Below are 56,652 nucleotides of genomic sequence, written 5' to 3' on the forward strand. Positions count from 1 at the left end.
CCCTCCCGGCCCGGGGCGGTTTTGCCGGGGCCCCCGCATGGTCTCCCGGGGGGGCTAAAGACGCCACACCCCGCGATGGGCCCCCCCCGCCCGCGGGCCCCCCTTCTGTGTGGCGGTGGAGGTGGGATTTGAACCCACGGATAGGTTGCCCCATCACACGCTTTCGAGGCGTGCGCCCTCGGCCACTAGGCGACTCCACCGCGGAGCAGCCTACCGGATAACCGCTATTGCTCGCGCATCCGGCGAGCAGTGAAGAACTCGGTGAGAACCGCCGCGCAGTCATCGGCCAGGACACCTCGCAGCACCTCGGGCCGATGGTTGAGGCGGCGGTCCCTGAGCACGTCCCAGAGCGACCCCGCCGCTCCGCCCTTGGGATCGACGGCGCCGTAGACGACGCGATCGACCCGGGCGAGCACGGCGGCTCCCGCGCACATGGTGCAGGGCTCCAGGGTGACCACCAACGTGCAGCCGGTCAGCCGCCACCGCCCACACGCCTTCGCGGCCTGCCTCAGGGCGAGCATCTCGGCGTGTGCGGTGGGGTCGGCCGAGGCCTCCCTGTCGTTTCCCGCACGCCCCAGCACGGAGCCGTCCGGGCCGACGACCACCGCACCGACGGGCACCTCGCCGCGGGCTCCGGCTTCGGCGGCCTGCGCCAGGGCGAGCCTCATCTCCCCGACGTAGTCCGTCAACGCAACCGGTCGAGCTCGTCGGCGAAGGCCAGCCGCTCGGCGATCACCGAGAGCGTGTCCCCGGGGAGCGCGCCCTCCTCCATGCTGAGCTCGACGAGCTCGTCGGAACTCAGCCCGAGGTCGTCCAGCAACTCGAAGTCGCCCGCCGGCCGCACGCCCAGGTCGGGTGTGTCCTTGTCGACCGCCACCCCGGCAAGCTCGGCGAAGAGCTCACCGAGGCCGTCGGAGAGCCCCGCGTGGGCGTCGGACAGGAAGGTGCGTGGCTCCAGGTCGCCCTGGTATCGGACGATCGCGAACCATTCGTCCTCCACCTCCACACACAGAAGAGCAAGCTCGTCGCCGTTGAGCCCCAGATGCTCCTGAACGGCGTCGCCGAGATCGTCGACGATCTCGGCCTCACTGAGGTCGACCTCCGCGCCTTTCCAACCGTCCGGCGTACGGACGAAGGCCGCGGAGAAAACACTGTTACGGGGTGGTCTGGAGGGCATGGCCGATCTCCCGAGGTCAGCCGAACACAGAGTCGATGGCGCGTTCGAACGGCTCGGAGAATCCCAGCCGCGCGGCGATGCTGGACAGGACGTCCTCCGGCAGGAGGTCGATGTCGCCAGAAAGGATGCCGAGCTCCATCTCGTCGAGCCCCAGGTCCGCGAAGATCGACAGGTCCCCCGCGGGGAGCGCCGTCTCCTCGTCCTGAAGAATCGCGTCGAGTTCGTCCTCGTCGGGAACCGGCACGTCCAGGTATTCCAGCGCCTGCCGGGCGAGCGGGAAATCCCAGGACGCGGCGATGTCGGACAGGAAGACCTCGACCCTCTCGCCGAACACCCGTAGCGCCACGAAGAACTCATCCCCAACGGCGACCAGGCCAATCGTGCCGTTCATGCTCGGCTGCTGGCGCAGGGCGTGGATGAGGCCGTCGAGGTCGGAGGTGAGTGCCACGGGGAGCGTCTCCGCCTCCCAGCCGTCGTCCTCACGGTAGATCACGATGGCAAAGTCCAGCGAGTCTTCGTCTGACATGGCCATCCCCACCGAATGCTTTCTCTACGGAGGTCAATGCTTTCAGAAGCGGGACACGGAGGTGGGCCTCTCCGACCAAATTGTGATCAAATCCGAGTGAGCGGGTGATGTCGAACAGGTGCCGCCCGCCCTCCCCCGGCTTATCGCCTGCCGAGTGCCCAGGATATCTTTGGCCACCATGGAAACCCTGGTCGTCGACCATCCCCTGGTGGCCCACAAGCTGACCGTGCTGCGGGACGCCGGCACGGACTCCCCCACTTTCCGGCGTCTCGCCGACGAGTTGGTGACCCTGCTGGCCTACGAGGCGACCAGGCACGTCCGCGTCACCGAGTGGTCGGTGCAGACGCCCGTGGCTCTCGCCAAGGGCGTGCGGCTGGCACAGCCCTGCCCGCTGGTGGTCCCGATCCTGCGCGCGGGACTGGGGATGCTGGAGGGCATGACCCGGCTACTGCCCACGGCCGAGGTCGGTTTCCTCGGGATGATCCGCAACGAGTCCACGCTCCAGGCGGAGACCTATGCCACCCGGCTACCCGACGACCTCTCCGGCCGTCAGGTCTACGTGGTGGACCCGATGCTGGCCACCGGCGGCACCCTCGCCGCCGCGATCCAGTTCCTCTTCGACCGGGGCGCCGACGACGTGACCGCGCTCTGCCTGCTGGCCGCCCCCGAGGGCATCGCCCACATGGACGAGGTCTTCAACGGCAGCGGCAAGCCGATCCGCCTGGTGACCGCGGCCCTGGACGAGCGTCTGAACGAGCACGGCTACATCGTCCCCGGGCTGGGCGACGCCGGAGACCGCCTCTACGGCGTCGTCTGAGCACTCTCCCCGGCATCGCCGCCGGCCCGAAGGTTCCGGGATTTCAGAGCCATCCTTTTCCCTTGAAGGATGGTTCTTCTACTCGCCGACCGTTACACAACGCGGTCGAGTGGGTACGAAGAGTCGCGAAGACATCTCTTCTGTGTCCCCGGTCCGCCGAGGCCGCGGGCGCACACCAGGGAGAACCATGAGCGAGCGAATCATCCCGGACACCGAACCCGACCCTTACGCGGACTTCAGCGCCGCGCTCAGGGACGAGTTCTCCGAGATCCATCCGGCGACCACGGTGACCCGCTGCATAGAGGCGGCTCACTACGGAGCGCTGGAGGTCGTCGGCCACGCCCATCCGACGCTGGTCGAGCGGATCGCCCGCAAGCACCTCGAGGTCCTCGCACTGGTCGCGAGCGAACGCGGGTGACGGGTCATGAGGGGCGCGGATGTCCGGGGGGTGTGCCCCACGGGGCCCTCGCGCAGGATCCTCGCGACGCGTACGAGACCGAATGAGCCGATGCGCTTTACCGCGGCATGGCCCTGGGTAATGTATATGGCGGGTGCAGTGGGTGAGTGGTAGTGGGAGGCCAACGTGCAGGTCAAGAAAGTCCTATCGTATAGCGCTGTCGGTTTTGTGGCGTTTTTCCTGTTCACCCGACCAGGTGACGCAGCCAACGCCGTAAGGGGTGCCATGGACACGGTTTACACGGCGGCCGATTCTCTGGCCCAATTCGTCTCACATCTGTCATGAGGCTCGTGACCCACGGGGACTCCGCCCCCTCGTCGGTCAACCGCTACCTACTCCCCCACGAACACCAGGTCATCATGGTGCGGCGCCACCCGGCCGTGCTGCTTCGCGCGGTCGCCGAGGTTTTCGGCGGCCTGATCCTCGCCGGACTGCTGAGCAAGTGGTTCGGCGACCAGGGCGGCGGTGGCGTGCTCGTCATCGTCTGGTGGGCCTGGCTGCTGTTGTTGATCCGCTTCGTCTGGAAGGTCGCGGAGTGGTCGGTCGACTACTTCGTCGTCACCTCCAAGCGCATGCTGCTCACCACCGGCTTGATCACCCGCAAGGTCGACATGATGCCGCTCGGCAAAGTGACCGACATGAGCTTCCAGCGCTCGATCCTCGGCCGCATGCTGGGCTACGGCGAGTTCGTTCTGGAGTCGGCCGGTCAGGACCAGGCTCTGTCGAGGGTCAATTACATTCCATACCCGGAGACCCTCTACCTGGAGGTCTGCCAGATGCTCTTCCCAGGGGGCAATGATTCGGATGATTAGCGCCTTATGTCCATATTGACAGCAATGACATAGTGGCTGCCCACACTCCCCGGTGAGGATTTTTCACGCGGGGTTACCCGATTCGACTGCTTCATGCAATCATGGCGGGAACATTGACCATCCCCCGCCCTGAGAGATCAGATGCCGAGTCAGGGAACCATCGGTGACCGCGTCCGCGGACTGCGACTGAGTAGGCGCATGTCCCAGGCCCAGCTGGCAGGGCCCGACCTTTCCGACAGCTACGTCTCCCTCATCGAGTCCGGCAAGCGGACGCCGACCCCCGTGGTCGCCCGCCTGCTGGCCGAGCGACTGGGGTGCACCACCGAGTTCCTGCTGCACGGGATCGAGCCGCGCCAGCGCATCGACACCGAGCTTGGCCTGCGCCACGCGGAGTTGGAGCTTCTGCACGGCGACCCGTCCGTCGCGGCGGACCGTTTCGGTGAGATCGTCAAGGTCGCCGGCGAGGAGAACGCGATGCTGGCCGCGCACGCGCGACTCGGCCGCGCACGCGCACTGGAGGCCCAGGGCAGGGTCGGTCCGGCCTTGGAGGCGTTCGAGCGACTCCGCCGTGAGGCGGCCGCCCACCCCGAGCGCCTGGCCGACCTGCCGCTGACGGTGGCGCTGAGCCGCTGCTACCAGCGTGCCGGAGACACCCCTCGCTCGCGCGACCTGGCCGCCCACGCGCTCAGCGAGGTCAACCGGCTCCCCCTGTCGCAGGGCGAGATCGCCGTCGAACTGGCCGCCTCCCTGATGGAGACCGAAACCCCCCGCGGGCCCGGCTCGCAGGGCATGTCCTACGTCCGGCACGTCCTGTCGACCAATGGCGTCCCCACCGCGGTCAACCGCACCGCGGAGATCCACGCCCTCTGGCGAGCGAGTGTCGCGGCCTCCGGCAGAGAGGACTCGGCGCTGGCCGTCCGCCTCGCCGACGACGCGATCGCGACCGGGCGCCCGGCGCGGATGGCGTCGCAGCTCGCCCTCATCGCGATGGACTGGGCACGTCTCGCCGCCTCCACGGGCGGCGAGTCACTCGACGAGGCCCACAAGCTCGCGACCAGCGCCGGCAAGGTCTTCGCGGCGTTCCCCGAGCGTATCCACGAGCACATCAGGAGCATCGTCGTGCTCGCCCAGGTCCGGCTGGCGACCGGCGACGCTCAGGGCGCGGCGGATCTGGCCGGAACCGCCCTCGACATGCCGGGCGGCCAGGCGGGCGCCATCGGGGCGACCGCGCAGCTGGTTCTCGCCCGGACCGCGCTGGCCCGCGGCCGGAGCGACGTCACGGCCGCCCTGGACACCGCCAAGCGGCTGCTGAACGGCGTCCGGTACGAGCTCTCCGGCCCTGACCGGGGGACCGCGCGGGTCTGGCGTGACCTCGGAGACCTGTACGGCCAGGTCGGTGCGCGTGATGACCAGGCCAGCGCGTATCGTAGGGCTCTCGAAACCGCTGGGGTGCGCGACGCGCTGGTGGGCGTGACCGTCGACTCGGCTCTGGTCCGGTAAGACCGGTTTCGCTAAGGGAGTTCCAGATTTGTTTTCGCACCTCTGGAATAACTAGGGTCTACCAGTCATTGATTCATAGGATGATTGGTTTCTCCGGAGGAGGCGGACGGTGAGTCTGCGTACGGCGCAGCGAGCATCCCTCGTCGACCAAGTGATCGATCAACTCAAGGAGCAGATCACTTCTAACTCCTGGCAGATGCACGCGAAGATTCCTACCGAGACCGTACTCGCCGAACAACTCGGGGTCGGTCGCAACACCGTGCGCGAGGCGGTGCGGGCGCTCACACACGCCGGCCTGCTGGAGTGTCGCCAGGGTGACGGGACGTACGTTCGCGCCACGAGCGAGCTCTCCGGGGCCATGCTGCGGCGGCTACGCTCCGCCGAACAGCTTGAGATCCTGGAGGTGCGGCGTGCGCTGGAGGTGGAGGCCGCCAGGCTCGCCGCGACCAGACGCACCGATGCCGACATCGCCGCGATCGAGGCGGCGCTGACCGAGCGGGACAACGCCTGGGAACTGGGCGAACCCAACGCGTTCGTCGAGGCCGACCTGGCCTTCCACATCGCGGTGGTCCGTGCCACCCACAACCTGGTGCTGACCGAGCTTTACGAGGACTTCTCAGCGGCGCTGCGCGCCAGCATCACCGCCGCGGGCACCTCGCTGAGCAGCACCCTGAACACCACCTACATCCCGCACGACGCCATCGCCCGCGCCATCGCGGCCGGTGACGCCGCCGCCGCCGAACACGCGGGACACGCGTGCATGGAGCACATCCTGATCGCCCTGACCGAGGAACAGGAACTCTCCGCCTGACCCCTCCTTCCCATGACCTCTCACAGTGCGGGGCCGCACTGTGAGAGGACCCCTGGGCAGCGAGACGGCCGACGCGGGAAACGTCCCGGCTCCGTGCCCAGGGCCCCGGTGCGCCGGGCATGGAGGCGTTCAGGTCAGGCGCAGGGACATCACCAGGTAGCGGAAGGCGGGGTCGGCATCGCCGGGAACCTCGGTGATGAGAGCCGGGCGGCTCGGCGACTCCATGTTGAGCCGGACGAACTCGGTCTCGACACCGTTCAGGCCGTCGAGCAGGAAGTGGGACTGGAAGGCGATCTGGATGTCGTCACCGGACAACTCGGCGTCGACGACCTCGGTGCCGCGGCCGATGTCACCGCCACCCGCCTGGATGAGAACCTGCCCCTGGCCGAAGGAGAGCCGGATCGGGGTGTTGCGCTCGGCGACCAGCGCGACCCGCTTGATCGCGTCGACGAACGGGGCCACCCGCAGGTCGGCCCGGATCGACCAGTCGTCGGTCAGCCGCGCGCGGTAGTCGATGAACTGCTCGTCGAGCAGGCGGACGGTGGTGGCCCTGCCCACGCTCTCGAAGCCGGCGATGCCCTCACCCAGCGCCACGGAGACCTCGCCGCCGCGCAACGATCTGGCCACCTCGACGAGCACCCGCGCGGGCACCATGGCGGCGGCCGCGGTGCCCGGCCGCTCGGGGCGCCAGCCGAACTCCCTGGCCGCGATGCGGTAGCGATCGGTGGCGGCCAGGGTCACGTCGTCGCCGGAGATGTCGACCCGGATGCCGGTCAACATGGGGAGGGTCTCGTCGCGGCTGGCCGCCGGAGCCACCTGGCCGACCGCGGTCGCGAAGATCCCGCCGCCCACGGCGCCGATCTTGGGGGGCATCTCGGGGAGGGAGGGGAAATCCTCAACCGGCATGGTCAACAGGCCGAACTCCGCGCTGCCGCAGGTCAGAACCGCCTCGGAACCGCTGCCGACGACCTCCACCACGTCGCCGGGCAGGCTGCGGGTGATCTCCGCGAGAATCCGGCCCGGAATCAGTGCCCTGCCGGGCTCCGCCACGACAGCCTCGATCGAGACGCGGGCGGAGACGTCGTAGTCGAAGACCGACAGCACGAGATCGTCCCCGTCGGCCTCCAGAAGCAGCCCGGAGAGCACGGGAATGGCCGGTCGGTTCGGCAGCACCCGGGCCACCCAGGCCACCGCGTCGGCCAGGACATCACGGTTAACCCGGAACTTCACCTGATCATCCCTTCGTCCTGAACAGCACCGCCACGTGCGGAAACCGTCCTTCAGCACGTTATCCGCTAGGACCGACAGAACAGGGTCCGGGCCTGGGAAAGTCAGCCCCGGGCCGCGTTGAGATAGGTCAGGACGGCGAGCACGCGGCGGTTGTCGTCATCGGAGGGGACAAGGTCAAGCTTGGCGAAGATACTCGCCGTGTGCTTGCCCACCGCGCTCTCGCTGAGGAACAGGCGCTGGGAGATGGCCGCGTTGGAGCGGCCCTCGGCCATCAGCTCCAGCACCTCGCGCTCGCGCGGGGTCAGCGCGCCGAGCGGCTGGTGACGGACGGTGCTGGCCAGCAGCTTGGCGATCACCTCCGGGTCCATCGCGGTGCCTCCCGCGGCGACCCGGCGGACCCCGTCGACGAACTGTTCGGCGTTGAAGACCCGGTCCTTGAGGAGGTAACCGACCGCCCCCGAGCCGTCGGCCAGCAGTTCGCGCGCGTACAGCTGCTCGACATGCTGGGACAGGACGAGCACCGGCAGGCCGGGGACGGCCCTGCGCGCTGCCAGCGCCGCCTGGAGCCCCTCGTCGGTGAACGTGGGCGGGAGGCGCACGTCGACCACCGCCACGTCGGGCCGGAGCTCGATCAGCGCCTTCAGCAGCTCGGGTCCGGATTCCACCGCCGCCACGACCTCGAAGTCGTGCGCCTGGAGCAGGTGGACCAGACCGTCCCGCAGGAGGTAGAGGTCCTCGGCGATGACGACTCTAAGGCTCATCGGCCCAACCATAGGCGGGCCGGCACGACCTCCGCCAGCCGGCGCCGGCTGGAGTGCATGGCGGGGATGATCATGCCCGCGGCGTACATGGAGAGGCCCAGAGCGATGTTGAAGACGATCAGCGGCCACTGCAGGGGCTCAGGCAGGTAGAGCGCGAGGAACCAGCTGAGGTGCTCGGTGTCGATGATCTTCATGACCATCGTCACCAGCCCCTGCGGGAAGAGCGGTAGCCAGCCGAGCCCCCAGCAGATCCCGACGATGACGGCCTTCCCCCGAGGGAGCGGCGTGCTGTCCCGGCGCTTCTCGGCGAGCGCGTTGGGCAGGTCGAACGTGGCGGTCGTCGGGCCACCGCGCGGACTGCTGACCGCGAGCACCCCGTCGAAGGCCGCCAGCCTGCGCTCGATGCCTCGCAGGCCACTGCCCAGCGACGGGTCGGCGCCTCCCGCGCCGTCGTCGGTGACCACGACGCGCAGCGCGTGGTCATGGCTGCTGATGTCGATCGACACCCGCTCGGCGCCACCGTGGCGGGCCGCGTTGGTGAGGAGCTCGCTGATCGAGAAGTAGGCGGCCGACTCGACGGGCGAGTCCGGGCGGGCGTCCAGGTCCACGGTGACCGTGACCTTCAGTGGACTGTCCAGCGCCAGGGCGCGCACCGCGTCACCGAGGCCGCGCTCGGCCAGGACCGGTGGATGGATGCCCCTGACCAGGTCACGCAACTCGACGAGCGCCGTGGAGGAGGCCTCCCTGACCTTGCCGAGCAGGGCCTTGGCGGCCGCCGGGTCCTTGTCCATCAGTTCCTCGACCGCGCCCAGCGTCATGCCCATCGCGACAAGCCTCGCCTGCGCACCGTCATGCAGGTCGCGCTCGATCCGCCGCAGCTCGGACGCCTGGGAGTCGACCGTCGCCAGGCGCGCCTGGTCGAGCCGCTGGACCCGCCCCGCGAGCACGGACTTGGCCGTGGGGGAGAGCAACAGGTGGTTCCACCAGGCGTACCCCCGCAGCAGGTGGGGCAGCGCGATCAGCGCGACCACGGCGGCGCCCCCCAGGATCGAGGGCACGACCGCCGGCACCGCGGACCGCGACGCCAGGACGGCGCCTGTGGCCAGGGTGAGGGGGAGCAGCAACAGAGCGGCCGCGACCACCGGGTTGAGGAACAGCCAGAGCCCGTCCCGCCAGGTGGCCGGGTCGCCGAACATCCACTTCCAGCGGTTGTTCCAGTCGGGCCAGCGTGGTGTCTTGTAGAGCTGGCGCTCGTGGCGGTACCACCCGTCGGGCTGGGGTCGCGTCGGCAGCGGCGGCGGCAGGTAGGGAACCGGCACCGCGGTCCCGAGCCACGTGCCGGTCAACCTCCTGGCGAACGCCGTTCGGTACCTGATCAGCCGGGCCGTCGGAGGGAACACAAAGATCATCCCCAATCCGAACGTCAGCAGGAACGCGAACAGGGTCAGTGCCACCAGGGCGATGTCCACCAGTGCCATCGCCCCCAGGGCCAGTGCCTTGCCGACCGCCACCGCGTACGTCTTCATGTGTCAAGTCTCGATGATGTCTCCGGATGTGCCCAGTGGTGGCGGACGCCGACCGGGGGTGGAGGTAGCCACACCCCTGCCGGGTGCCTGGCCCGCCCCCACCTGGGGGCCAGGTGGATTCTCCCCGCGCGGCGCGACTCCTAGCGTCGGTTGGCATGAAGGTCATCGAGGTCAGCAACCTCCGCAAGCAGTACCGAGACCAACTGGTGGTGGACGACGTCTCGTTCACCGTCGAAGAGGGCGAGATCTTCGGCGTTCTCGGCCCCAACGGTGCCGGCAAGACGACCACCGTGGAGTGCGTCGCCGGCCTGCGCGTCCCCGACTCCGGGACCGTCAGCGTGCTCGGCGGCCTCACCGGCACCGAGCTCAGGGAACAGCTGGGCGTCCAGCTGCAGAGTTCCACGCTGCCGGGGAAGCTCAAAGTGTGGGAGGCGCTCGACCTGTACGCGTCCTTCTACCGGACCCCCGCGGACTGGGTCGAGCTGCTGGAACGGGTCGGGCTCGCCGATAAGCACGACACTCCCTACGGGAAGCTCTCCGGCGGCCAGCAGCAGCGGCTCTCGATCGCGCTGGCCCTGGTCGGCAACCCGCGCGTGGCGATCCTGGACGAGCTGACCACGGGCCTGGACCCGCAGGCCCGCAGGGACACCTGGGAGCTCATCGAGCGGGTGCGCGATGACGGTGTGACGATCCTGCTGGTCACCCACTTCATGGAGGAGGCCGAGCGGCTCTGCGACCGGCTCGCGCTGATCGACTCCGGTCGGCTGGTCGCGCTGGACAGCCCGTCGGGCCTGATCGCCAAGGTCGGCGGGCAGCAGACCGTCAGGTTCCGGCCCTCCCAGCCGTTCGACGACTCGGTGCTCAAGGCACTGCCCGAGGTCACCGAGATGAGGCGGAGCGGCGGGCAGATCACGGTCACCGGTACCGGTGACCTGCTGCTCGCGATCACGACCGCCCTGTCCGCCGCCCATGTCGTACCCGCCGACCTGCGCGTGGAGCAGGCCAATCTCGACGACGCCTTCCTAGGCCTCACCGGAAAGAAGCTTTCCTGATGAACAAGATGATCCTGACCGAGCTCAAGCTCTTCCTGCGGGACCCCGCCGGCCCGATCTTCGCGATACTGCTCCCCCTCGTGCTCCTGCTCGGGCTGGGCAGCACCGCCGGACTTCAGGAGACCCCTCCCGAGATGGGCGGGGAGCGGATCATCGACACTCACTTTCCCACCATGATGGTGATCCTGGCCGTGGTGACGATGGCACTGACCACCCTGCCGGCGGCGCTGGTGAGCTACCGGGAGAGCGGCGTGCTGCGCCGGATGTCCACCACCCCGGTCAACCCGGTCCGGTTGCTGGTCGCCCAGGTCGTGAACAACCTCGCGGTGGCGATCATCGCCACCGTCCTCCTGATCGGCCTCGGTGGCCTCGTCCTCGGCCTGACCCCGCCCAGGAACCTCCTGGCCTTCGCCGGGGTGTTCGTGCTCGGCACGGCCTCGATGTTCGGCCTGGGGCTGCTGATCTCCGCCTTGGCGCCCAGCGCGAAGTCCGCGCCGGGCATCGGCTCGCTGCTGATGTTCCCGCTGCTGTTCATGTCCGGGATGTGGGTTCCCAGGGAGTTCATGCCGGACCTGGTGCGGCAGATCGGCGACTTCCTGCCGATGGCGCCGTTCGCCACGGCGCTCCGCGACACGTGGGCGGGGCACGCGCCACAGCCGCTGCACCTGGTGGTGGTGGCGGTGACCCTGCTGGTCACGGGTGGACTGGCCACCCGACTGTTTCGGTGGGAGTAGCGGACAGGGTGTGATCACGATCCGCCGTGGACCGTCCCTCGCGTGGGGCAGGGACGGGCCACGGCTTGTTTCCGTCTTCTTTCCCGGGAAGAGTTCGACATACTGGGCGGCGGGATGCTGATATGTCACCCTTGAGTGATGCTGATCCTGGCGCACGTAAGTGACGTCCACATCGACGGTTCCCCCCGCAGCATCGACAGGACCCGATCCGTCATGCGGCACCTGGAGAACCTTTCCGGCCCGCTGGACGCGGTCGTGGTGACCGGCGACATCGCCGACAACGGCCTGATCCAGGAGTACGAGATCGCGCGCGAGTTGCTGACCACACGCCATCCGACGATCATCTGTCCAGGCAACCACGATGCCCGTTCGGCGTTCCGCAAGGTCATGCTCGACGAGGACGGCGACGGGCCGGTCAACCAGGTTCTCCGGCTCGACGGGCTCACCGTCGCGCTGTGCGACTCCAGCGTCCCCGGCCGGCCGGAGGGTTTCCTGGAGGACGAGACGACCGCCTGGCTGCGGGACGTGCTCGCCGAGAGCCCGGACACCCCGGCCATCATCGGTATGCACCACCCGCCGGTGTCGCTGGGCATCCCGTACGTGGACGCGATCCGGCTACGGAACCCGGAGCGGCTGGAGGAGATCGTGCGGCAGTACCCGCAGGTGGCGGCCGTCATCGTCGGCCACGCCCACACCGCGGCGAGTACCACCTTCGCCGGCCTGCCGCTCTCGGTCGCTCCCGGCGTCGTCTCGACGCTGCTGCTCAACCAGGAACTCGACATCCCGGTCCCGGTCGACTACGACCTGCCGCCACAGATCGCCATCCACGTCTTCGACGACGGCCGCCTCGTCACCCACGTCCGCCCGGTCCTCTGACCTCGCCTCGGCCCGAGTTCCAGGAGGGGGCCGGCATCGCCATGGCCACCGCACCGTTCTCCGCGGCGCTTGCCCCGGTCACCCGGGACACGGCCGCGACCGCGGCGGACGCCTACTTCGCGGCCCCCCTGCTACCGCTCAGTTCCGCCCGTACGGGCCTGGGTTCCTCACCCGTGCGGAGGTCGTAGGCGTCGCGGGCGGCCATGATCTCGGGCATGTGCTCCTCGGACCAGCTCTTGATGCCCTCCATCAGCGTGACCACGCTGTGGCCCAGCGCGCTGAGCTCGTACTCCACCCGGGGCGGGATCGTCGGGTAGACGGTGCGGATCACCATCCCGTCGCGTTCCATGTTCCGCAACGACTGGGTGAGGCTCTTCTGGGTGATCCCGTCGAGCCTGCGGCGCAGCACACCGAACCGGACCGGGCCGTCCCGCAGGGCGTCCACCAGCAGGCAGGTCCACTTGTTGGCAATCGCCTCCAGCACCTTCCGCGAGCCGCACTCCCGGAGGTAGGCGTCGACGGCGCCACGTTCTCGCAGGCCAGAAATAGTTTCCACAAGGTACCTATATATCTCAAAGGTGCCTTCTTACCAAGGGATACCGGTGTCGCGGACGATTGATCTCGACGAACTTCCCCGCAGAGGAGATCACGATGCGTGCCATCACCCAGTCCGCCTTCGGTGACCCGTCCGTACTCGGCACCGCCCAGGTCGACCGGCCTGAACCGGATCACGGGCAGGTCCTGATCAGGGTCGGGGCCGCCGGGGTCAATCCGGTCGACGGGGCCGTCCGCTCCGGCGCCTACCCGCTGCTCGGCTCGCCGCCCTTCGTTCTCGGCTGGGACGTCGCGGGCACCGTCGAGTCCACCGGACCCGGCGTGTCCGCGTTCGCCCCCGGTGACGAGGTGCTTGGCCTGCTCGCCTTCCCCGGTGCCGGCAACGCCTACGCCGACTACGTGCTCGCCTCGCCCAACGAGATCGTCCACAGACCGGCCACCCTGTCCGTGGAGGAGGCGGGCGGACTCCCGCTGGCCGGCCTGACCGCCTGGCAGGCACTGGTCGGCATCGCCCGCCTCGGTGAGGGGGAGCGGGTGCTCGTCCACGCCGCCGCCGGAGGGGTCGGCCATCTCGCCGTCCAGATCGCCGCGTCCCGGGGGGCGCACGTCACCGGTACCGCTCGGACCGCCAAGCACGACTTCCTGCGCGAGCTCGGCGCGGACACGCTGATCGACCACACCGTCGCCGACTTCGTCACCGAGACCGAGCCGGTGGACGTGGTGTTCGACCTGGTGGGCGGCGATTACGGAGAGCGTTCCGCCGCCGTGCTCAAGCCCGGCGGCGTGCTCGTCGGCGCGGTCGGGGGCAACCTGGGCATCACCGGGGAACGCGCGGCCGAGCTGGGGATGCGGCTCGCGGTGGTGAACGTGCGTCCCTCGGCGGCCGACCTGTCGCGGCTGGTGGCCCTGGCGGAGTCGGGCCGGCTCAGGGTCCACGTGGACCAGGCGCTGCCGCTGACCGAGGTGGCCAAGGCGCACGAGCTCCTGTCGACCCGCCGCACCACCGGAAAGATCGTCCTGATCCCCTGATCCCCGTGACGGTCCGGTCATGGGCACCGGGCCGAGGTCGCCAAGACGGTGTGTCGGCCTTTTCCCAAAAGGGATGCCACAACGATGCGTTCGCTGCCCTTTCCTTCTGTACCGGCAGGTTCGTGGAGGTAGTTGGATAGTGGCCATGACGCCGCATCCGGATCTCCTGCGAGTGCTCGGCGAGGTGCGCGTGCTCCTCGCCCAGCCCGGCAACGACTTCGCCTGGTCCTCCTGGGAGAACGCGGACGCGGCTCTGGCGGAGATCGACGCCGCGATCGCCCGGATCGGCACGGACGGCCGGCTCCCGCCCGAGCTCGTGACACTGTTCGCACCGACCGGGCAGATCCAGGAGGTCGCGAACTCCAGCGGCTGGGACGACGCGTTTCTCGTGCTGGCCGACCGCTTCGATGCCGCGCTGGAGTAGGGCGTCGACACGGCCGGCTCCTGCGGACTCGGTACCGTCCTTGCCGCGGACATGGGGCCGGGCGACGGGGGTGAGGTCCTTTCACGGCTTGACGGCGATCGCCTCCGCACCGTGCCGGATCCGGACGCGCCTGTCGCAGTTCCTCGACACAAGCCGCTGACCTGCACTTTCTCCCGTTTGTGGCCGGTAACGGGTTTCCTGGCGACGCCCCGAGTGGTTCTTCGAAAGCGGGCGGTCGTCTCCCGGGCGCGGGGAGTTCGTGGCTACGCCGAGGAGATCGAGGTCAGGTAGAGGGTCACGATCGTCTGACCCTCCTCGGCGTCGAAGACGTCGAACGCTCGCACCGTGCCCTGCTGCAGGGTGTCGGTCAGGATCCTCTGCGGGTGGTCGACGGCATGGCGCAGCACCACCGGATAGCGCCCGTCACGGCCACCCACTCCGATCGAGAACTGATCGTCCTTGGGGTCGTACTCCAGGTAGGCCAGCGGTAGCTTCTCGGCCCCCAGCAGGTCCCCGAAGTCCTTGCTCATCACTTCGATCGTCACCTCGGCGCCCTCGTAGTTGCGCGTCATGGTGTCGAAGAACTCACGCCACTCCTCACGCACGAGTTCCGACCGCTGCTGGTTCATGTGATGGCTCCCTCCCGCTCAAAGCCCGTAGGCCGCGTGGTCTCCATCCTTGGCGATCCCGAGACCATGCCACATCACCCGATCGAGTAGGAATCCCCCCGTCGGGGCAGCAGCATCCCGAACGCCATACGGCCGCGGCTCCCGGTCTTGACCGTGCCGCCGTACCCGGTGACACCGGTCTTGACGGCACCCCGTAGCAGCGCCGGCGGTCACGGTGCCGCTCACACGCTCTCATCTGTGAGACTCCCGAACTTGACTGTCCTGCCCCTGTTCGCCTGGGGCGTGGAGGGCTGCAGGAGAATGGCGGGCGTGAGGTTCGGCGCCGTTGTGAGGCCGCTGGTGAGCGGGGCGACCTATCGGCAGGGGGTCCACCTGCTGCTCGGCGGGGTGCTGCTGCTGCCGTACGTCCTGGTGGCGGTCCTGTTCGCGCGGATGTTCACCGTGCCGGACGCGCCTTACGGACTGCTGCTGCTCGTGCTCGCCCTCGCGGTCGTGATCGGCGTGGTGCCGCCGTTCCTGCGTGGCACGAGGGCACTGGAGATCGCGGCCGCGCGTGCCCTGCTCGGCGTCGCGCTTCCGGATCCGACCGGGACGGCGGAGTCCGGACGGGAGGCGTGGGAGACCCGCCTGCGGGCGGCCCTGTGGTTCGCCGTTCACCTGGTCGCGGGCGGGGTCGTCGCGCTGCTGATCCTCATTCCCCTGGTGATGGGCGTGACGTTCGTCGTCCAGTGGTTCGGCATCACGGGAGGCGCGCTGGACGGGCTGCGAATCGGGCCGCTGGACGAGCACGACACCGGGTGGCTGTCGCTGCTCGGCGTGGCCACGCTCGCCGGGGTCCTGTACGCCGTGGCGGGGCTCGGGGCGCTGGCGGCCGTCATGGCGCCGGTGCTGCTCGGCCCCTCGCCGGCCGAACGCATCGCGGCGCTGGAGGCGCGGGCGGCCCGCCTCGCCGAACGCAACCGGCTGGCCCGCGAGCTGCACGACTCCATCGGGCACGCGCTGACCGTGACGATGCTGCAGGCGTCCGCCACGCTGCACCTCCTGGACACCGACCTGGAGTTCGCCCGCGGCGCGCTCCAGGCGATCGAGGAGACCGGGCGAGCCGCGACGGAAGACCTCGACCGGGTGCTCGGCATGCTGCGCGAAGACGAGCGGGCCGACGAGCTGGGCCGGCGGCGAGCCGCTCGGGGGGCCGACGAGCGAGCCGGTGCGCGGGTCGGCGGGGCGCCGCGGCACGGGCTGGGTGACCTGGACAGGCTGGTGGCGCATTCGCGCGGAACCGGCGTCGAGGTGGACACCGAGATCGAGGGCTCGGTGGACGACCTGCCCGCCCTGGTGTCCCGGGAGGGATACCGCATCATCCAGGAGAGCCTGACGAACGTGCTCCGGCACGCGGGGCCGGTTCCGGTCGCGCTGCGCGTCGCCGTGACCGGGCCTACGCTGACGATCGAGGTGTCCAATCCCGTAGCCGCCTCCCGTCCACGGCGCGAGGGCGGGCGCGGGCTGGAGGGCATACGCGAACGCGTCACGCTGCTCGGCGGCACGATGACGGCAGGCCCCGACGGCGCCCACTGGCGCGTCTCGGTTCGACTGCCGGCACTGGAGGGAGAGGCATCGTGACGCCCCCAGCGGGGGAGGCGCGTATCGTGACGGCGGTCCGGATATGGTCACTGCTTGCGGAGAGGGAGGGGCCGTGACGATTCGGGTGGCGATCGTCGACGACGAGGAGCTGATCCGGGTGGGGCTCCGGGTGATCATCGACGCGCAGTCCGATCTGGAGGTCGTCGGGGAGGCCGCCGACGGTGCCGAGGTGCTGGCGATGGTGGCCCGCACCCGGCCCGACGTGCTCCTCATGGACGTGCGGATGCCCGCGATCGACGGCATCGAGGCGACGCGCCGACTGCTCGGCGCGTCGAGCGAGCCGCCACGCGTGCTGGTGATCACGACCTTCGAGAACGACGACCACGTGTACGAGGCGCTGCGCGCGGGCGCCGCCGGGTTCATCCTCAAGCGCACCCGGCCGCCGGAGGTCGTGGAGGCGGTGCGGGTGGTGGCACGCGGGGAGTCCCTGGTGTTCCCGGCGGCGATCCGGCGCCTGGCCGGCGCGTACGGCCTCGGCGGGATCGACGGGCCGGCCGCCGACCGGCTCCGCCGTGCCCGCCTGACCGAGCGCGAGGAGGAGGTCCTGCGCCTGATGGCCACCGGCCTGTCCAACGCCGAGATCGCCGCGCGGCTGGTGGTGGGGGCCGAGACGGTCAAGACCCACGTCGGCAACGTGCTTGCCAAGCTCGGAGCCCGCGACCGGACCCAGGCCGTGATCGCCGCCTACGAGTCCGGTTTCGTCAGCCCGGTCGGCTGACCGTCACTCCGGACCTTCCCGCTGGCCCGGAATGTGCTCGTCGTCCGGGATCTGCCCACTGTCCCGGGACGTGCCTGCCACTTCGTGCTTCCGGGAGTGCTCCTGGGCGCCCGGCCCCGTGGGGTGCCCAGGAGCAGGACGGTGGCGACCGGCCCGGCGTCAGGTGGGGATGGACCGCATGGTCGGCATGGCCCGCTCAGCCCTGCCTTCCGCAGGTGCCGCAGGCGCCGCGCCGCCGCACCCGGTACCCGTAGGTGGCGACCGCGAGCGCGACACCCCATAGCGGCCACAGCGCGTGCGTGGCGGCCAGGACCGGGCTGTAGCCCGTGAGATGCCCGCTCTCGGGGGAGAAGATCATCCCGAGGCCCCCGGAGATCACGATGGGGACCACGTACGCCGCCGGGATCACCGCGAGCCTGATCGGGACGCGGCGGCCGGCCAGGCCGATCATCCAACGAGGGAAGACCTCGCCCCAGCGCTGGATGAGCCCGAGGGTGAGGATCGCGCCGGCGACCGCGAACGTCCCGAGACCGGCGCCGGCCCACACAGCGCCACTGTCCCACAGGTCGCGCAGCATCTCGTCGCTGATGCCGAGCGGTACGCCCGCCAGCCAGGCGTAGCGGCTCACGGAGTAGAGCAGGGGGATGACGACGGCGACGATGGCGGCCCGGCGGCCCCACGCGGCGATCCGCAAGCGGTCGGCGCCCGAGAAGTCGCGGCCGCGCCCACAGCGGGCGCAAGCGCCCCGGCTGCGGCGCTGCCAGGAGAGCACGGTGCAGGCGGCGAGGAATCCACCCAGCATGCACCACACCTGGTTGCCCAGCGACCAGGTGAACACGGTCCCGTAGTCGATCCCCCGCGGCCAGCCGAAGGGGGCGCCGAGAATGAGCATGGGCGCGTACCCGGTGAGGGCCAGGACGTTCACGGTCGGTACGAGGACCAGCAGGGCGGCGGCGACGGTCCAGCCGAAGCCGAGCAGAAGGGCCCGGCCCGCCCGCGACGGCCGCACCGCGTGCGGACCGGCCATGGCGAGGCAGGCGACCGCGGTGGCGAGCAGGACCACCGCGAAGAGGGGCGCGCCGACCTCGGGCGGCAGGTCCCGCAGTGGCCCCGCCCGGCCTTGCGGGTCGTTGCGCCCGAACGGGAATCCGCTGCCGGTGATGGTCCAGACGAGCGCGACGACACCGTAGACGGCGGCCCAGATCGCCGCGGCGTAGCCGATCCATCCCGAACCGGTGCCCGGTGATCCGGCGATGGCCGATGTCTCGGCAGTGGGGGCGGGTGCGGTGGCGGCCTGGTGCCGCGTCGGCGTCGCCGGGTCCCCGACGGGCCCGCCGGCCGGGGTGAAGGGGGAGGATGACAAGGTGCCCTCTTGGTGAGAAGTGCGTGGAATCTCGCACTCCCATGCTCGTCCTGGCCGTGCCCGGACGACTCCCCCCGCGATGGGAACCCGGTCCCCCGCACGGGGGATCCGCAGCCCCGCGAGCGCACGCCACCCGCGCCGGTATGACCGAGTTGCGGCCAGTCCGTCATGCAGGAATCCGACCAGGCCGATGTGACAGTCGGCCATCCCCATAGCGGGCTCGCGAGCTCGGAGTGGCTGGGCCGGGAGCGGACGGTGTCTGCTTTCCTGAGACGAGATACCGTCTCAGCATGCTGGCCAACTGGCCGGACAGTGGCCTTGGCCAATGAGAACCGGCCAAGAGCGGTGAGATCCTGCAGGTCCGCCTAGTGGGGGGCCATGTCGACGAAGCGGCTGTAGTGGCCCTGAAAGGCCACGGTGACCGTGGCGGTGGGGCCATTACGGTGCTTGGCCACGATCAGGTCGGCCTCACCGGCCCTGGGCGACTCTCGCTCGTAGGCGTCCTCCCGGTGGAGCAGGATGACCATGTCGGCATCTTGCTCGATGCTTCCGGATTCGCGCAGGTCGCTGACCATGGGCCTTTTGTCGGTTCGCTGCTCGGGGCCACGGTTGAGCTGGGAGATCGCGATCACCGGGACCTCCAGCTCCTTGGCGAGCAGCTTGATGGCCCGGGAGATCTCCGAGACCTCGTTCTGGCGGCTCTCGGTCTTCTTCGGCGAGGACATCAGCTGCAGGTAGTCGATGATGACGAACCGCAGGTCGTTGCGTTGCTTGAGACGGCGGCACTTGGCCCTGATCTCCATCATCGACATGTTGGGCGAGTCGTCGATGAACAGCGGCGCCTCGGCTACCTCGCCCATCCGCCGGGCCAGCTTGGCCCAGTCGTCGTCGGTCATCGTGCCCGAGCGCATGGCGTGCAGTGCCACCCGTGCCTCGGCCGACAGCAGGCGCATCGTGATCTCGTTACGGGACATTTCCAACGAGAACACCACAGTCGTCATGCCGTGCTTGATAGCGGCAGATCTGGCGAAATCTAGCCCCAGAGTCGACTTACCGATGGCCGGACGGGCGGCCACGACGATCATCTGGCCGGGGTGCAGGCCGTTGGTGAGCGAGTCGAGGTCCTGGAATCCGGTGGGGACACCGACCATCTGGCCACCCCGGCCCCCGATGGCCTCCAGCTCGTCGAGGGCGCCCGGCATGATGTCGGCCAGGGGGATGTAGTCCTCGGAGGTGCGGCGCTCGGTGACCTTGTAGATCTCCGCCTGGGCGCGGTCGACGAGGTCGTCGACCTCCTCGTCCTGGCCACCGTAGCCGTAGGAGACGATGCGGGTGCCCGCCTCGATCAGGCGGCGGAGGATGGCCTGCTCCCGGACGATCCTCGCGTAGTAACCGGCGTTGGCCGCGGTCGGCACGACGGCGGTCAGCGTGTGCAGGTAGGCCCCGCCGCCGACCCGGGCGACCTCGCCTCGCTTCTGCAGCTCATCGAAGATGGTGACGGCGTCGGCGGGGTCACCCCGGCCGTAGAGGTCGGTGATGATGTCGTAGATGATCTGGTGGGCGGGCCGGTAGAAGTCATCGGATCGCAGGATCTCGACCACGTCGGCGATGGCGTCCTTGGAGAGCAGCATGCCACCCAGGACGGACTGCTCGGCCTCGATGTTGTTCGGCGGGGTGCGCTCGAAACCTGGCTCGAAGACCGGTGGCTCTGCGATGCTCACCGAACACCCCCTCTTTCGAACACAGTTACGCTATCTCTATTTTTAGCCGACCGGTGTGACAGTTTCGCGGCTCGGCGCCCCGACTGGCAACGCGGGCTGTCGACAGAGGTGTGGATAAGCTGTGCACTTCTTCCCCAGAGGTGTGGGCAGCCTGGGGACAGTCCTGTGGATAACTGTTGTCCACAGCTGTGGATACCTTTTTGACCAGCGGAAACGTAATCCACCGCCTGTGGAGAAAAGAAAGTTGGGGCGACACGCCGGGAGTCGCCTTAGATGTCATGAGCCGACCGGTTGATCCTGCCGAAGATCCACCGAGAGGTAAGAGACACAATGGACCTGTGACTCTTACGCCTCGATCCGGCCGCTCCGGTCGCGACCATGACAGGCAGATCCTGCGGCTGGCACTGCCCTCGTTCGGCGCCCTGGTGGCCGAGCCGCTCTTCCTGCTGACGGACACCGTCATCGTCAGCCGCCTGCCCGCCCCCGCGCTCGGCGCCCTGGGGGTGGCGAGCACGGTGCTGAGCTTCCTGGTGGGGATGTGCGTGTTCCTGGCCTACGGCACGACAGCGGCGGTGGCCAGGCAGATCGGGGCGGGCGAGACCGGGCGGGCACTGCGGCAGGCGGTGGACGGCCTCTGGCTGGCCGCCGGGGTGGGATTGGCGATCATCGTGGTCGTCTGGCCCCTGGCCCCCTGGCTGATCCACCTGATCGGCGCCGAGGGAGAGCTCGCCCGGCAGGCGGTCACCTACCTGCGGATCAGCCTGCTCGGCGTTCCCGCCATGCTGGTGGTACTCGCGGGCACGGGCGTGCTACGCGGCATGCAGGACGCCTCGACTCCGCTGCTGGTGTCGGTGGGCTCCTTCGCGTTGAACGCGGTGCTCAACGTCGTGTTCGTCCTGGGACTGGGCTGGGGGATCGCCGGCTCGGCCTGGGGCACGGTGCTGGCCCAGGCGCTCGCCGCCGCCGTCTACCTCGTCCTGATCTTCGTCCGTTACCGTGCGCCGTTCCGCCCGGACCCGGCGGGCGTGCGGGCGGCGGGCTCGGCCGGGATCGCCCTGATCATCCGTACGGCGTGCCTGCAGACGGTGCTGGCCGTCTCCGCCACGGTGGCCACCCGGATGGGAACGGACCAGATCGAGGCGTACACCGTCGCCATCAGGATCTGGATCCTGATGGCGTTCGCCCTGGACGCGATCGCGATCGCCGGACAGGCGATCACCGGTCGCGCCCTGGGTGCCGGCGACGTGGCGGGAACTCGCGCGGCGACCTGGAGGATGGTGATCTGGGGAGTCGGCTCCGGCGTGCTGCTCGGCCTCGCCGTGCTGGTGGCCAGGCCGTTCATCCCCGGTCTGTTCGACGCGAGCCCGGTCGTCGCCGCGGAGCTGCTCGACCTGCTCTGGGTGGTGGCCGCCCTGCAGCCGATCGCCGGGGTGGTGTTCGTGCTGGACGGTGTGTTGATCGGTGCCGGGGACCAGCGCTACCTCGCCTGGGCGGGGGTGTGGACGACGATCGCCTACCTGCCCGCCGCGTTACTGGTGGACTTCTGGGGCGGTGGCCTGGTGACGCTCTGGCTGGCGTTCGGGCTGTGGATGACCGCCCGGCTGATCACCCTTTCGACGCGCGCGTACGGCCCGGCGTGGCTGGTGGTCGGCGGCTGAGCGGGCGGGTAATCCGGGCGTGACACTGTGGTGTCCACGACGTGACCGGATAGCACTTGTCCCAGGTGACCCCCCTGCGGCACTGTGAAACAAGTCCGACAATAAGGGTATTTAGCCCACCACGATTGGCCAGGTCGTGCCCGAAGGTCCTCCCCCGTCGATCGTGCGCCGCATGCCTCCGAGCCATGCCACAGACCGGTGGACCGGTGCGCGCCACGGCCTGCCCATGGCCTATCGCAGAGCCGACCTCGTCGTCCTCGGTATCGGCGTCATGATCGGTGCGGGCATCTTCAGCCTCGCCGGCCGCCAGGCGGCGACCATGGCCGGGCCTGGCGTGATCCTCTCCTTCATGATCGCGGGAATCACCAGCCTGCTGGTGGCCTTCTGCGTCGCCGAACTGTCCTCCGCCATGCCTGCCTCTGGCAGCGCCTACACCTTCAGCTACGTCATCTTCGGCGAGGTCTGGGCCTGGGTGGTGGGCTGGGCTCTGGTCATGGAACTCCTGCTGGCCGCGGCGACGGTGGCCCGCGCGTGGTCGCTCTACGCCGCACAGATGCTCACCGACTTCGGGGTACGCCTTCCCGACGTGGTCGCGGGGATGGTCGGCCGGCACACGGGCTTCGATCTTTTCACGCTGTTCATCCTGGTGATCCTGACGGCCGTGGTGGCCCTGGGCGCCCGCGTCGGACTGCGCGCCCTGTGGATCATCGTGATCGCCAAGCTGCTGGCCGTCGGCGCGGTCATCGTGGTCGGCGCCCTCCACTTCGACCGGCGCAACCTGGCGGCCATCCCGGTGCCGGCGGTGCCCGCGGAGAAGGCCGAGGAGGCCCTGCACTCCCCGCTGCTCGGCATCGTCTTCGGCCAGACGGGCGCCTTCGGCTGGTTCGGCATCTTCGCGGCCTCGGCGGTCATCACCTTCGCGTACATCGGCTTCGACGTCGTGGCCACCGCCGCCGAGGAGGCCGAGGACGCCCCGCGCTCGATCCCGCAGGGCATCATCCGCGCGCTGGTGATCACCACGGTCATCTACATCGCGGTCGCGCTGGTGATGGTCGGGATGACCCCGTACGACAAGATCGACACCGCCGCGCCACTCGCCAACGCCTTCCGCGACGCCGGCGAGGGCTTCATGGTGCACGTCATCAACATCGGGGCGGTGCTCGGCCTCACCACGGTCGTCCTGGTGCTGCTCGTCGGCCTGACCCGCGTGCTGTTCTCCATGGCGCGCGACGGGTTGATCCCCCGCTCACTCTCCAAGATCAACCGTAGATACCACAGCCCGACGAGGGCCACGCTGGTCATCGGATTCCTGGCGATCCTGCTGGCCGAGTTCGTGGACGTGTTCACGCTCGAACCGCTGGTCGTGATCGGTACCCTGTTCGTGTTCATCTCCGTGGCCGGCGGAGTGATCAGGATGCGGCAGACGATGCCGGACCTGCCCAGAGGCTTTCGCACCCCGCTCTCTCCCGGCGTGCCGATCGCCTCGATCGCCGCCTGCCTGTGGCTCATGGTGAACCTCCAGCTCATCACCTGGCTGTACTTCATCATCTGGATGGCCTTCGGCGTGCTGGTCTACCTGGTGTACGGCAGGCGCAACAGCGTGCTCGCCAGGATGGCGCAGTCCGTCCCCGAGGCTCCCGCCCCCTCCGCGGGGCCGCCAGGGCCTCCGGGGCCTCCCGGCCCTCCGGAAGGTCCCGGCGGCCCCGGCACCGGGTCCCGCGGCAGGCACCGGCGCTGAGGTCTCCGCGAGCGTCTGGAGCGCGGGGCCCCGTCCTTCGAAAATCCGGCCTCCCCGAACCGGAGGACGTCAAAGGCGCCGGGCGTCGCTCACGCTCTGCACGAACTCCCTGGTACGGGCCTCGCGGGGAGCGGTGAAGATCTGCTCGGGGGTGCCGCGCTCCAGGAGCACGCCACCGTCGAGGAAACAGACGGTGTCGGCGATCTCGCGGCAGAAACCCATCTCATGCGTGGTCAGGACCATGGTCATGCCACCCTCCTTGAGCTCCCGGATGATCCCGAGCACCTCCTTGACCAGCGCCGGGTCCAGCGCCGAGGTGACCTCGTCCAGCAGCATCAGGCGGGGCTGGGTGGCCAGGGCCCTGATGATGGCGACGCGCTGCTGCTGGCCGCCGGAGAGCTGATCCGGGTAGGCGCCCGCCCTGTCCGCCAGGCCGAACCTGTCCAGCAGGTCACGGGCCTGTTGCTCGGCCTGCCTTCTGCCCACGCCGTGCGCCTTCCGCGGGGCCAGCGTGATGTTGTCCAGCACGGTCATGTGCGGGAACAGGTTGAAGGCCTGGAACACGATGCCCATGCGCTTGCGCACGTCGTTGAGATCGGCGCGGGCGTCGGTGATCTCCTCGCCGTCCAGGCGGATCGTGCCGTCGTCGGCGGTCTCCAGCAGGTTCACGCAGCGCAGCAGCGTGGACTTGCCCGATCCCGAGGCACCGATCAGGCAGACCACCTCGTGCGGGTCGACCTCCAGGTCGATACCGCGCAGCACGCTGTGGCCCCGGTAGTTCTTCCACAGGCCCTCGATGCTCAGCAGGCTCATGTCCCCTCCTTTCCGCCGGTTTCCCGCTGCCCGCTCACTGGCTCCGCCGCCTCTGCGAGCGGATCGCCAGATAGTCGGTGAAGCGGGCCATCGGAATGGTGAGCAGGATGAACAGCAGCGCCGCCACCAGGTAGGGGGTGTAGTTGAAGTTGCCGGCCACGTGGATCTGCGCCTGCCTCAGCGCCTCCAGCGGGCCGATCGTGGCGACGAGCGCGGTGTCCTTCTGCAGCGAGACGAAGTCGTTGAGCAGCGGCGGCACCACCCGGCGCACGGCCTGCGGCACCACCACGTGGCGCATGGTCTGGCCGTGGCTCAGGCCGAGGGACCGGGCGGCGGCCCGCTGGCTGGGATGCACCGACTCGATACCCGCCCGGAAGACCTCCGCCACGTACGCTCCGTACGAGAGCGTGAGTGCGATGATGCCCAGTGTCGCGAGGTCCGTCGGAGTGCCCTGCAGGCCGAGCGCGGGCAGCCCGAAGCCGACGAGATAGATGATGAGGATCGTGGGCACGCCGCGGAAGACGTCGGTGTAGATCACCGCCAGGGCGCGCAGCGGGAAGAAGACCGGCGCCGTGAGGTTGCGGGCCAGCGCGACCAGCAGACCCACGAGAAGGATCAGCGGCTCGGCGATCAGGAAGATCTTGATGTTGAGCAGGAACCCGCTCAGCACGTCCGGCAGCGCCTTGACGAACTGCTCGGGATCGAAGAACGTGTCCCGCACCCGGGGCCAGCCGGGGGAGGCGGTGAAGAGCCAGAACAGCAGGACGATCACGATGATCGTCGAGACCGTCGCGACGGAGCCCGAGCGGAGAGACGACCTCCTGCGGAGCCGCTCCCGCTCAAGCTGCCGCTCGCTCTTCGTCCAGTCGTCGGAGAGCCGCAGGCTCTCGTCGCTCCTCATCGAGCGCCGCGGCGCGGACCGTACGCGCTCCGCGCCCACGGCGATGGTATGAGCTCCGGGATCACTTCAGCTCCGGCGCACCCGCGGCGGAACCGAGCCACTCGGTTTCGATCTTCGCCAGCTCGCCGGAGGCGGTCAGCTTGTCGATCGCCTCGTTGACGCAGCTCACCAGCGGGCTGCCCTTCTCGAACACCGCGCCGAAGACCTCGGGAACGCCGGAGGCGGCGCCGAACTGGCCAACGATCTTGGAGTTCTCGACCTGGGCGGCGGTCACGTAGAACGCGGTGGGCAGGTCCACCACCACCGCGTCGACCTGCTTGTTCTTCAGCGCGTTGACGGCGTCGATCTGCTCGTTGTAGACGTTGAGCTCGGCCGAGGGCTGGATGACGTCCTTGACCGCCTGCAGCGAGGTGGTACCGACCTGCACGCCGATCTTGGCGTCCTTCAGGGCCGCCAGGTCCGTGGCGGCGGCGACCTTCGAGCCGTCCAGCGCGACCACCGCCTGCTTGACCGTGTAGTAGCCCTTGCTGAAGTCGACGACCTTGGCCCGGTCGGGGGTCACCGATACCTGGTTGACGTCAAAGTCGAACTGCTTGGCACCCGGCGCGAACGCGGAGTCGAACTTCACGGTGGCCCAGGTGACGTCGCCTTCGGCGAAGCCCATCTGGCCCGCGACGGCGTAGGCGACGGCGCTCTCGAAGCCCTTGCCGTTGGCCGGGTCGTCGTCGTTGAACCACGGCTCGTAGGCGGGCTTGTCGGTGCCGATGGTGAGCTTGCCGGGGGTCTTCAGCGCGAGGCTCTCCTTGGCACAGGCGCTGGAGGCGGCTCCGGAGGCGCTCGGGGCCGCGGAGCTCGTCTGGGTCGTCGTTTCCGAGGCCGGCGCACAGGCCACCGCGGTCGCCGCGAGGGCACCGAACGCGAGCAGCATCGAGGGACGGACCATGACAAGACCTCCAGGGGGAAGCAACGATTCCCGAATTGTATGTATCAGCGATGACCTGGAGTAACACGGTCTCGGCATGTGAGCCTCTTCTCGCGGACGAAGAGCTTTCCGCACGCCCCGCCGATGTCCCGGCGGGCGGTCAGGCCGTGGAGAACCGACACCGCCGGTTGCGAAAGAACAAGGGCTCCTCCCCGCGAACGGGGAGGAGCCCTTGTCTCACTGGGCCTCTCAGGCCGCGACGACCTCGACATCGAGGGACGCGGAGACCTCCGGGTGCAGCTTGACGCTGACCCGGTGGGAGCCGAGGCTCTTGATCGCGGAGGCGATCTCGATGCGACGGCGGTCGAGCACGGGGCCACCGGCGGCCTTGACGGCCTCGGCGACGTCACCCGTGGTGATGGAGCCGAAGAGGCGACCGGACTCGCCGGCCTTCGTCTTCAGGACCACCTTCAGGGCCTGCAGCTGGCCGGCGACCTCCTTGGCGGTGCCAAGGTCGCGGATCTCGCGGGCGTCGCGAGCCTTCTTGATCGAGGAGATCTGCTTCTCGCCGCCGCGCGTCCAGAGGATCGCGAAGCCGCGGGGAAGCAGGTAGTTGCGGCCGTAGCCGTCCTTGACCTCGACGATGTCGCCGGGGGCGCCGAGGCCGGTGACCTCACTGGTGAGAATGAGCTTCATCTGTCCGGACCTCCTTAGCGCGCGGTGCTCATGTACGGCAGGAGCGCCATCTCACGAGCGTTCTTGATAGCGGTCGCCACGTCACGCTGGTGCTGGGTGCAGTTGCCAGTCACCCGGCGGGCACGGATCTTGCCGCGGTCGGAGATGAACTTCCGAAGCAGCGCCGTGTCCTTGTAGTCGACGTAGGAGATCTTGTCGTGGCAGAACAGGCAAACCTTCTTCTTGGGCTTGCGCAGTGCCGGCTTGGCCATCGTGGTGCTCCTTTCAGAGCCCCGCCGTCAGGCGGGAATGGTCGCTGCGGATATGGACTGGGATTGCGGGAGGACCGCCGTCCCTAGAAAGGCGGTTCGTCGCTGAAGTCGCCGCCGCCGAAGCCGCCGCCACCCTGCTGCTGGCCGCCACCGTAGTTGTTGCCGCCGCCGAAGCCGCCACCTTGCGGTGCGGCGGGCGCCGCGGAGGCCCACGGGTCGTTGGCCGGGCCACCGCCGAAGCCACCGCCACCGCCCTGACGGGCGGTCTTGTTGACCTTGGCGGTCGCGTTTCTCAGGGAGGGGCCGACCTCGTCGACCTCAACCTCGTAGACCGTGCGCTTCTCGCCTTCCTTGGTCTCGTAAGACCTCTGGCGCAGCCGTCCCTGAACTATGACCCGCATGCCGCGCTGGAGGCTCTCGGCGGCGTTCTCCGCCGCCTGCCGCCACACGTTGCAGGTCAGGAACAGGCCTTCGCCGTCCTTCCACTCGTTGGTCGTCTTGTCGAGGAACCTCGGAGTGGATGCGATGCGGAACCGGGCCACCGCTTGCCCCGTGGGGGTGAAGCGCAGCTCCGGGTCGTCGACGAGGTTGCCGACGATGGTGATCGTGGTGTCGCCTGCTGCCATGGCTAGCGCTGCCCTTCCTGCGGCCTTCGCTGGTTATCGGCTCAGAGTACGGCTGCCGCCCGACAAAATGCCGGGAGTTAGTGCACGTCCGGGCGGAGAACCTTGGTGCGCAGGATTCCCTCGTTGAGGTTCATCTGCCGGTCGAGCTCCTTGACCGTGGCGGGCTCGGCGCTCAGGTCGATGACGGCGTAGATGCCCTCGGGCTTCTTCGCGATGTCGTAGGACAGCCTGCGGCGACCCCACACGTCGACCTTCTCCACGGTGCCGCCGTCGTTGCGGACGACCGTGAGGAACTGGTCGAGGGAAGGGGCGACCGTACGCTCATCGAGCGAGGGGTCAAGAATGACCATCACTTCGTAACGGCGCATGCTGACTTCAACCTCCTCTGGACTCTTGCGGTCACGACACCGTGCCGTGACAGGAGGACGCTGACGTGCTTCACCTCGGGCGCCCATTTCGGCGCTCGGGGTGGAGGGTGGGCGATAACACACCCATTCGACGTAGCCGTGCCAGCCTACCAGTCCGTCAAGGGTTGGGCCGTCGCCTCGCCGGGCACGTCCTGTCGCAGGAGAAAGAGGAGGCGGTGAAGATGCCTCGTGCGTATGGACATGCCCGGAAGAGACCCTTGCGGTTCACGTTGAACACCGACGGGCGTCGTCACAGGATCGAGAACGTGCTGAGCGTCGTCACGATCGGCTGCGGACTGCTCGCCTTCGCCACCGGACTGATCCCCGCCGCGCATGTCGTCGCCTCGTGGGCGGGGGTGCTGGGGTTCTGCGGGGGCCTCTACTCGCAGTACGTCTCCGCGACGACGCCGGAGCGCGCGCTGAACATCGTGGGCATCGTGGCCTCGTTCGTCGGTGTGGCCTTCGGCATCTATCACGGGGGTTTCCTCCCGTGAGGCCCCGAATCAGACGAGGGCCACACCGGCGCGGGGGCGGCTAACCATTCAGGCGCAGGTCCACGCCGAGCAGGACGAGGAACCACAGGAAGACCGCCAGCAGAGCCTCGGCGACGTCCTTCAGGAGCGCGGGAGTGATGTAGTCGTACACCCAGGCGACGTAGAGGCCGACCAGGATGTAGATGAGGCCGATGAGACTGATCCCTCTGCGATAGTAGGCCACGTGGACTCCTTGTGTTCGGTCCGTGGGGGTGAGTGGTAGGGCGCGCCCTGCGACTGCCCAGGGCCTCGCCGTTGAAACAGCTAGGCTCGGACACATGCCGCTTATCGGAGCTCATGTCGACCAGGACGACCCGCTGGCGCACGCCAGGGCGCGCGGCGCCGAGGTCGTGCAGTTCTTCCTCGGTGACCCGCAGGGCTGGAAGGGCCCGGTCATCGGCGAGAAGACCCGGGAGATCAAGGACTCGGACGTGGAGGTCTACGTCCACGCCCCCTATGTGATCAATGTGGCGACCGCCAACAACCGGGTCCGCATCCCCAGCCGCAAGCTGCTCGGCTCGCATCTCGCCGCGGCGGCCGAACTCGGCGCCAGGGGGCTGATCGTCCACGGCGGGCACGTGGGGGCCGGAGACGACCCGCAGAAGGGCTTCGACAACTGGCGCAAGGTGTTCGAGCGCCTGGAGGAGCACCGGATCCCCGTGCTCATCGAGAACACCGCGGGCGGCGGCAACGCGATGGCGCGCAAGCTTGAGCGCATCGCCCGGCTCTGGGACGCGCTCGACGGCTTCGACGTGGGCTTCTGTCTCGACACCTGCCACGCCCACGCGGGTGGCGAGGACCTGGCGGACGTGGTCGAGCGGGTCATGGCGATCACCGGCAGGATCGACCTGATCCACTGCAACGACTCTCGCGACGCCTTCGACTCCGGCGCCGACCGGCACGCGAGCCTCGGAGCGGGTCAGATCGACCCCGAGCTCATCCTGAGCGTGTGCCGGAGCGCGAACGCGCCGATCGTGGTGGAGACGCCCTTCGACGGCCAGGCCGCCGACATCGCCTTCCTCAGGTCGAAGCTCTAGCGCGAGACCTCGGATGGGAGAGTCCGTCCACAGCCTGTGGATAACTTGGTGGGATTACTTTTCCCCGGAAACGGGTAAGGGGCTGCTCCCGGCGCTCAGCCCACCCAGGCACCGTCGGCGAAGATCAGCGCGTTGAGCGCCATCAGCGGGCCCACCACCAGGGCGTAGACGACGATGATCCACCGCCGCCACGGTGCCTGCCCGCCGCTCGCCTTCGCGATCAGGATGAAGAGCGGCCACCACAGCAGCGCCGAGCGCGGAACCGACAGGTAGTAGGCGGAGCAGAGCAGGGCGCCCACCTGAAGTCCCACGTAGACGAACTCGCTCCACCTCCGCAGGTAGAGCAGGACCAGTACGAGCACGACCCCGACGATCGCCCCCGCGATCTCAAGCCGGAACGCCCAGGCGAACCGGCCCTCGCCCATGGCCGAGTTCCAGGTCGTGATCAGCGACTCCCAGGGCCACACCATGTGCCGACCCCAGCCGGCCTCCTGGGCACTCTTCCAGGCCAGCCAGTCGCCGGTGCGGGAGTGCTGGTAGGCGGAGTAGAGCACCAGCGGCACGAACGGGAGCACCAGCCAGCCGGCCTGCCGTACGAGCTGCCGTACGGGCCGTCGCCGGGCGAAGAACTCCACGATCAGCGCCAGGGCCAGGAACAGGCCGGTGATCCGCACGCAGGAGGCACCCGCCGCCAGGACCGCGGCGAGCGGCCAGCGCCCCCTGCGCGCCGCGAGCCAGGCGGGAACGGCGAAGGCCAGGAAGAGCGACTCGCTGTAACCCGCGAACAGGAACACCGCCATCGGCCAGAGCAGCAGCGCCAGCACCGCGCGCCGGCCGGTCCCCGGGGGCCCCTCGAACTCGGCCAGCCTGGCGAGCGCCATCATCGCGACGGCACCGGCCACGAAGGAGATCAGCAGCCCGGCGACCGTCCAGTCGCCGACCACGAGGTGCACCGCGCGGAGCGCCAGGGGCATCCCGGGGAAGAAGGCGGGCAGCCCCTTGTCAGGCTCGCTGCCGGGGGCGCCACCGTAACCGTGCTCGGCGATGGTGGCCAGGAGGCTGGCATCCCAGTGCTTCCAGCGCTCCAGGAACGGCGGCGGGACCGCGTCCCCCTCCATCATCGCCTGGGTGCCGACGACGACCAGGGCGACGATTCCCAGCCTGGAGGCCAGCCAGAGCAGCAGCCCTTCCTGCGCGGTATCCCGCGGGGGCTCGACAGGATTGATCACAAACTGGGATTGTCGCGGATCATCCCGATCGGCCGCCAGACTCACGCCGTTCCCCGGTGCTAGGAGAGCGCGAGCCGGAAACGGTCGGGTGCGCCGTCGAAGACACCGCCCGCCTGGTCGTCGGTCCCATCCTGGCGGATCACGTCCTTGTCGGGGACGAGGATGTCCCTCACCACGAACGCCATCATGATCAGAATGGTGATCGCGCGGGCCCACACCGCGGTGAAGTAGGTGTCGCCGGCGATGCCCAACGCCTCGTTGCCCGGCTGGATACCGACCAGATAGAGCCAGATCGCGAAGAAGTACCAGCACTCGGCGAGCTGCCAGAGCGCGATCGGCTTCCAGTTCGGCCTGGCCAGCACCGCGAAGGGAATCAGCCAGAGCACGTACTGCGGCGACCACACCTTGTTGGTCAGCATGAACGCGGCCAGGGTGAGGAAGCAGAGCTGCATCAGCCGCGGACGGGTCCTGGCCGTCACGGTGAGCACGGCGATCGCCAGGCAGAACGTGGCGAGGGAGACGATGCCCAGCTTGTCGACGAGCTCGGCGTCACCGAGGATCGGCCACTGCTTCTGGTTGAAGAAGTACCAGAGCGAACCCCAGTCGGCCCCCCGCTCCTGGCTGAAGACGTAGAACCGCTTCCAGCCGTCGAAGGCGAACACCATGATCGGCACATTGACGACCAGCCAGGCTCCCACGACGCCGCCGAGCGTCTTGAGGAACGGCACCCACCTGCCGGTGCGCAGCGTCAGCAGGAACAGCGGGCCGAGGAACATCAGCGGATAGAACTTGGTGGCGATCGCCAGGCCGAGCAGGATGCCGGCGAGCCACTGCTTCCGCTTCGACCAGGCCAGCAGCGCGCCCAGCGCGAGGGCGTTGGCCGCCAGGTCCCAGTTGATGTACGCGGTGAGGATCAGCCCGGGGGCCAGGGCGTACCAGAGCGCGTCCCAGCGCCTGGCCGGACCGGCCAGCGCGGCCATCAGCAACACGCCGACGACCAGGCAGATCGCCATGAGGATGACTGTGAGGTCGTAGAACGCCGTCCCCTGATCGGTCATGGGGGCGACGATCCGGCGGAAGAACTCCATGATCCCGCCGATGCCGACGGGGTACTCGACCGGGTAGTCGAAATAAGGGATCTTGCCCTCGTTGAGCTTCTCGTTCCACCACAGGGGATAGATGTCGGTGTAACAGAAGTTCGTGAACTGCAGGGTCCCGTCGTTCCACGCCCCGCCGACGCGGCACGGCCACTTCCAGAACCAGGCCAGGATGGCCCCCAGCCCCGCGAACAGGGCCAGGGGCACGTACGGGATGGCCCGGGTGCCGAACTCCGATAGCGGGCGCCGCGACGTCAGGAGATCCTTCATCAGGGGCGTCGTCCGCTCGCGGCGGGTGTCGGCATGATCGCCGCGCCGGGCACCCCGGGAGCCCCGACCGCGCCGGGGGCGCCGTTCTGGGTGATCTCGCCGTTCGGCGGACCGTCGCCCGAGCCGTCGTCGCCGACGTCGCAGGAGCCGTCCCAGGGCAGGCACTCGCGGCCGTCGGGGTTGTCCGGCTCGCCGCCGCCGCCGTCGCTGGGCCAGTCACCGCCACCGTCGCCGCTGTCGGGGAACGGATTGTCGTCCATGGTCGGCGTCGCGGTGGGCGTCGGCTTGGGCGTGGCCAGGTTGCTCTGCGAGCCGGTGTTGGCCCTCGGCGGGAACTGCACGACCTCGTCCTTGGCGGTCACCTTGGCCATGTAGTCGTGCCAGATCTGGGTCGGGGTGCCACCACCGCCGATGAAGGAGGGCATGGGCTCCTCCTTCCAGAGGATCTTCGAATCATCGATCTTGCGGCTCGGCAGGCCGTACTTGTCGACCTTGAGCTTGCGCGTCCCCGCCCTGTTGTAGGGCACGTCCTTGGACATGCCCACCGCGGTGACGATCTGCGGGGTGAAACCGACGAACCAGGCGTCCTTGTAGCCGTTGTTCGTGCCGGTCTTGCCGGCCACCGGCCGCGAGCCGATGTTCGCGGTGGCGCCGGTGCCGCCCTTGACCACGGCCTGGAGCGCGACCGTCGCGTCGGCCGCGGACTCGGGACTGATGACCTGCCGCACGGTGGCCTGCTCCGCGAGCACCGGGGAGCCGTCGAGCTTGGTCACCTTGGTGATCACGTGCCAGTCGGCGTGCTTGCCCTCGTTGGCGAAGATCGAGTAGCCGGCGGCCTGCTCGACCGCGGTGACCGAGGCGCTGCCGATGGTGACCTGGAACTTCTGCTCGTCGACCGCGTAGTCGACCGCGTTCTTGCCGCCGTAGGAGGGGTTGTACTTGGCGGTCTCGCCGACCCCCGCCTCCTTGGCGATCCTCGCCACCTCGGGAAGCGTGACGACCTCACCCATCTGCACGAAGACCGTGTTGACCGAGCTGGCCATGGCCTTGATCATGTCGATCGCCCCGTACGCCTGGTTCCCCGAGTTGCTGATCGGGGTGGTGCCCGGCATCTTGATCGTGGCCATGCCGTCGACGTAGCTGTCGAGCGACCTGCCGCTCTCCAGCCAGGCCGCGAGCACGTAGGGCTTGAACGCCGAGGCCGCCTGCTTGGTGGAGTCGAAGGCGCGGTTGTTGAAGTCCTTGACGAAGTCGTCGCCGCTGTAGAAGGCGAGCACCCGGCCGTTCTTCGGATCCACCGAGGCGACACTGGCGTGGATGGTCGACTCCAGACCGGAGGTGCGACCCTTCACCGCCTCCTGCGCGGCCTTCATCATGTCCTTGTCGAAGGTGGTGTAGACCTTGTAACCCTTGGTCTTCAAATCCTCCTCGGTGATGCCCCGCTGCTTGAGCTCCCGAAGGACGATGTTGAGCATGTAGCCCTTGAGACCCTTGTTGATCTCCGCGATCTTGACCTCGGCGAACTTCAGGTCGTCGAAGGAGCTTCCGGCGTACTTGCCGTACGCGGCGGGGTCGATCTCCGCCATGTTCCTGAGCGCGGCACCGAAGCGCTCCTTGGTCGCGGCGTAGTTGCCGGCCTTCTCCTGGATGTCGAAGGCGTCGGGGTTCTGGATCCGGCCGGCCAGGTAGGCGCCCTCCTGCGGGGTCAGCTGGCCGACGTCGTTCTTGTTGAAGAACGCCTTCGAGGCGGCCTGGATGCCGTACGCGCCGCGGCCGAAATAGATGATGTTGAGGTAGCGCTCAAGGATCTCGTCCTTCTCCAGCGTCTTGCTGATCTTGACGGCGACGAAGATTTCCTTGATCTTGCGCTGTACCGAGACCTCCTGGCTGAGGCCGTCGTAGTAGTTGCGGGCCATCTGCTGGGTGATGGTCGAGGCGCCCTGGAGCTGGGCACCGCTGACCGTGCTCCACACCGAGCGGGCCATGCCGGTGAAGTCGATGCCGCTGTCGGTGCGGAAGCTCTTGTTCTCCAGGGCGATGACCGCGTCCTGGACATGCTTGGGAATCTGGCTGATCTTGACCGGGGTGCGCTTGACACCGAGGCGCGCGATCGGGGTCTTCTTGTCGCGGTAGTAGACCACGCTGCCCTGGTCGTCCACGCTGGCCTGCGCGGTCTCGGGGATCGGTGTGTTGGCGTAGGCCACCGCGATCATGCCGAAGACGCCGGCGCTGAGGACCACGAAGCTGGCCATCACGATCTTCCAGTTGGGCAGGAAGCGCGTCCACCGCCTGGCCTTGGGCTCGCCGTCGCCGTCGCCGGGACCGTACCCCCCGGGGCCCCCCGGGCCGCCCGGACCCTCTGGCCCCCCCTGGCCTCCGGGACCGCCCGCGCCACGCCCGGCGCGGCGTCTGCGCGTGCCGCCCTCACCGGACCTCGAACCGGCTCCCGCCTGGGCGGCGAGCATCGCCTGGGTGTCCTCGAACGCGGCCTCGGCCCGGCGGCCTGTCGGGTCGGTGTCACGGCGACGGAGTTCACCGCCCCGCTGCTCGGGCTCGCGGGGGGGCATCCCGCCCGGGGCACCCGCGTCCCGCCGGGGCTGGGCACCCGGGTGCTGGGGCGCGCCGCCGGCGTAGGGCATCCCACCGGGCATCCCGCCGGGCTGGGGCATCATCATGGTCCGGTTGTCGGCCCCCGCGCCCTGTGGCGGCCGACCTTGCTGCTGTTCCCAGCTCGCGCCGCCGGTTTGAGAGTTTTGTGAAGGGGGAACTGCACGGGGAGCGGCTCCTGGGCCTGAGCGACGGCGCCGCCCCTGACGAGCCGACCCATCGGCGCCCTCCTGGCGCCCGTTCGGCTCCGGGTCATTGCTGTGGCTGTAACTCACGCGTCCTCGTTCGGTCATCGGGGTCTACGACGGCGTGCTGGCGGGCGAGACTACCTCCTGATCACCGGAGATCTCGCCGCCTTGGCTCACTGGTAGCCGGCCCATTCGGGTGGATCTCCGTTCCCGAGGACGAACGAGATCGTCAGCTGGTTTCGACAACAACCTTGGCAGACCTCTCCCACGTTGACGCGGGATTCCCCGTATTGGAAAGCGGTCCACGCCGCGCGGGGGCTGTGCCCCATTGCCGCCTGTTGTGACCACATAGGCGCCAGACTACGGCTTTTTGTTGTTTGCTCCCAACCTCTTGGGAAAGTCGCTGATTGCAGGGTTATGTTGAATGGACGTATCCTGCGGATGTATCGACTCGATACATCGACACGAGAGGTGGTGGTTTCCGGTGGCCGGCGGACGTGGCGGGGTGCTGGAGCTGGCCGTGCTCGGGTCGTTGCACGAGACCCCGCTCCACGGCTACGAGCTGCGCAAACGGCTCAACGCTCTGCTCGGCATGTTCCGGGCCTTCTCCTACGGCTCGCTCTATCCGTGCCTCCGCCAGTTGCTCACCGACGGACTGATCATCGAAGACGGCGATGCCGCCGCGGCCAACGCCGACAGCCCCATCGCGCTCCCCGGCCGCCGTTCGAAGATCGTCTACCGGCTGACCGCGGAGGGCAAAGAGCGCCTGCACGAGCTGCTCACCCAGGCCGGCCCTTCGGCCTGGGAGGACGAGAGCTTCGGCGTGCACTTCGCCTTCTTCAGACACACCGAGGCGGAGGTGCGCCTGCGCATCCTCGAAGGCCGGCGCAGCCGGCTCGAGGAACGCCTGGACGGCGTGCGCACGGCACTGGCCCGCACCCGTGAGCGGCTGGACAGCTACACCCTTGAGCTCCAGCGTCACGGTCTGGAGTCGGTCGAACGCGAAGTGCGCTGGTTGAATGAGCTGATCGCCACCGAACGGCGAGCGTCGCCGCCGGACGAGGAGCAGCGATCCGCGCGGGAGGAAACGACCCGGGCGCCCGAGCCCGGAGCGGGCACGACGGGGCGGCCTGCCACCCCGGAAGACAACTGACCACCAAAGAACAAAAGGGGAGCGAGTGCCATGGGTTCGGTGCGCGTAGCCATTGTCGGTGTAGGCAACTGCGCCACGTCGCTCGTACAGGGCGTGCACTACTACCGGGACGCCGACCCCGGTGCCCGGGTGCCGGGCCTGATGCACGTCAAGTTCGGCGACTACCACGTCGGCGACGTCGAGTTCGTCGCGGCGTTCGACGTCGATGCCAAGAAGGTCGGCCGCGACCTGTCCGAGGCGATCGTGGCCTCGGAGAACAACACGATCAAGATCTGCGACGTACCGCCGCTGGGCGTCACGGTGCAGCGCGGCCACACCTTCGACGGTCTGGGCGAGTACTACCGGGAGATGGTCGAGGAGTCGGACGAGACTCCGGTCGACGTCGTTCAGGTCCTCAAGGACAGCAAGGTCGACGTGCTCGTCTCCTACCTGCCGGTGGGCTCGGAGGAGGCCGACCGCTTCTACGCCCAGTGCGCCCTCGACGCGAAGGTCGCGTTCGTCAACGCGCTGCCGGTCTTCATCGCCTCCGACCCCACCTGGGCCCAGAAGTTCGTCGACGCCGGCGTCCCGATCGTCGGTGACGACATCAAGTCACAGGTCGGGGCGACGATCACGCACCGCGTGATGGCCAAGCTGTTCGAGGACCGCGGCGTCGAACTGCTCCGCACGTACCAGCTGAACTTCGGCGGCAACATGGACTTCATGAACATGCTGGAGCGCAAGCGCCTGCAGTCCAAGAAGATCTCCAAGACCCAGTCGGTCACCTCGCAGATCCCGCACGAGATGCGGAAGGCCGACGTGCACATCGGTCCTTCCGACCACGTGCCGTGGCTCGACGACCGCAAGTGGGCGTACGTGCGCCTGGAGGGCAGGTCCTTCGGCGACACACCCCTCAACCTGGAGTACAAGCTGGAGGTCTGGGACTCCCCCAACTCCGCCGGCATCATCATCGACGCGGTCCGCGCCGCCAAGATCGCCCTTGACCGGGGCGTCTCGGGGCCGATCCTGTCGGCTTCCTCGTACTTCATGAAGTCCCCGCCGGAGCAGTACTCCGACGACGAGGCGCGCGAGTACGTGGAGAAGTTCATCCGCGGCGAGGTCGAGCGCTGACCGATCGGCGCCCGCCCACGGCGAGAGCCCCCGACCCGGGTGAACGGGTCGGGGGCTCTCGCCGTATGAGGATCGCCGGCGGGCTCCCGCGTCAGCGGGCGGCGGGTGGGAGGTCGGCGGGGTCGGCGGCCCGCCAGGCGAGCGGGTCCGCGCCAAGCTCGATCAGCTGGGGGACCTGCTCGCGGCACCACGGGGAGATCGCCAGGCGGTCGCCGAGCACCCCGTCGGTGAACTCCTTCCACGGCATCCAGCGCACGTCCTCGACCTCGTCGGGGTTGGGCACGGCATCGGAGGCGGCGATCACCCGGTAGACCGGGCACAACTCCCGCTCCACGATGCCGCTGTCCATGACCGCGCGATAGGAGAAGCGCGGCAGAAGCAGGTCGACCCGGCCGGCCGCGAGGCCCAGCTCGTGGGAGAGCCTGCGGGTCACCGCCGCGGCGAGCGGCTCGCCCGGCAGGGGGTGGCCGCAACAGCTGTTGGTCCACACCCCCGGCCAAGTGATCTTGTGCAGTGCGCGTCGGGACAGCAGAACCTGCCCCTGCTCGTCGAACACGTAACTGGAGAAGGCCAGGTGGAGAGGAGTGTCGGGACCGTGCACCGTGGCCTTGGCCGCCGTGCCGATCGCGTTCCCCGCACTGTCGACGAGCACAACGTGTTCATCAGGTGTCACTCGACCGAGGGTACGTGATCATGTTGGTTTACCGCGCCCCACTTGACGATACGTAGGTAAAGGTCGGTAATGCTCACCCGTACATTCAGGGATGTTCCCGATGCCCATCGGGGTCGGTCCCCATAGGCTGAGCGTGTGTCATTCATATCCGACCTACGTGTGGTCCTGGAAGGTCGGGACTTCCGGAGGCTGTACGGGACCCGCCTCGTCTCGCAGTTCTCCGACGGGATCTTCCAGTTCGCCGTGGCCGGATTCGCGTTCTTCAGCCCGGAGAAGAGCACGAGCGCGGTGGAGATCGCCGCCGGCCTGGCCGTGCTGCTGCTGCCGTACTCGATCCTGGGCCCCTTCGCCGGGGTGTTCATCGACCGCTGGTCACGACGGCAGATCCTGGTCATCGCGCCGCTGGTCCGCGGGACACTGCTGCTCGCGGCCGCGGGGCTGGTCGCCGCGGACGCCCCTGACGCGATCTTCTACACCGCCGCGCTCGGCGTGCTCGGGGTGAACCGGTTCTTCCTGGCCGCGCTGGGAGCCTCGCTCCCGCACGTCGTGCCGGCCGACCGGCTGATGGTCGCCAACGCGGTCACCCCGACCTCGGGAACCGTGCTCACCTTCGTGGGCGTGGGCGCCGGCTACCTGCTCCGAGCGATCTTCGGCTCCGACCACCGGGGGACGGCGGTGCTGCTGGTCGTCTCCGGCCTCATCTTCGGGCTCAGCGCGCTCATCGCCAGGACCATGGACCGGCGGCTGCTCGGCCCCGCCTACGATCCCAACCGCCCGCAGGCCCGCGAGGCGGTGCGCCACGTGCTGAGCGGCCTGATCGACGGCGCACGGCACCTGGTACGCCACCGGGCCGCCGCCGCGGCGATGGGCGCGATGACCACCCACCGGTTCGTCTACGGCATGTGCACGGCGATGCTCGTGATGCTGTCGCGCTACTACTTCGCCGAGAACGCCGAGGACGCGCTGAACGCGGTCTCCGTCGTGGTCGCCACCTCCGGGCTCGGCTACTTCCTGGCCATCCTGGTCACCCCCTGGGCCACCGAGCGCTTCGGCATCGAGCGGTGGGTTCCGGCCATGCTGGTCACCGCCGGGGTGCTGACGTTCGCACTCTGCGCGCCGTTCCAGCAGTGGGGGTTCGCAGCCGCGGGCCTCGTGCTCGGCATCGCCGGGCAGAGCATCAAGATCTGCGCGGACACCGCGGTCCAGCGGGACGTCGAGGACGCCTATCTGGGCCGGGCCTTCTCCATCTACGACATGCTCTTCAACGGCAGCTATGTGCTGGCCGCCGCCCTTGCCGCGGCGCTGCTCCCGGCGAACGGCAAATCGACGCTCGTGCTGGTGGTCATCGCCGCCGGATATCTCGCGGGCGCGGTGGCATACCGGGCCGTCACGCCTGCCCGAGTGATCGAGCCGCTGCCGTCATCGCCGTCGTGACCGTCTCCAGGTCGTCGTCGCCGATCGAGTAGGGCGGCATCGTATAGAGCAGGCGGCCGAACGGGCGGAGCCAGACGCCGTGCCGCATGACGACGTCCTGGACGGCGGGGACGTCGACGGGCTCGCGGGTCTCGACCACCCCGATCGCACCGAGGACCCGCACCTGGCGCACACCCGGCGCCTCCGCGGCCCCCGCCAGGCCCGCGCGGAGACCGGCCTCGATCCGGCGGACCTCCTCGCGCCACGGGCGTTCCTCCAGGAGATCCAGCGAGGCGTTCGCGACCGCCACGGCCAGCGGGTTGCCCATGAAGGTCGGCCCGTGCATCAGCACTCCGACACCCCGGGCCACCCGCTCGGTGCACAACGTCGCGGCCAGCGACAGGTAACCACCGGTCAGTGCCTTGCCCAGGCACATGATGTCGGGCCTGATCCCGGCGTGGTCGCAGCCGAACAGCTCTCCGGTCCTGCCGAATCCGGTGGCGATCTCGTCGGCGATCAGCAGGACGCCGTGCTCGTCGGCCAGCTCGCGGAGCAGGCGCAGGTAGGCCGGGTGGTAGAAGTGCATGCCGCCCGCCCCCTGGACCACCGGCTCCACGATGATCGCGGCCAGTTCATGGGCGTGCCTGGCGAGAAGGTCCGCCAGCCGGGCCGCGTAGGCCTCGTCGTACTCGCGCGGTGGCCGGTCGGCGAACACGTGTTCGGGCAGCACACCGGAGAACAGGTGGTGCATGCCGTTGACCGGGTCGCAGACCGACATCGCCCCGAAGGTGTCGCCGTGGTAGCCGCCCCTGACCGTGAGCAGCCTGCTCCTGCCGGTGAGCTGGAACGCCATTTTGATCGCCACCTCGACGGCGACCGACCCCGAGTCGGCGAGGAACACCTTCGGCAGACCGGTCATGGCGGCGAGCCTGCGGGCCAGCCGCACGGCGGGCTCGTGGGTGAGCCCGCCGAACATGACGTGCGCCATGTCCTCCAGTTGGTCCCGCAGCGCCCGGTTGAGCTCGGGGTGGTTGTAGCCGTGGATGGCCGCCCACCACGACGACATGCCGTCGACGAGCTCGCGCCCGTCGGCGAGCGTCAGCCGCACCCCCTCCGCGCGGGAGACCACGTGCGGCGCCACCGGCTGGGGCACGGCCGCGTAGGGGTGCCACACGTGCTCCCGATCGAGTGCGGCGACATGGCCGGAGACCTCGGGGCCCGCGGTCCGGTCAGGAGTGCCGCTCAGGGGTCACCTCGCTCGCCCGTGCCCACTCGCGAAGGGCGTCCGCGGCGGCCTCCTTGCCGAGAACCCCCTGGTCCAGGCGCATGTCCAGGAGGAATTTGTAGGCGCGGCCCACGACCGGGCCCGGCGGGACGCCGAGGATCTCCTGGATCTCGTTGCCGTCGAGCTCGGGGCGGATCTTGCCGAGTTCCTCCTCCTCGGCCAGCCTGGTGATCCGCTCCTCCAACTGGTCGTAGGTCCGCGACAGGACCTGGGCCTTGCGCCGGTTGCGGGTGGTGCAGTCGGCGCGGGTCAGCTTGTGCAGGCGCTCAAGCAGGTGCCCGGCGTCACGGACGTAACGGCGCACCGCCGAGTCGGTCCACTCGCCCGTGCCGTACCCGTGAAAGCGCAGATGCAGCTCCACCAGGCGGGAGACGTCAGCCACCACGTCCTTGGGGAACTTCAGCTCTGTCATCCGCTTCCTGGCGAGCTGTGCGCCGACCACCTCGTGGTGGTGGAAGGAGACCCGGCCGCCGGGCTCGTGGCGGCGGGTCTTCGGCTTGCCCACGTCGTGCAGGATCGCGGCCCAGCGCAGGATCCGGTCGGGACCGTTCTCCTCCAGGTCGATCGCCTGTTCGAGCACGATCAGCGAGTGCTCGTAGACGTCCTTGTGCCGGTGGTGCTCGTCGATCTCCAGGCGGAGCCTGGGCACCTCGGGCAGCACGTGGCCGGCGAGCCCCGACTCGACGAGGATCTTCAGCCCCTCGCGGGGGTGATCGCCGCCGATGAGCTTGTCCAGCTCGTCGCGGATGCGCTCGGCGGAGACGATGTCGATCCGGTCGGCCATCGCGTCCATCGCGGCGAGTGCCGCCTGATCGACGGCGAAACCGAGCTGGCTGGCGAACCTGGCCGCGCGCAGCATCCGCAGCGGGTCGTCACCGAAGGAGCGCTCGGGGGGGCCGGGGGTGCGCAGCAGCCTGGCGTGCAGGTCGTCGAGGCCGCCGTACGGGTCGACGAACTCGCGGGACGGCAGGCGCAGCGCCATCGCGTTGATCGCGAAGTCACGCCGGGCCAGGTCGCCCTCCAGCGTCTCGCCGTAGGCGATCTCGGGCTTGCGCGACTTGGGATCGTACGACTCGCTGCGGTAGGTGGTGATCTCCAGCAGCCACCCGTCCTTGCGGACGCCGACGGTGCCGAAGTCGATGCCGATCGTCCAGACGGAGTCGGCCCAGTCGCGGATGAGCTCCAGGACCGTCTCGGGCCTCGCGTCCGTGGTCAGGTCGAGATCGTTGCCGATCCTGCCCAGGAAGACATCGCGTACGGAGCCACCGACAAGGGCTATCTGGTAACCCTTGGCGGCGAACAGCTCGCCAAGCTCGTCCGCCACAGGAGCGATCTTCCGGAACAGCTCGCTCATGCCGTGGCGCTGGCTCTGGGTCAGATTTGAAAGGGACAAGCCGGGTAGGTCCTTCGGTTACGGAACATGTTCCCCTGCGGGGATACACCTGAAGCGATCACCAGGTTACGGTCAGTCAGGAGAACCTCGGGGGCCGTGCGTCGAGGCAAGGAGCACACACATGAAGGATGCGCTCGCGATCCACCGCTGGCTCCTCGCACACCAGGTCCATCATGAGATCGTACGCCTTCCGCGCGCGATGACATGCTCGGACGAACTGCCCGAGGTGCTTTCCGCGAGCCCCGCCATCTGCCTGGCGGTCACGGTCTACGAGGTCACGACGCGAATCGCCCGCGAGCCCGTGGCGATCGTCACCTCCGTCGGCTCCCCTCCGCGTCCCGGCCTGATCGGCGGCATCCTGGGGGCGCGGCGGGTCCGGCCGGCCTCGGCCTTCACCGTCAACTCCGCCACCGACTACGCCTCGGGTCTGGTCTGCCCGCTGCTGCTGCCCGCCACGCTGACCGTGCTGGTGGACGAGCGACTCACCGACATCGCCACGTCCGTCTACGTGCCCACCGGGGAGCGTCACACGGCACTCCTAATCCGTGCGGACCACCTGCTCACACTGGTTTCTGGCAGGGTCGTCGATCTGACTCGCCAGGGTTCCCGGAGGGAGGCGGCGACCTTTCCCCTCGCCGGTTAGGCCATACCATTACGGGCGTGCGCCGTACTCGACCCCTGGCCGGCACGTGATCCGCAAGGTCATGCTGCTCGCCCTGCTCGCCACCACGCTGCTCCTACCCGCGGCCGTGGTCGTTTCCGGTACGGCGAACGCGCAGACGACCGCGGCGAGCCGGCTGAGTCTCCAGATCGTGATGGAGGCCATCGGCCCCGACGTCCCCCGTGAGCCGACCACCGAGATCAAGATCTCCGGATCACTGGTCAACTCGGGCACCGAGACCATGAACGGGCTGCGCATCCGGATGCACTACTCGCCGCAGCCGTTCGCCCAGCGTGGCGAGATGGACGCCTACCTGGCCGGGCAAGTCTCCCAGCCGAGTTCGTGGTGCTGCGAGAGTTTCGTTCAGGCGCCGATCACGCCGGCGGGAAAGCTACCGTGGCAGTTCGCCTTCACCCCGGGGGGTTTGAAGTTCTCCCGCTTCGGCGTCTACCCGATCATGATCGAGGTGCGCGACGCCTACCTGCAGCAGGTCGCCACCCTGCGGACCATGGTGACCTATATGCCCAAGGAGACCAGGGTGGCCCGCACCCGGCTCGCCATGGTGCTGCCCATCGTCGACCAGCCGCGCCGGAGCGGTGACGGCGTCTTCGCGGACGAGGGACTGCCCGCGGCCATGGCCCCCGGCAAGCGCCTCGGCGGCCTGCTCAAGATCGCCCAGGACACCTCCTCGGCCAAGGGCCTCACCTGGGTGGTCGACCCCGCCCTGCTCGACGACGCGCGGGCCATGGGCAGGCCGCACGCGGTCAGGTCCAAGAACCGCACCCAGCAGCGTCCCGCGACACCCGCGGCCGCCCAGTGGCTGAGCGACTTCCGCGAGGCCGTCGCGGACCACCCGGTGATGGCCACCCCGTACGGCGACCCCGACGTGGCGGCCCTCGCCCACAACGGCGTCGACAACGCCACCGCGACCGGTATCAACGCGGCCAGGATCATCGGCAAGGAGACCCTCGGCCGCGATGTGATCACCAACGTGAACTGGCCGTTGGGCGGTCTGATCGACTACGACGGGCTGGACCTGCTGGCCACCGGCGGCGTCGACACCGTGCTGCTGAACGTGCTCAACCTGCCGCCGGTGACGCCCCCGGTCACCACCCCCGACGCCTCGGCGACCCTGGAGAGCGTGAACGGCCCGGTCACCGCCCTGGTCGCCGACGCGAAGCTGAGCGAGACCGTCGGCGCGGACACCTCCGCCCCCGGCTCGGCGCTGATGAACCGCCAGCGGTTCATCGCGGAGACGGCGATGATCAGCGCGGAGCCCGTCAGCACGGCCAGGACCGTGATCGCCGTTCCGCACCGCCGCTGGGACCCCGACCCCAGGTACGTGACCAACCTGATCGAGACCTCCGCCGGCCTGCCCTGGCTGCTGCCCGTCGGGCTCGACGCGGTCAAGCGCGGCAAGGGTGCCCCGACACCGCGGGCCGACCTGACCTACACCGACCAGAACCGGCGGGCGGAGCTCCCCAAGCAGTACCTGACGGGCGTCAAGAAGGTCGGCGCCCGCGCCGATCTGACCGCCGCGATCACCACCGCCCAGGATCTCGACGTCTTCGACCTGGCGCTGCTCCGCCTGACCTCTTCGGCCTGGCGCGGCAGGACCGCCGCCGCGGCGCCGTACGTCCAGCAGGTCGCGGAGGCGATCGACAGCCGGATCGCCATGGTCTCCATCACCGGCAGCGAGCAGTCGCGCCTGCGCACCCTGGCCGGCAGCAACGGCGATGTGCCGATCAGCGTGCGCAACGAGCTGAGCGGTGAGGCCAGCCGGGTCGCGGTCCGCCTCAAGGTCACCTCCGACCAGCCCAGGCTGCTGAAGATCGAGCCGTACGTGGACCAGTTGATGATCCTCGGCGGCCAGAGCCAGACCATCCGGATCCCGATGACCTCGACCGCCAGCGGCCAGACCACGGTGACGGTACAGCTCACCACCGACGACGGCCGCAAGTACGGCAAGCCGGTCGAGCTGACCGTGCGGACCACCGGGTACACCGGGGTCGCTCTGGTGATCGTGGGGGCGGCCCTCGTGGTGATGCTGGCCGCCGTCGTCATGCGCGTGCTGCGCCGGCGGGGAGGCCGCCGGCCCGCGGCCGCTCCTCCGCCGAAGCGCGATCGCGAGCCGGCCGGCACCGAGTCCTGACACCCAGCGGAGGAATGGCGCATGAGCAGGGTCCTGCGCGCGAGCGCGATCATGGCGGCGGGGACGATGGTCTCCCGCGTCACCGGCTTCGTCCGGACGGCGGTGCTCGCCGCGGCCATCGGGACCTTCGCTCTGGGCGACGCCTACAACGTGGCCTACACGATCCCGTTCACCCTGTTCGACCTGCTCATCGGCGGGATTCTGAGCAGCGTCGTGGTCCCGATGATCATCCGGCGGCAGCAGGCCGACCCCGACGGCGGCCGGGCCTACGAGCAGCGGCTGATGACGATCGGGTTCGTCACGCTGACGCTGCTGGCGGTGGTCGCGGTGCTGCTGGCCAGGCCGCTGATCAGCCTCTACAGCACCGGCTGGAGTCCTCGGCAGACCGAGGTGGCGGTGCGGCTGGCGCAGTTCATCCTCCCGCAGATCGCCTTCTTCGGGGTCGGCGCGATCGCCGGCGCGATTCTCAACACCCGGGACAGGTTCGCCGCGCCGATGTGGGCGCCGGTGCTGAACAACGTCGTGATGATCGGCGTCGCGGTCGTCTACTACGTGAAACTGGGCGGGGCGGGCACCGACGTCAACACGATCAGTGACGCCGACCTGGTGCTGCTCGGGCTCGGCACCACCGCCGGCATCGTGGCGCAGTGCGCGGTGCTGGTCGTCGCGCTGCACCGGGTCGGCTTCCGCTTCCGGCCCAGGTTCGACCTGCGCAACGCCGGGCTCGGTGAGATGGGCAGGACCGCGGTCTGGACCTTCGCCTACGTGGGGATCAGCCAGCTGGGCTTCCTGATCACCACCAAGCTGGCGACCGGCGCGGGCCAGCGGGCGCCCGGTGCGGGAAACGCCGCCTACGCCTTCGCCTACCAGCTCTTCCAGCTCCCGTACGGGATCATCGCGGTCTCGGTGATCACCGCGATGCTGCCCCGGATGAGCAGGGGCGTGGCCGGGGGAGATCTGGAGGCGGTCCGGGAGGAGTTCTCCTCGGGGGTGCGGCTGATCTCGGTGCTTCTCGTGCCCGCCGGGCTGCTGCTGATGGTGCTCGGCCCCGCGGTGACCGTACTGATCTTCTCGTGGGGCAACATGACCGTCGACTCGGCGGTCTACATCGGCAACGTGCTGCAGGTCTTCGGTCTGGCACTGGTGCCCTTCTCGATCTTCCAGCTCCTGCTGCGCGTCTTCTACTCCTTCGGCGACACCCGCACCCCGGTCTTCCTGGCCGTCGGCAACGTGACGGTCAACGCCACGCTCAGCCTGGTGGCCTACTTCACCCTGCCGGCGAAGTACATCGTGATGGGCCTGGCCTTCGCGTTCACCATCGCCTACGTGGTGGGCAGCGCGGTCGCCTGGGTGCTGGCCTCGCGCCGGGTGGCGGGCCTGGGAGGGCGCAAGGTGGCCGCCGGGCTGTCCCGGATGTACCTGGCCTCGCTCCCGGCGGCGGCGCTCGCGCTCGGCGTGCTCTGGGTCACGCAGGAACTCACCGGGCTGGACGCGCTGAGCGCCGCCATCATGCTGGCGGCGGGCGGCGGACTCGGTATGGTTCTTTACTTGGCGATCGCCCACCGGATGCGCATCCCCGAAGTGAGCTCGATCGTTGGAATGGTGGCAGGACGGGTAGGCCGGTAACCCAAAGACTTGTCTCAAACGTCTGACAAGGCGAACACGGGCGGAACCGGCGCGGGACTACCATGGTGCGACACGTGTGGTGACATGCGGCTAATGGAAGCAGGAGGGCGTGGGCGGATCCACCCGGCATCATGTGATGTGTCTTGATGTGCCGACCTGGCGTGGTGCTGTCGTGTTCTCAGTTTCGGAGTCCTCATGAGTTCTCCCACCGTCGAGCCCGGCACCAAGCTGGCCGAGCGCTTCCGGCTCGAAGACCGCGTCCACGAGTCCGGTGGTGCCACGCTGTGGAAGGCCATCGACGAGGTGCTCGCCCGACCCGTCGCCGTCCACACCTTCGACCCCGACTTCCCGCGCCTGAACGAGGTCGTCACGGCGGCCCGGGTGGCCAGCCGGCTGACCGACCCCCGTCTCACCCAGGTCTTCGACGCGACCGAGGACGACGGCCACTCCTACGTGGTCAGCGAGTGGGTGAGCGGTGAGACCTTCGGCGACATGATCTCGGGCGGCCCGCTCGACCCCGAGCGGGCCGCCGCGATGGTCGCCGAGGCCGCCGAGGCGCTGGCCCACGCGCACGAGGCAAACCTCTCCCACCTCTGCCTGACCCCCGAGCACCTGGTCTGGACGGCGGGCAGCACCGTCAAGCTGCTCGGCCTGGGCGTCGACGCCGTCCTGAACGACGTGACGAGCGACGACGGTGCCCGCGAGGACGCCGAGGGCCTCGGCCGCCTGCTGTACGCCGGGCTGACCGGCCACTGGCCGGGTGAGGAGCACGACAGCGGCGGCCTGCCCGTCGCGCCCATGGACGACGGGCACTTCTGCACGCCGCGCCAGGTCACCGCAGGTGTTCCCGGCTACCTCGACACCATCGTCTGCCGGGCGATGCTGCCGGAGACCAGGCGCGGGGCCGACCCGCTGACCACGCCCGCCGAGCTCGCCGAGGCGCTGGCCTCGGTGTCGCGGCCCAGCCCGCTGCCGATGCCGACGCCGATGCCGATGACGGTGCTCCCGGTGGCCTCCTCCCGCTCCGAGGGCATCGACACCGCGGCGTCCCAGCAGCACACGCCCCCACCCCAGCACCAGCCCCGTCCGATGCCCCGCCAGGCGGGTGGCGGGATGCTCAACAAGGTCGCCATGACCGTCGTCGTGCTGCTGGTGATGGCGGCCGTCGGCCTGGGCGCCTGGACGCTCGGCCGCAGCATCGGCAACGCCGGCACCCCGGTCACCGGCGAGCAGAGCGCCACTCCCACGCCGACCGTGGCCGTCGCCACCCGCGAGGTGAAGCCCTCCTCGGTCATCGGCTTCGACCCGCTGGGCGACCAGGAGGAGGGCAGCAGGTGGGCCTCGGCCGCGGTCGACGGCAAGGATTCCACCGACTGGCACTCCGAGACGTACGACTCCGCCGACTTCGGGCGGCTCAAGAACGGTGTCGGCCTGCTGCTGGACATGGGCGAGAGCATTCCGGTCAAGCAGGTCTCGATCGACTTCGGCGGCACCTCGGGCGGCGCCGCGGAACTCAGGATCGGTGACTCGGCCGCCCTCGACGCCCTGACCTCGGTCGAGAAGTTCAGCGGGCTCTCCGGCAAGAAGACGTACACCGCGGAGAACCCGGGGAAGGGCCGCTACGTGCTCGTCTGGTTCACCAAACTGCCCACCTACCAGGGGAAGTTCCGCGGCCAGGTGCAGGAGATAAAGGTCCTCACGACCAAGTGACATCAGTGCGATTTGATCTGTTTTACGTGGCTTCTTACAGATCATCGGAGAATCCGTGGCACCATCTATCCCGTAGTGGTGTTCTCCCCGGACCGGTATAGCAGGACTCTCCTTGTGAATTCCCCACCCGAGACCCCGCCAGCGGCGGACCAGCAGACGGCGAAGGCCCCCGTGTCCGACGCCGACCTGCTCACCCGGCACCTCGCCGGGGATCCGCACGCCTTCAGTGAGATAGTCAAGCGACATCGAGACCGCATGTGGGCGGTCGCCCTGCGCACGCTGGGCGACCCCGACGAGGCGGCCGACGCCGTTCAGGACGCCTTCGTCTCGGCCTACCGCAAGGCCGGGAGTTTCCGCGGCGAGGCGGCGGTGACCACGTGGCTCCACCGCATCGTGGTCAACGCCTGCCTCGACCGCATGCGCAGGAAATCGGTACGCCCGGTGGCCGACGACGAGCTCGTCGAGGCCGCGGAGCGTGACACCCCGATGCTCGACCAGACGGCCGAGCGCGAGGTCTCCATGGAGGTCTCCGCGGCTCTGAAGCTGCTGCCCTCCGACCAGCGCGCCGCGTTGGTGCTCGTGGACATGATGGGCTACTCGATCGAGGACGCGGCCCAGGTGCTGGAGGTGCCGAGCGGCACGGTGAAGAGCCGGTGCGCGCGCGGCCGGGCGAAACTCGCCCCGATTCTTTCCCATTTGCGGAACCGATCAGACCTGTCTCGCGTCTCATCCGCGAAGGGAGCACAACTTCGTGACGGGTGATACGCACTACGACCTGGAGATCTTGGCCGAACTGGCCGAGGGACTCCTCGACGCCGCCACGGCCGTGCAGGTACGCGAACATCTCGCGATCTGCGATCCCTGTGGCGAAAGTCTCGCCGACCTCGCAGCGGTCCGCGAGATGCTCGCGGCGACGCCCACACCGGCGATGCCGATGGGAGTCGCACTGAGAATCGACCGTGCGCTGGCCGCCGAGGCCGAGAGCTTCCGTGGAGGTGGAGTGGGGCTGGTGGAAGCACCGGCCTGGGACGACATAATGCGTGACGCGCCGTGGGAGACGGGATCTCCCGCCGAACCGGCGCCGTGGGAGAGAGCACCTCTTCCCGAGCAGGAGCCTGAGCCGGCCGTGCGGCTGGGGGTCGTCGGCGACGACGGCACCGTGACCCCGGTGAACCCCGCGGGCCCGGCCAGACGTCATGGCGCGCCCCGGCGGGCGACCCGGCGGCGCCGGTGGGCGATGCCCGCCGCGGCGGTGGGCGCGGCGGCGGCGGTGATCGGCGCGACCGTGCTGGCGACCGGGACGCTCACCGCGTCCGGTCCGGCCCCAGGGCCTCCCATCGCCCAGCCCGCGCCGAGTGACACGGTCCAGTACGCGCTGACCGACAGCAACTGGAACTACACCGACGCCGAGCTCCGCGGCTCGCTGCTCAACTACATCGGCCCCGCGACCATCGCCAGCACGACTGACAAGTCCGGGATCGACAAGTGTGTCCAGCAGGTCTCGGCGAAGATCGGCAAGTCGCCCTTCGCCGTGGACCAGGGGTTCTACAACGGGCAGGAGGCCAACATCCTGCTCTTCTGGCAGAACCAGGCCAAGAACACCGTGCGTGTCCACGTCGTGGGCCCGCAGTGCGACAACGTGCGCAAGCCCGGCCTCGCACGCTGGAAGTGACCGGGGAGAGCAGCCGCGGGTAGCGCCCTCGCCCTTTCCGGGAAGGCCCGGCACGGATTCGTCCGTGCCGGGCCTTCCCGTTCTTCCACCTGCGGATCCGTCGGTGCGCCGGGCGGGAATCAGCTGCGCCTAGGATCTGTTGACGCCGGTGGCATCAACAGAGGGAGAGGCACGAGCACTGATGGACGTCCGGAATGTGATCATCATCGGATCGGGTCCCGCCGGTTACACATCCGCTGTGTACTCCGCGCGTGCCGACCTCAACCCACTGGTCTTCGAGGGATCCGTCACCGCCGGTGGCGCCCTGATGAACACCACCGAGGTTGAGAACTTCCCGGGCTTTCCCGACGGCATCATGGGCCCCGACCTGATGGACGGGCTGCGCAAGCAGGCCGAGCGGTTCGGTGCCGAGCTGGTCGCCGACGACGTCGTGGAGGTCGACCTGACCGCCAGCCCCAAGGTCGTCAAGACCGCCACCGACACCTTCTACGCCAAGTCCATCATCCTGGCCACCGGTTCCGGCTACCGCGAGCTGGGCGTGCCCAACGAGAAGCGCCTGTCCGGCCACGGCGTGTCCTGGTGCGCCACCTGCGACGGCTTCTTCTTCCGCGGCCAGGACATCGTGGTCGTGGGCGGCGGCGACACCGCCATGGAGGAGGCCACCTTCCTCACCCGGTTCGCCTCCTCGGTGACCGTCGTGCACCGCCGCGACGAGCTGCGCGCCAGCAAGATCATGCAGGACCGCGCGTTCGCGAACGAGAAGATCCGCTTCGTCTGGGACAGCGAGGTCGTCGACGTGCTGGGCGAGAACAAGGTGAGCGGGGTGCGTCTGCGCAACCTCAAGACCGGCGAGGAGTCCGAGCTGGCGGCCACCGGCCTGTTCATCGCGATCGGGCACGACCCCCGCACCGAGCTCGTCAAGGGCCAGGTGGAGCTCGACGACGAGGGCTACATCAAGGTCGACGCCCCCTCGACCCGCACCAACCTCGACGGCGTCTTCGCCGCCGGCGACGTCGTCGACCACACCTACCGGCAGGCGATCACCGCCGCGGGCACCGGCTGCGCCGCCTCGCTCGACTCCGAGCGCTGGCTGGCCGAGCACGCCGGCGAGTGACGCCGGCCCGCGAGACCGAGACACATCAGGTATCAGCCACCCATCAGGACAGAGGGAGAGCAGGACATTGGGGACCATCAAGCACGTGACCGACGCCAGCTTCGAGGCCGACGTCCTCAAGAGCGACAAGCCCGTGATCGTCGACTTCTGGGCCGAGTGGTGCGGCCCGTGCCGGCAGGTGGCGCCGATCCTGGAGGAGATCGCCGGCGAGCAGGCCGAGAAGCTCACCATCGTCAAGCTGAATGTCGATGAGAATCCGGCAACGGCCACAAATTACGGCGTACTCCAGATTCCCACCCTGAACGTCTATAAGAACGGAGAGGTTGTGAAGCAGATCATCGGTGCCAAGCCGAAGGCCATGCTGCTTCGCGAGCTCGAGGGCATCATCTAGGCCCCCTGCGGCCGGCCGCCCCCCACGGCGCCCGCCGTATCACCCGCTTCCGAGCGGCACACCCACCCACAGAAAGCCCCCCGCCTCACCGCGGGGGGCTTTCACATGCGCCGGGCGTACCGGGTCTCGGCTCCCAGATCGTGGGCATGAAGGGACGCACGGACTCCAAGATGGCGCCGTACGGGCTCCAGGGGGTCTCAGACGGGCCGCAGGGCCCTCTCCGGACTCATGCTCCCAAGGAGCCTCTCCAGTGCCACCTCGACGTCCTCACGCCACGAGACGGCGTTCTTGAGCTCCAGGCGGAGGCGGGGGAAGCGCAGGTGCGGCCGGACCGTCTTGAAACCCACGGAGAGCAGGTAGTCGGCGGGCATCAGGCACGCGCCCGGCTGCTCCCACTTCAGGTCGCCGAACGCCTCGATCGCCCGCACCCCGCGCCGGGTCAGGTCCTTGGCCACGCCCTGGACCAGCATCCGGCCCAGACCGCCCCCGGAGAACTCGGGGATGATGTGCGCGGTCATCAGCAGCACCGCGTCCGCGCTGACCGGCGAGGTCGGGAAGGCCACCGAGCGCGGCACGTAGTGCGGCGGCGCGTAGAGCACGAAACCGGCCGCCACCCCGTCCACGTAGACGATCTTGCCGCAGCTTCCCCACTCCAGCAGCGTGGAGGAGATCCAGGCCTCCTTCTCCAGCCCCGGATCACCGGCCTTCACCGCCCGATCCGCGTTGACGGGATCGAGCTCCCAGAAGACGCACCGGCGGCAGCGGCGCGGCAGGTCGTCGAGATTGTCGAGGGTGACGTTTGCCAGCCGACGCGACACCTGTTGGCCCCAATCCTGGCGAGACGAGTGCAAGCCATGGCGAAAAACGCGCGAAAACGGCGTCTCCAGCTGGCATCGTAGCTCAGTGCGGGTCTTGGTTTCAGGAGGTCCCATCCCCACACTCAGATGACCACGACCTCTGACGTAACCTGGTTTCTCTAATATGAGCGCTTTGTGCGCCACACAATTTAGGAGGTGGACCGTGCCCCAGGATAAAGATCACGGTCAGGCCATCGCTCCGACCCAGGGATCGCGCATCGACGCCTACGTCGACCGGTACGCGGCACGAGCAACCGGGATGGTCGCCTCCGAGATTCGAGCTCTTTTCTCCGTCGCGTCGAGGCCCGAGGTGGTCTCGCTCGCCGGCGGAATGCCGTACGTCACCGCCCTGCCCCTGGACGTGGTGGGGGAGCTGGTCGCCGACCTGGTCGCCAGGCGCGGTCCCGTCGCGCTCCAGTACGGCTCCGGTCAGGGCGACCCGCACCTGCGCGAGCAGATCTGCGACGTCATGCGGCCGGAGGGCATCGAGGCCAACGCCGACGACGTCGTCGTGACCGTCGGCTCCCAGCAGGCCCTCGACCTGATCACCCGGATCTTCATCGACCCGGGTGACGTCGTGCTCGCCGAGGGGCCTTCCTACGTCGGAGCCCTGGGCACGTTCTCCGCCTACCAGGCCAACGTCATCCACGTCGCGATGGACAGCGAGGGAATCGTCCCCGAGTCGCTGGCCCAGACCATCTACGCGCTGAGGAGCGCGGGCAATCGAATCAAGTTCCTCTACACGATCCCCACGTTCCAGAACCCCGCCGGGGTGACGCTCAACGCCGTGCGCAGGCAGCAGGTCCTGGAGATCTGCCAGCGGGCCGACGTGCTGATCGTCGAGGACAACCCGTACGGCATGCTCGGCTTCGACGGTGAGCCCATGCGGACGCTCCGCGCCGACAACGCCGAAGGCGTGGTCTATCTCGGCTCGTTCTCCAAGACCCTGGCCCCCGGCTTCCGGGTCGGCTGGGCGCTCGCCCCGCACGCCATCCGCGAGAAGCTGGTGCTGGCGATGGAGTCCGCGGTCCTTTCGCACTCCTCCTTCACCCAGCTGGCCGTCGGCCAGTATCTCGCCACCCAGCCCTGGCTCGAGCAGATCAAGTCGTTCAGAGAGCTCTACCGCGAGCGCCGCGACACCATGCTCGCCTCGCTGGAGGCCCTGATGCCCGCCGGCGTCACCTGGACCCGCCCCGCGGGCGGGTTCTTCGTCTGGGCCACCCTCCCCGAGGGGCTCGACTCCAAGGCCCTGCTGCCCCGCGCGGTCGCCGAACGGGTGGCCTTCGTACCGGGCACCGGTTTCTTCGCCGACGGCAGCGGCGCGCGGAACATGCGGCTCTCCTACTGCTATCCGGAGCCCGACCGCATCCGCGAGGGCGTCCGCCGCCTGGCCGGGGTGATCGAGCAGGAGCTCCGGGTCCGCGACACGTTCGGAACCGGCTCGTCTCCGGACCGCGTCGGGGTCGACACCCCGGGCCCCGATCTCGCGTAACCATGCCGCACGGTAGGTGTCCCGTGGCGACGGGACACCTACCGGCATGATCTCCTCCCACCCGGTACCGTACGGTGACTTCCTGCGCCGGTGCGCGGCGATAGATCCGGTCCGCCGGGAAGGCCGGGCCATGCGCGACGAGAGCGACAGAACAGGCTCGGAGCGGGCCTTGACGAGAGGTATGTCGGATGAGTGACCTGGGCCATGTGCTCGTCCTGGCGGGCGGACTCTCCTACGAGCGGGAGGTCTCACTGCGTTCGGGGCGACGGGTGAGTGAGGTGCTGCGAGGGGCCGGCATCTCCGTGGAGACCCGCGACACCGACGCGTCGCTGGTTCCCTCCGTGCTCGCGGACCCGCCGGACGCGGTCTTCGTCACCCTTCACGGTGGGGCGGGCGAGGACGGCGCCATCCGCACGGTGCTCGAACTTCTCTCCGTCCCGTACGTCGGTGCCGGCCCCGACGCCTGCCGGGTCGCCTACGACAAGCCCACCGCCAAGACCGTCGTCCGCTCCTTCGGTCTGCGCACCCCCGAATCGGTGACGCTGCCCAAGGAGACCTTTCACGACCTCGGCGCCTCCGCGGTGCTGGCCCGCATCGTGGAGCGCCTCGGCCTGCCCCTGTTCGTCAAGCCGTCCCGCGGCGGCTCCGCGCTCGGTGCGTCGATAGTCCGCAGCGCGGAGGAACTTCCCGCCGCCATGGTCGGCTGCTTCGCCTACGGCGACACCGCGCTGATCGAACGCTGCGTCGACGGCGTCGAGGTCGCCGTCTCCGTGGTCGACCTCGGGAACGGGCCGGTGGCCCTGCCCCCCGTGGAGATCGTCCCCGACGAGGGCGTGTACGACTACGCGGCCCGCTACACCGCCGGGCACACCGAGTTCTTCGCCCCTGCCCGCCTCTCACCCGAGGTCTCCGCGGCCTGCGCCGAGATGGCCGTGACCGCGCACACCGCCCTCGGCCTCCGGGACATCTCCCGCACCGACCTGATCGTCGACGCGGACGGCCTGCCGCACTTCCTCGAAGTCAACGTCGCCCCCGGCATGACCGAGACGTCACTCCTCCCCATGGCCGTGGAGGCCGCCGGCGACGACCTCGGCACCCTCTGCCGGATCCTCCTCGAACAGGCCGCCGCCCGCGGCGCCTGACCTCCGCTCGCTCCCCTGGGAATGGTCGAAGCGCGCGACAGGGGCCGGGCGGGGAGCCTGGAGCGCGGCCCTGGCGGGAACACCGGCGGTCCGATCATCAGCCGATCGCGGGCCGGTAAGGGCCCGACGTGGGTGAGGCCCGCCGAAAGGCGCGGCGGTTCGGTGGAGGGCCGCCGAGAGCCCCAAGGCCGGTGGGAAGCCGGCCGGAGCGGACCAGGGGGCGTACCCGGCGAGCGGACCGTCCCCCTACGCTGGCCGTGTGCTGACCTCCACCCCATTTCCCAAGAGCTTCGCCAGTGACAACCACGCGGGCGTGCACCCCGCGGTGCTCGCCGCCGTCCTCGAAGCGAACACCGGAGACGCCCCCGCTTACGGCGAGGACGTCTGGACCGCCGCGATGGAAGACGCCTTCGGCGCCGAGTTCGGCCCCCAGGCGACCGTCTACCCGATGTTCAACGGCACCGGAGCCAACGTCGTGGGACTGGGACTCGCGCTGCGGCCGTACGACGCGGTGCTCTGCCCGGTCACCGCCCACATCAACACCAACGAGTGCGGCGCGGCCGAACGCGTGCTCGGTGTCAAGCTGGTCACCATCCCCACCGATGACGGCAAAATCTCCGTGGACGACATCCGGGGCCGGCTGTCCGTGCTGGGGGACGCGCACCACTCCCAGCCCAGGGTCATCTCCATCTCCCAGGTGACCGAGTGTGGCACCTGCTACACCGCCGACGAGGTCGCCGAGCTCGCGGAGTTCGCGCACGCGCACGGCCTCTTCCTGCACATGGACGGCGCCCGGTTGGCCAACGCGGCGGCCGAACTCGGCTGCTCGCTCCGCTCCCTCACCACGGACGCGGGCGTGGACCTGCTCAGCTTCGGCGGCACCAAGAACGGCGCCATGGGCGCCGAGGCGCTCGTGGTCCTCCGCCCCGAACTGGACGCCCCGACGCCGTTCCTACGCAAGCAGGGAATGCAGCTCGCCTCCAAGATGCGCTTCGTCTCCGCCCAGCTGACCGCGCTCCTCACCGATGACCTCTGGCGCGAGAACGCCGCCCACGCGAACGCCATGGCCCACCGTCTGGCCGAGGGCGTCGCCGACCTCCCCGGCGTCTCCCTGCGTTACCCGGTGCAGTCCAACGCGGTCTTTCCCGCCCTCCCGGAGAAGGTCATCGCGGAGTTGCAGCAGCGCTATCTCTTCCATGTCTGGGACGCGGCCGAGAACGTGGTCCGCTGGGTGACCTCCTTTGACACCACCCCCGAACATGTCGACGCCTTCGTCGCCGACATCCGGCTCGCCGTCCAGGAGGCGGCCGGCTCCTGAGTGACGGCTGTTTCACGTGAAACAGCCGTCCACGCGAGCCCGCCATCCCCGAATGTGAACCTCGGCGTTCCGGTACGGCACTCCTGTCCGTCCGCGTCGATCGGCACTCGATGTTTCACGTGAAACGGCGCCGTCTCCGTCGCGGCGACAGGGGGCCG

At 69.1% G+C, this 56,652-nt stretch carries 55 protein-coding genes and 1 tRNA gene; 30 read left to right on the forward strand and 26 right to left on the reverse strand.

The genetic code is table 11. The annotated features are described in order from the left end of the window. Positions 1-110: 110 nt before the first annotated feature. From ABT130_RS15365 to ABT130_RS15380, 4 genes are all read right to left on the reverse strand, one after another. Positions 111-200: transfer RNA gene (locus ABT130_RS15365), tRNA-Ser, on the reverse strand. A 24-nt stretch (positions 201-224) separates the two neighbouring features. Continuing rightward, the gene (gene tadA / locus ABT130_RS15370; RefSeq protein WP_350914202.1) at positions 225-668 is read right to left on the reverse strand and encodes a tRNA adenosine(34) deaminase TadA; all 444 of its coding nucleotides are present in this window, start codon (positions 666-668) and stop codon (positions 225-227) included. A gap of 17 nt (positions 669-685) precedes the next feature. After that, positions 686-1,177, reverse strand: coding sequence for a tRNA adenosine deaminase-associated protein (locus ABT130_RS15375; protein ID WP_350955986.1), 492 nt, complete (start codon positions 1,175-1,177; stop codon positions 686-688). 16 nt (positions 1,178-1,193) lie between these two features. Continuing rightward, a complete protein-coding gene (locus ABT130_RS15380) occupies positions 1,194-1,703 on the reverse strand; it encodes a tRNA adenosine deaminase-associated protein (RefSeq protein ID WP_350913624.1) in 510 nt (169 codons plus the stop codon). A gap of 178 nt (positions 1,704-1,881) precedes the next feature. On the opposite strand from ABT130_RS15380, the gene upp reads away from it, so the two are divergent. The 5 genes from upp (at position 1,882) to ABT130_RS15405 (ending at position 6,100) form a co-directional block, all read left to right on the forward strand. Next, positions 1,882-2,520 (forward strand): uracil phosphoribosyltransferase, encoded by a 639-nt coding sequence (gene upp / locus ABT130_RS15385; RefSeq protein WP_350955987.1) that lies wholly within the window; start codon positions 1,882-1,884, stop codon positions 2,518-2,520. A gap of 187 nt (positions 2,521-2,707) precedes the next feature. Further along, positions 2,708-2,938: a hypothetical protein gene (locus tag ABT130_RS15390; protein WP_350913628.1), complete on the forward strand. Its 231-nt coding sequence runs from the start codon at positions 2,708-2,710 to the stop codon at positions 2,936-2,938. Positions 2,939-3,258: 320 nt separating this feature from the next. Next, complete coding sequence (locus tag ABT130_RS15395) at positions 3,259-3,789, forward strand: PH domain-containing protein (protein WP_030919774.1); 531 nt, start codon at positions 3,259-3,261, stop codon at positions 3,787-3,789. Between the two features lie 141 nt (positions 3,790-3,930). Beyond that, entirely contained in the window at positions 3,931-5,289 is a 1,359-nt protein-coding gene (locus ABT130_RS15400; protein ID WP_350913630.1) for a helix-turn-helix domain-containing protein, read from the forward strand. A gap of 109 nt (positions 5,290-5,398) precedes the next feature. Then, positions 5,399-6,100, forward strand: coding sequence for a FadR/GntR family transcriptional regulator (locus ABT130_RS15405; RefSeq protein ID WP_350913632.1), 702 nt, complete (start codon positions 5,399-5,401; stop codon positions 6,098-6,100). A 129-nt stretch (positions 6,101-6,229) separates the two neighbouring features. Here ABT130_RS15405 and dnaN read toward each other — a convergent pair whose 3' ends face one another. From dnaN to ABT130_RS15420, 3 genes are all read right to left on the reverse strand, one after another. Continuing rightward, positions 6,230-7,330: a DNA polymerase III subunit beta gene (gene dnaN, locus ABT130_RS15410; protein ID WP_350955989.1), complete on the reverse strand. Its 1,101-nt coding sequence runs from the start codon at positions 7,328-7,330 to the stop codon at positions 6,230-6,232. A 101-nt stretch (positions 7,331-7,431) separates the two neighbouring features. Next, the gene (locus ABT130_RS15415) at positions 7,432-8,091 is read right to left on the reverse strand and encodes a response regulator (protein ID WP_350913636.1); all 660 of its coding nucleotides are present in this window, start codon (positions 8,089-8,091) and stop codon (positions 7,432-7,434) included. Next, the gene (locus tag ABT130_RS15420; protein WP_350955991.1) at positions 8,088-9,617 is read right to left on the reverse strand and encodes a sensor histidine kinase; all 1,530 of its coding nucleotides are present in this window, start codon (positions 9,615-9,617) and stop codon (positions 8,088-8,090) included. Before ABT130_RS15420 ends, ABT130_RS15415 begins: the two co-directional genes overlap by 4 nt. Positions 9,618-9,772: 155 nt before the next feature. Here ABT130_RS15420 and ABT130_RS15425 point away from each other — a divergent pair, with 155 nt between their 5' ends. From ABT130_RS15425 to ABT130_RS15435, 3 genes are all read left to right on the forward strand, one after another. Then, entirely contained in the window at positions 9,773-10,669 is an 897-nt protein-coding gene (locus ABT130_RS15425; RefSeq protein ID WP_350913639.1) for an ABC transporter ATP-binding protein, read from the forward strand. Continuing rightward, positions 10,669-11,403 (forward strand): ABC transporter permease, encoded by a 735-nt coding sequence (locus ABT130_RS15430; protein WP_350913641.1) that lies wholly within the window; start codon positions 10,669-10,671, stop codon positions 11,401-11,403. Before ABT130_RS15425 ends, ABT130_RS15430 begins: the two co-directional genes overlap by 1 nt. Positions 11,404-11,541: 138 nt before the next feature. Next, positions 11,542-12,279, forward strand: a complete 738-nt coding sequence (locus ABT130_RS15435) for a phosphodiesterase (protein WP_350955993.1) — start codon at positions 11,542-11,544, stop codon at positions 12,277-12,279. A 112-nt stretch (positions 12,280-12,391) separates the two neighbouring features. Here ABT130_RS15435 and ABT130_RS15440 read toward each other — a convergent pair whose 3' ends face one another. Continuing rightward, positions 12,392-12,835: a winged helix-turn-helix transcriptional regulator gene (locus tag ABT130_RS15440; RefSeq protein ID WP_350955995.1), complete on the reverse strand. Its 444-nt coding sequence runs from the start codon at positions 12,833-12,835 to the stop codon at positions 12,392-12,394. Positions 12,836-12,930: 95 nt separating this feature from the next. Here ABT130_RS15440 and ABT130_RS15445 point away from each other — a divergent pair, with 95 nt between their 5' ends. Both ABT130_RS15445 and ABT130_RS15450 read left to right on the forward strand, forming a co-directional pair. Further along, the gene (locus ABT130_RS15445; RefSeq protein WP_350955997.1) at positions 12,931-13,863 is read left to right on the forward strand and encodes an NADP-dependent oxidoreductase; all 933 of its coding nucleotides are present in this window, start codon (positions 12,931-12,933) and stop codon (positions 13,861-13,863) included. A 145-nt stretch (positions 13,864-14,008) separates the two neighbouring features. Further along, positions 14,009-14,287 carry a hypothetical protein gene (locus tag ABT130_RS15450; RefSeq protein ID WP_350955999.1) on the forward strand — a complete coding sequence of 93 codons (279 nt, stop codon included), beginning with the start codon at positions 14,009-14,011 and terminating at the stop codon, positions 14,285-14,287. 263 nt (positions 14,288-14,550) lie between these two features. Here the strand turns inward: ABT130_RS15450 and ABT130_RS15455 are convergent, their stop codons facing one another. Continuing rightward, on the reverse strand, positions 14,551-14,916 hold the full coding sequence (locus tag ABT130_RS15455) for a DUF5335 family protein (protein WP_350956001.1): 366 nt from the start codon (positions 14,914-14,916) through the stop codon (positions 14,551-14,553). Positions 14,917-15,168: 252 nt separating this feature from the next. Here ABT130_RS15455 and ABT130_RS15460 point away from each other — a divergent pair, with 252 nt between their 5' ends. Continuing rightward, the gene (locus ABT130_RS15460) at positions 15,169-16,536 is read left to right on the forward strand and encodes a sensor histidine kinase (RefSeq protein ID WP_350956003.1); all 1,368 of its coding nucleotides are present in this window, start codon (positions 15,169-15,171) and stop codon (positions 16,534-16,536) included. Positions 16,537-16,609: 73 nt separating this feature from the next. Continuing rightward, a complete protein-coding gene (locus tag ABT130_RS15465) occupies positions 16,610-17,275 on the forward strand; it encodes a response regulator transcription factor (RefSeq protein WP_350956005.1) in 666 nt (221 codons plus the stop codon). Positions 17,276-17,471: 196 nt separating this feature from the next. Here the strand turns inward: ABT130_RS15465 and ABT130_RS15470 are convergent, their stop codons facing one another. Together ABT130_RS15470 and dnaB are read right to left on the reverse strand one after the other, a co-directional pair. Then, a complete protein-coding gene (locus ABT130_RS15470) occupies positions 17,472-18,638 on the reverse strand; it encodes a hypothetical protein (protein ID WP_350956006.1) in 1,167 nt (388 codons plus the stop codon). Between the two features lie 365 nt (positions 18,639-19,003). Then, positions 19,004-20,359, reverse strand: coding sequence for a replicative DNA helicase (dnaB, locus tag ABT130_RS15475; protein WP_030919742.1), 1,356 nt, complete (start codon positions 20,357-20,359; stop codon positions 19,004-19,006). 338 nt (positions 20,360-20,697) lie between these two features. Between dnaB and ABT130_RS15480 the strand changes: the two genes are divergently transcribed. Together ABT130_RS15480 and ABT130_RS15485 are read left to right on the forward strand one after the other, a co-directional pair. Continuing rightward, positions 20,698-22,017, forward strand: a complete 1,320-nt coding sequence (locus ABT130_RS15480; protein ID WP_350956008.1) for an MATE family efflux transporter — start codon at positions 20,698-20,700, stop codon at positions 22,015-22,017. A 172-nt stretch (positions 22,018-22,189) separates the two neighbouring features. Then, complete coding sequence (locus ABT130_RS15485; RefSeq protein ID WP_350956010.1) at positions 22,190-23,755, forward strand: APC family permease; 1,566 nt, start codon at positions 22,190-22,192, stop codon at positions 23,753-23,755. Positions 23,756-23,824: 69 nt separating this feature from the next. Here ABT130_RS15485 and ABT130_RS15490 read toward each other — a convergent pair whose 3' ends face one another. The 7 genes from ABT130_RS15490 to rpsF form a co-directional block, all read right to left on the reverse strand. Next, positions 23,825-24,568 (reverse strand): amino acid ABC transporter ATP-binding protein, encoded by a 744-nt coding sequence (locus ABT130_RS15490; RefSeq protein WP_350913663.1) that lies wholly within the window; start codon positions 24,566-24,568, stop codon positions 23,825-23,827. 34 nt (positions 24,569-24,602) lie between these two features. Next, positions 24,603-25,469, reverse strand: coding sequence for an amino acid ABC transporter permease (locus tag ABT130_RS15495; protein WP_350913665.1), 867 nt, complete (start codon positions 25,467-25,469; stop codon positions 24,603-24,605). Between the two features lie 61 nt (positions 25,470-25,530). Further along, entirely contained in the window at positions 25,531-26,412 is an 882-nt protein-coding gene (locus tag ABT130_RS15500; RefSeq protein WP_350956012.1) for an ABC transporter substrate-binding protein, read from the reverse strand. Between the two features lie 228 nt (positions 26,413-26,640). After that, entirely contained in the window at positions 26,641-27,087 is a 447-nt protein-coding gene (gene rplI / locus ABT130_RS15505) for a 50S ribosomal protein L9 (protein WP_350913669.1), read from the reverse strand. Between the two features lie 14 nt (positions 27,088-27,101). After that, positions 27,102-27,338, reverse strand: coding sequence for a 30S ribosomal protein S18 (gene rpsR, locus ABT130_RS15510; protein WP_012895699.1), 237 nt, complete (start codon positions 27,336-27,338; stop codon positions 27,102-27,104). Positions 27,339-27,421: 83 nt separating this feature from the next. Beyond that, on the reverse strand, positions 27,422-27,964 hold the full coding sequence (locus ABT130_RS15515; RefSeq protein ID WP_350956014.1) for a single-stranded DNA-binding protein: 543 nt from the start codon (positions 27,962-27,964) through the stop codon (positions 27,422-27,424). 77 nt (positions 27,965-28,041) lie between these two features. Continuing rightward, on the reverse strand, positions 28,042-28,332 hold the full coding sequence (gene rpsF / locus ABT130_RS15520) for a 30S ribosomal protein S6 (RefSeq protein WP_030919721.1): 291 nt from the start codon (positions 28,330-28,332) through the stop codon (positions 28,042-28,044). 257 nt (positions 28,333-28,589) lie between these two features. Between rpsF and ABT130_RS15525 the strand changes: the two genes are divergently transcribed. Further along, entirely contained in the window at positions 28,590-28,865 is a 276-nt protein-coding gene (locus ABT130_RS15525; RefSeq protein WP_350913674.1) for a hypothetical protein, read from the forward strand. 40 nt (positions 28,866-28,905) lie between these two features. On the opposite strand, the gene ABT130_RS15530 is transcribed toward ABT130_RS15525, so the two are convergent. Continuing rightward, positions 28,906-29,088 carry a hypothetical protein gene (locus ABT130_RS15530; protein WP_030919717.1) on the reverse strand — a complete coding sequence of 61 codons (183 nt, stop codon included), beginning with the start codon at positions 29,086-29,088 and terminating at the stop codon, positions 28,906-28,908. Positions 29,089-29,182: 94 nt separating this feature from the next. On the opposite strand from ABT130_RS15530, the gene ABT130_RS15535 reads away from it, so the two are divergent. Continuing rightward, positions 29,183-29,941 carry a deoxyribonuclease IV gene (locus ABT130_RS15535; protein ID WP_350913676.1) on the forward strand — a complete coding sequence of 253 codons (759 nt, stop codon included), beginning with the start codon at positions 29,183-29,185 and terminating at the stop codon, positions 29,939-29,941. Positions 29,942-30,036: 95 nt separating this feature from the next. Here the strand turns inward: ABT130_RS15535 and ABT130_RS15540 are convergent, their stop codons facing one another. From ABT130_RS15540 to ABT130_RS15550, 3 genes are read right to left on the reverse strand one after another with little or no spacing between them, the layout of a single operon-like run. Continuing rightward, positions 30,037-31,170 (reverse strand): mannosyltransferase family protein, encoded by a 1,134-nt coding sequence (locus ABT130_RS15540; RefSeq protein ID WP_350913678.1) that lies wholly within the window; start codon positions 31,168-31,170, stop codon positions 30,037-30,039. Between the two features lie 59 nt (positions 31,171-31,229). Continuing rightward, entirely contained in the window at positions 31,230-32,537 is a 1,308-nt protein-coding gene (locus tag ABT130_RS15545) for a glycosyltransferase family 87 protein (protein ID WP_350913680.1), read from the reverse strand. Beyond that, entirely contained in the window at positions 32,537-35,212 is a 2,676-nt protein-coding gene (locus ABT130_RS15550; RefSeq protein WP_350956016.1) for a transglycosylase domain-containing protein, read from the reverse strand. Before ABT130_RS15550 ends, ABT130_RS15545 begins: the two co-directional genes overlap by 1 nt. A 604-nt stretch (positions 35,213-35,816) precedes the next feature. Between ABT130_RS15550 and ABT130_RS15555 the strand changes: the two genes are divergently transcribed. Together ABT130_RS15555 and ABT130_RS15560 are read left to right on the forward strand one after the other, a co-directional pair. Further along, on the forward strand, positions 35,817-36,485 hold the full coding sequence (locus ABT130_RS15555; protein WP_350913685.1) for a PadR family transcriptional regulator: 669 nt from the start codon (positions 35,817-35,819) through the stop codon (positions 36,483-36,485). A gap of 30 nt (positions 36,486-36,515) precedes the next feature. Next, complete coding sequence (locus tag ABT130_RS15560) at positions 36,516-37,595, forward strand: inositol-3-phosphate synthase (RefSeq protein WP_350956018.1); 1,080 nt, start codon at positions 36,516-36,518, stop codon at positions 37,593-37,595. A 91-nt stretch (positions 37,596-37,686) separates the two neighbouring features. Here the strand turns inward: ABT130_RS15560 and idi are convergent, their stop codons facing one another. Next, entirely contained in the window at positions 37,687-38,268 is a 582-nt protein-coding gene (gene idi / locus ABT130_RS15565; RefSeq protein ID WP_350913689.1) for an isopentenyl-diphosphate Delta-isomerase, read from the reverse strand. A gap of 135 nt (positions 38,269-38,403) precedes the next feature. On the opposite strand from idi, the gene ABT130_RS15570 reads away from it, so the two are divergent. Further along, on the forward strand, positions 38,404-39,702 hold the full coding sequence (locus tag ABT130_RS15570) for an MFS transporter (protein WP_350956019.1): 1,299 nt from the start codon (positions 38,404-38,406) through the stop codon (positions 39,700-39,702). On the opposite strand, the gene ABT130_RS15575 is transcribed toward ABT130_RS15570, so the two are convergent. Together ABT130_RS15575 and ABT130_RS15580 are read right to left on the reverse strand one after the other, a co-directional pair. After that, complete coding sequence (locus tag ABT130_RS15575) at positions 39,656-40,855, reverse strand: adenosylmethionine--8-amino-7-oxononanoate transaminase (protein WP_350956021.1); 1,200 nt, start codon at positions 40,853-40,855, stop codon at positions 39,656-39,658. The two genes, ABT130_RS15570 and ABT130_RS15575, sit on opposite strands and share 47 nt — an antisense overlap. Positions 40,856-40,910: 55 nt before the next feature. Further along, positions 40,911-42,320: a CCA tRNA nucleotidyltransferase gene (locus ABT130_RS15580; RefSeq protein ID WP_350956023.1), complete on the reverse strand. Its 1,410-nt coding sequence runs from the start codon at positions 42,318-42,320 to the stop codon at positions 40,911-40,913. Between the two features lie 160 nt (positions 42,321-42,480). On the opposite strand from ABT130_RS15580, the gene ABT130_RS15585 reads away from it, so the two are divergent. The 8 genes from ABT130_RS15585 to trxA all read left to right on the forward strand — a co-directional run bounded on the left by ABT130_RS15585 (position 42,481) and on the right by trxA (position 51,685). After that, positions 42,481-43,002, forward strand: a complete 522-nt coding sequence (locus ABT130_RS15585) for an aminoacyl-tRNA deacylase (RefSeq protein WP_350913696.1) — start codon at positions 42,481-42,483, stop codon at positions 43,000-43,002. A gap of 46 nt (positions 43,003-43,048) precedes the next feature. Beyond that, on the forward strand, positions 43,049-45,172 hold the full coding sequence (locus ABT130_RS15590) for a DUF6049 family protein (RefSeq protein ID WP_350956025.1): 2,124 nt from the start codon (positions 43,049-43,051) through the stop codon (positions 45,170-45,172). A 21-nt stretch (positions 45,173-45,193) separates the two neighbouring features. After that, positions 45,194-46,798 (forward strand): murein biosynthesis integral membrane protein MurJ, encoded by a 1,605-nt coding sequence (gene murJ / locus ABT130_RS15595; RefSeq protein WP_350956027.1) that lies wholly within the window; start codon positions 45,194-45,196, stop codon positions 46,796-46,798. 195 nt (positions 46,799-46,993) lie between these two features. Next, positions 46,994-48,508, forward strand: coding sequence for a protein kinase family protein (locus ABT130_RS15600; RefSeq protein WP_350956029.1), 1,515 nt, complete (start codon positions 46,994-46,996; stop codon positions 48,506-48,508). Between the two features lie 114 nt (positions 48,509-48,622). Beyond that, on the forward strand, positions 48,623-49,270 hold the full coding sequence (sigM, locus tag ABT130_RS15605; protein ID WP_350956031.1) for an RNA polymerase sigma factor SigM: 648 nt from the start codon (positions 48,623-48,625) through the stop codon (positions 49,268-49,270). Then, a complete protein-coding gene (locus ABT130_RS15610) occupies positions 49,260-50,180 on the forward strand; it encodes an anti-sigma factor family protein (RefSeq protein WP_350956033.1) in 921 nt (306 codons plus the stop codon). The genes sigM and ABT130_RS15610 overlap by 11 nt, the downstream gene beginning before the upstream one ends. A gap of 178 nt (positions 50,181-50,358) precedes the next feature. Then, positions 50,359-51,294 (forward strand): thioredoxin-disulfide reductase, encoded by a 936-nt coding sequence (gene trxB, locus ABT130_RS15615; RefSeq protein WP_350956052.1) that lies wholly within the window; start codon positions 50,359-50,361, stop codon positions 51,292-51,294. A gap of 67 nt (positions 51,295-51,361) precedes the next feature. Continuing rightward, complete coding sequence (gene trxA / locus ABT130_RS15620) at positions 51,362-51,685, forward strand: thioredoxin (protein WP_350913707.1); 324 nt, start codon at positions 51,362-51,364, stop codon at positions 51,683-51,685. 197 nt (positions 51,686-51,882) lie between these two features. On the opposite strand, the gene ABT130_RS15625 is transcribed toward trxA, so the two are convergent. Then, positions 51,883-52,503, reverse strand: a complete 621-nt coding sequence (locus ABT130_RS15625) for a GNAT family N-acetyltransferase (protein ID WP_326646217.1) — start codon at positions 52,501-52,503, stop codon at positions 51,883-51,885. A 298-nt stretch (positions 52,504-52,801) separates the two neighbouring features. Between ABT130_RS15625 and ABT130_RS15630 the strand changes: the two genes are divergently transcribed. The 3 genes from ABT130_RS15630 (at position 52,802) to ABT130_RS15640 (ending at position 56,494) form a co-directional block, all read left to right on the forward strand. Beyond that, a complete protein-coding gene (locus ABT130_RS15630) occupies positions 52,802-54,034 on the forward strand; it encodes an aminotransferase-like domain-containing protein (RefSeq protein ID WP_350914208.1) in 1,233 nt (410 codons plus the stop codon). A 188-nt stretch (positions 54,035-54,222) separates the two neighbouring features. Next, positions 54,223-55,176 (forward strand): D-alanine--D-alanine ligase family protein, encoded by a 954-nt coding sequence (locus ABT130_RS15635; protein WP_350913709.1) that lies wholly within the window; start codon positions 54,223-54,225, stop codon positions 55,174-55,176. Between the two features lie 259 nt (positions 55,177-55,435). Continuing rightward, positions 55,436-56,494 carry a threonine aldolase family protein gene (locus ABT130_RS15640; protein ID WP_350913711.1) on the forward strand — a complete coding sequence of 353 codons (1,059 nt, stop codon included), beginning with the start codon at positions 55,436-55,438 and terminating at the stop codon, positions 56,492-56,494. The last annotated feature ends 158 nt before the right edge of the window (positions 56,495-56,652 follow it).

The organism is Streptosporangium sp. NPDC001681, assembly GCF_040298085.1.
GTDB lineage: Bacteria > Actinomycetota > Actinomycetes > Streptosporangiales > Streptosporangiaceae > Streptosporangium.

Bases quoted from the DNA above. Each gene is read 5' to 3' on its own strand.
- tadA (WP_350914202.1), bottom strand. From the start codon at position 668: ATGAGGCTCGCCCTGGCGCAGGCCGCCGAAGCCGGAGCCCGCGGCGAG.
- ABT130_RS15375 (WP_350955986.1), bottom strand. From the start codon at position 1,177: ATGCCCTCCAGACCACCCCGTAACAGTGTTTTCTCCGCGGCCTTCGTC.
- ABT130_RS15380 (WP_350913624.1), bottom strand. From the start codon at position 1,703: ATGTCAGACGAAGACTCGCTGGACTTTGCCATCGTGATCTACCGTGAG.
- upp (WP_350955987.1), top strand. From the start codon at position 1,882: ATGGAAACCCTGGTCGTCGACCATCCCCTGGTGGCCCACAAGCTGACC.
- ABT130_RS15390 (WP_350913628.1), top strand. From the start codon at position 2,708: ATGAGCGAGCGAATCATCCCGGACACCGAACCCGACCCTTACGCGGAC.
- ABT130_RS15395 (WP_030919774.1), top strand. From the start codon at position 3,259: ATGAGGCTCGTGACCCACGGGGACTCCGCCCCCTCGTCGGTCAACCGC.
- ABT130_RS15400 (WP_350913630.1), top strand. From the start codon at position 3,931: ATGCCGAGTCAGGGAACCATCGGTGACCGCGTCCGCGGACTGCGACTG.
- ABT130_RS15415 (WP_350913636.1), bottom strand. From the start codon at position 8,091: ATGAGCCTTAGAGTCGTCATCGCCGAGGACCTCTACCTCCTGCGGGAC.
- ABT130_RS15420 (WP_350955991.1), bottom strand. From the start codon at position 9,617: ATGAAGACGTACGCGGTGGCGGTCGGCAAGGCACTGGCCCTGGGGGCG.
- ABT130_RS15425 (WP_350913639.1), top strand. From the start codon at position 9,773: ATGAAGGTCATCGAGGTCAGCAACCTCCGCAAGCAGTACCGAGACCAA.
- ABT130_RS15430 (WP_350913641.1), top strand. From the start codon at position 10,669: ATGAACAAGATGATCCTGACCGAGCTCAAGCTCTTCCTGCGGGACCCC.
- ABT130_RS15435 (WP_350955993.1), top strand. From the start codon at position 11,542: ATGCTGATCCTGGCGCACGTAAGTGACGTCCACATCGACGGTTCCCCC.
- ABT130_RS15445 (WP_350955997.1), top strand. From the start codon at position 12,931: ATGCGTGCCATCACCCAGTCCGCCTTCGGTGACCCGTCCGTACTCGGC.
- ABT130_RS15450 (WP_350955999.1), top strand. From the start codon at position 14,009: ATGACGCCGCATCCGGATCTCCTGCGAGTGCTCGGCGAGGTGCGCGTG.
- ABT130_RS15455 (WP_350956001.1), bottom strand. From the start codon at position 14,916: ATGAACCAGCAGCGGTCGGAACTCGTGCGTGAGGAGTGGCGTGAGTTC.
- ABT130_RS15485 (WP_350956010.1), top strand. From the start codon at position 22,190: ATGCCTCCGAGCCATGCCACAGACCGGTGGACCGGTGCGCGCCACGGC.
- ABT130_RS15490 (WP_350913663.1), bottom strand. From the start codon at position 24,568: ATGAGCCTGCTGAGCATCGAGGGCCTGTGGAAGAACTACCGGGGCCAC.
- ABT130_RS15495 (WP_350913665.1), bottom strand. From the start codon at position 25,469: ATGAGGAGCGACGAGAGCCTGCGGCTCTCCGACGACTGGACGAAGAGC.
- ABT130_RS15500 (WP_350956012.1), bottom strand. From the start codon at position 26,412: ATGGTCCGTCCCTCGATGCTGCTCGCGTTCGGTGCCCTCGCGGCGACC.
- rplI (WP_350913669.1), bottom strand. From the start codon at position 27,087: ATGAAGCTCATTCTCACCAGTGAGGTCACCGGCCTCGGCGCCCCCGGC.
- rpsR (WP_012895699.1), bottom strand. From the start codon at position 27,338: ATGGCCAAGCCGGCACTGCGCAAGCCCAAGAAGAAGGTTTGCCTGTTC.
- ABT130_RS15515 (WP_350956014.1), bottom strand. From the start codon at position 27,964: ATGGCAGCAGGCGACACCACGATCACCATCGTCGGCAACCTCGTCGAC.
- rpsF (WP_030919721.1), bottom strand. From the start codon at position 28,332: ATGCGCCGTTACGAAGTGATGGTCATTCTTGACCCCTCGCTCGATGAG.
- ABT130_RS15535 (WP_350913676.1), top strand. From the start codon at position 29,183: ATGCCGCTTATCGGAGCTCATGTCGACCAGGACGACCCGCTGGCGCAC.
- ABT130_RS15545 (WP_350913680.1), bottom strand. From the start codon at position 32,537: ATGAAGGATCTCCTGACGTCGCGGCGCCCGCTATCGGAGTTCGGCACC.
- ABT130_RS15550 (WP_350956016.1), bottom strand. From the start codon at position 35,212: ATGATGATGCCCCAGCCCGGCGGGATGCCCGGTGGGATGCCCTACGCC.
- ABT130_RS15560 (WP_350956018.1), top strand. From the start codon at position 36,516: ATGGGTTCGGTGCGCGTAGCCATTGTCGGTGTAGGCAACTGCGCCACG.
- ABT130_RS15580 (WP_350956023.1), bottom strand. From the start codon at position 42,320: ATGAGCGAGCTGTTCCGGAAGATCGCTCCTGTGGCGGACGAGCTTGGC.
- ABT130_RS15585 (WP_350913696.1), top strand. From the start codon at position 42,481: ATGAAGGATGCGCTCGCGATCCACCGCTGGCTCCTCGCACACCAGGTC.
- murJ (WP_350956027.1), top strand. From the start codon at position 45,194: ATGAGCAGGGTCCTGCGCGCGAGCGCGATCATGGCGGCGGGGACGATG.
- ABT130_RS15600 (WP_350956029.1), top strand. From the start codon at position 46,994: ATGAGTTCTCCCACCGTCGAGCCCGGCACCAAGCTGGCCGAGCGCTTC.
- ABT130_RS15630 (WP_350914208.1), top strand. From the start codon at position 52,802: ATGGTCGCCTCCGAGATTCGAGCTCTTTTCTCCGTCGCGTCGAGGCCC.
- ABT130_RS15635 (WP_350913709.1), top strand. From the start codon at position 54,223: ATGAGTGACCTGGGCCATGTGCTCGTCCTGGCGGGCGGACTCTCCTAC.